The organism is Eubacterium sp. MSJ-13 (assembly GCF_018918235.1).
Lineage (GTDB): Bacteria > Bacillota > Clostridia > Lachnospirales > Lachnospiraceae > Butyribacter.
The window spans coordinates 1-42,962 of the sequence record NZ_JAHLQE010000143.1; the positions used below are offsets into that span (position 1 = coordinate 1).

The 42,962-nt window shown below is 37.2% G+C and carries 35 protein-coding genes; 33 read left to right on the top strand and 2 right to left on the bottom strand.

Annotated features, from left to right (window positions below):
- The first annotated feature begins 156 nt into the window (after positions 1–156).
- Entirely contained in the window at positions 157–342 is a 186-nt protein-coding gene (gene rpmF, locus KQI69_RS08815; protein ID WP_022223478.1) for a 50S ribosomal protein L32, read from the top strand.
- Between the two features lie 182 nt (positions 343–524).
- On the opposite strand, the gene KQI69_RS08820 is transcribed toward rpmF, so the two are convergent.
- Complete coding sequence (locus tag KQI69_RS08820; protein WP_216565012.1) at positions 525–1,709, bottom strand: glycosyltransferase; 1,185 nt, start codon at positions 1,707–1,709, stop codon at positions 525–527.
- 235 nt (positions 1,710–1,944) lie between these two features.
- Between KQI69_RS08820 and KQI69_RS08825 the strand changes: the two genes are divergently transcribed.
- The 25 genes from KQI69_RS08825 (at position 1,945) to KQI69_RS08945 (ending at position 33,571) form a co-directional block, all read left to right on the top strand.
- Positions 1,945–3,714, top strand: a complete 1,770-nt coding sequence (locus tag KQI69_RS08825; RefSeq protein ID WP_216565013.1) for a CAP domain-containing protein — start codon at positions 1,945–1,947, stop codon at positions 3,712–3,714.
- Positions 3,715–3,865: 151 nt separating this feature from the next.
- Positions 3,866–4,702 (top strand): diaminopimelate epimerase, encoded by an 837-nt coding sequence (gene dapF / locus KQI69_RS08830; RefSeq protein ID WP_216565014.1) that lies wholly within the window; start codon positions 3,866–3,868, stop codon positions 4,700–4,702.
- A 113-nt stretch (positions 4,703–4,815) separates the two neighbouring features.
- Complete coding sequence (locus KQI69_RS08835; protein WP_216565015.1) at positions 4,816–6,285, top strand: UDP-N-acetylmuramoyl-L-alanyl-D-glutamate--2,6-diaminopimelate ligase; 1,470 nt, start codon at positions 4,816–4,818, stop codon at positions 6,283–6,285.
- A 136-nt stretch (positions 6,286–6,421) separates the two neighbouring features.
- Complete coding sequence (gene priA / locus KQI69_RS08840; RefSeq protein WP_216565016.1) at positions 6,422–8,668, top strand: primosomal protein N'; 2,247 nt, start codon at positions 6,422–6,424, stop codon at positions 8,666–8,668.
- Positions 8,669–8,725: 57 nt separating this feature from the next.
- Positions 8,726–9,205: a peptide deformylase gene (gene def / locus KQI69_RS08845; RefSeq protein ID WP_216565017.1), complete on the top strand. Its 480-nt coding sequence runs from the start codon at positions 8,726–8,728 to the stop codon at positions 9,203–9,205.
- A 34-nt stretch (positions 9,206–9,239) separates the two neighbouring features.
- Positions 9,240–10,193 carry a methionyl-tRNA formyltransferase gene (gene fmt / locus KQI69_RS08850; protein ID WP_216565018.1) on the top strand — a complete coding sequence of 318 codons (954 nt, stop codon included), beginning with the start codon at positions 9,240–9,242 and terminating at the stop codon, positions 10,191–10,193.
- Positions 10,186–11,556 (top strand): 16S rRNA (cytosine(967)-C(5))-methyltransferase RsmB, encoded by a 1,371-nt coding sequence (gene rsmB, locus KQI69_RS08855; RefSeq protein ID WP_216565019.1) that lies wholly within the window; start codon positions 10,186–10,188, stop codon positions 11,554–11,556. Before fmt ends, rsmB begins: the two co-directional genes overlap by 8 nt.
- Before the next feature lie 12 nt (positions 11,557–11,568).
- Entirely contained in the window at positions 11,569–12,633 is a 1,065-nt protein-coding gene (rlmN, locus tag KQI69_RS08860) for a 23S rRNA (adenine(2503)-C(2))-methyltransferase RlmN (RefSeq protein ID WP_216565020.1), read from the top strand.
- Positions 12,611–13,330, top strand: coding sequence for a Stp1/IreP family PP2C-type Ser/Thr phosphatase (locus tag KQI69_RS08865; protein ID WP_216565021.1), 720 nt, complete (start codon positions 12,611–12,613; stop codon positions 13,328–13,330). The genes rlmN and KQI69_RS08865 overlap by 23 nt, the downstream gene beginning before the upstream one ends.
- 66 nt (positions 13,331–13,396) lie before the next feature.
- Entirely contained in the window at positions 13,397–15,499 is a 2,103-nt protein-coding gene (gene pknB / locus KQI69_RS08870; RefSeq protein ID WP_216565022.1) for a Stk1 family PASTA domain-containing Ser/Thr kinase, read from the top strand.
- Entirely contained in the window at positions 15,499–16,377 is an 879-nt protein-coding gene (gene rsgA, locus KQI69_RS08875) for a ribosome small subunit-dependent GTPase A (RefSeq protein WP_216565023.1), read from the top strand. Before pknB ends, rsgA begins: the two co-directional genes overlap by 1 nt.
- 33 nt (positions 16,378–16,410) lie before the next feature.
- Positions 16,411–17,058 carry a ribulose-phosphate 3-epimerase gene (rpe, locus tag KQI69_RS08880; RefSeq protein ID WP_371818803.1) on the top strand — a complete coding sequence of 216 codons (648 nt, stop codon included), beginning with the start codon at positions 16,411–16,413 and terminating at the stop codon, positions 17,056–17,058.
- 22 nt (positions 17,059–17,080) lie between these two features.
- Positions 17,081–17,857, top strand: a complete 777-nt coding sequence (locus KQI69_RS08885) for a PilZ domain-containing protein (RefSeq protein WP_216565025.1) — start codon at positions 17,081–17,083, stop codon at positions 17,855–17,857.
- A 2-nt stretch (positions 17,858–17,859) separates the two neighbouring features.
- Positions 17,860–18,540, top strand: a complete 681-nt coding sequence (locus KQI69_RS08890) for a thiamine diphosphokinase (protein ID WP_216565026.1) — start codon at positions 17,860–17,862, stop codon at positions 18,538–18,540.
- Positions 18,541–18,689: 149 nt separating this feature from the next.
- A complete protein-coding gene (locus KQI69_RS08895; RefSeq protein WP_216565027.1) occupies positions 18,690–19,148 on the top strand; it encodes a ferritin-like domain-containing protein in 459 nt (152 codons plus the stop codon).
- Between the two features lie 264 nt (positions 19,149–19,412).
- Positions 19,413–20,591, top strand: coding sequence for a M20 family metallopeptidase (locus tag KQI69_RS08900; RefSeq protein WP_216565028.1), 1,179 nt, complete (start codon positions 19,413–19,415; stop codon positions 20,589–20,591).
- 73 nt (positions 20,592–20,664) lie between these two features.
- A complete protein-coding gene (locus KQI69_RS08905) occupies positions 20,665–22,083 on the top strand; it encodes an MFS transporter (RefSeq protein ID WP_216565029.1) in 1,419 nt (472 codons plus the stop codon).
- A gap of 31 nt (positions 22,084–22,114) precedes the next feature.
- Positions 22,115–24,157, top strand: coding sequence for an ATP-binding protein (locus KQI69_RS08910; RefSeq protein WP_216565030.1), 2,043 nt, complete (start codon positions 22,115–22,117; stop codon positions 24,155–24,157).
- Positions 24,158–24,453: 296 nt separating this feature from the next.
- Positions 24,454–25,425 carry a leucine-rich repeat protein gene (locus tag KQI69_RS08915; RefSeq protein WP_216565031.1) on the top strand — a complete coding sequence of 324 codons (972 nt, stop codon included), beginning with the start codon at positions 24,454–24,456 and terminating at the stop codon, positions 25,423–25,425.
- Between the two features lie 63 nt (positions 25,426–25,488).
- Positions 25,489–26,628: a leucine-rich repeat protein gene (locus KQI69_RS08920; RefSeq protein WP_216565032.1), complete on the top strand. Its 1,140-nt coding sequence runs from the start codon at positions 25,489–25,491 to the stop codon at positions 26,626–26,628.
- Between the two features lie 30 nt (positions 26,629–26,658).
- Positions 26,659–27,516: a hypothetical protein gene (locus tag KQI69_RS08925; protein WP_216565033.1), complete on the top strand. Its 858-nt coding sequence runs from the start codon at positions 26,659–26,661 to the stop codon at positions 27,514–27,516.
- Between the two features lie 340 nt (positions 27,517–27,856).
- Complete coding sequence (locus KQI69_RS08930; RefSeq protein ID WP_216565034.1) at positions 27,857–29,569, top strand: phospho-sugar mutase; 1,713 nt, start codon at positions 27,857–27,859, stop codon at positions 29,567–29,569.
- A gap of 27 nt (positions 29,570–29,596) precedes the next feature.
- Positions 29,597–31,777 carry an alpha-galactosidase gene (locus KQI69_RS08935; protein ID WP_216565035.1) on the top strand — a complete coding sequence of 727 codons (2,181 nt, stop codon included), beginning with the start codon at positions 29,597–29,599 and terminating at the stop codon, positions 31,775–31,777.
- A gap of 87 nt (positions 31,778–31,864) precedes the next feature.
- On the top strand, positions 31,865–32,506 hold the full coding sequence (locus tag KQI69_RS08940) for a YesL family protein (RefSeq protein ID WP_216565036.1): 642 nt from the start codon (positions 31,865–31,867) through the stop codon (positions 32,504–32,506).
- Between the two features lie 18 nt (positions 32,507–32,524).
- The gene (locus KQI69_RS08945) at positions 32,525–33,571 is read left to right on the top strand and encodes a LacI family DNA-binding transcriptional regulator (RefSeq protein ID WP_216565037.1); all 1,047 of its coding nucleotides are present in this window, start codon (positions 32,525–32,527) and stop codon (positions 33,569–33,571) included.
- An 8-nt stretch (positions 33,572–33,579) separates the two neighbouring features.
- Here the strand turns inward: KQI69_RS08945 and KQI69_RS08950 are convergent, their stop codons facing one another.
- Positions 33,580–34,491, bottom strand: a complete 912-nt coding sequence (locus tag KQI69_RS08950; RefSeq protein WP_216565038.1) for an AraC family transcriptional regulator — start codon at positions 34,489–34,491, stop codon at positions 33,580–33,582.
- Between the two features lie 339 nt (positions 34,492–34,830).
- Between KQI69_RS08950 and KQI69_RS08955 the strand changes: the two genes are divergently transcribed.
- The 7 genes from KQI69_RS08955 (at position 34,831) to manA (ending at position 42,903) form a co-directional block, all read left to right on the top strand.
- Entirely contained in the window at positions 34,831–36,231 is a 1,401-nt protein-coding gene (locus tag KQI69_RS08955) for an ABC transporter substrate-binding protein (protein ID WP_216565039.1), read from the top strand.
- Positions 36,232–36,317: 86 nt separating this feature from the next.
- On the top strand, positions 36,318–37,337 hold the full coding sequence (locus KQI69_RS08960; RefSeq protein WP_216565040.1) for a carbohydrate ABC transporter permease: 1,020 nt from the start codon (positions 36,318–36,320) through the stop codon (positions 37,335–37,337).
- 1 nt (position 37,338) lies between these two features.
- Positions 37,339–38,202 carry a carbohydrate ABC transporter permease gene (locus tag KQI69_RS08965; protein WP_216565041.1) on the top strand — a complete coding sequence of 288 codons (864 nt, stop codon included), beginning with the start codon at positions 37,339–37,341 and terminating at the stop codon, positions 38,200–38,202.
- A gap of 25 nt (positions 38,203–38,227) precedes the next feature.
- On the top strand, positions 38,228–39,406 hold the full coding sequence (locus tag KQI69_RS08970; protein WP_216565042.1) for an AGE family epimerase/isomerase: 1,179 nt from the start codon (positions 38,228–38,230) through the stop codon (positions 39,404–39,406).
- Between the two features lie 106 nt (positions 39,407–39,512).
- A complete protein-coding gene (locus KQI69_RS08975; protein ID WP_216565043.1) occupies positions 39,513–40,682 on the top strand; it encodes a glycosidase in 1,170 nt (389 codons plus the stop codon).
- Between the two features lie 27 nt (positions 40,683–40,709).
- A complete protein-coding gene (locus KQI69_RS08980) occupies positions 40,710–41,732 on the top strand; it encodes a glycoside hydrolase family 130 protein (RefSeq protein ID WP_216565044.1) in 1,023 nt (340 codons plus the stop codon).
- A gap of 226 nt (positions 41,733–41,958) precedes the next feature.
- Positions 41,959–42,903: a mannose-6-phosphate isomerase, class I gene (gene manA, locus KQI69_RS08985; RefSeq protein ID WP_216565045.1), complete on the top strand. Its 945-nt coding sequence runs from the start codon at positions 41,959–41,961 to the stop codon at positions 42,901–42,903.
- Positions 42,904–42,962: the final 59 nt, after the last annotated feature.

A 42,962-nucleotide genomic window follows, 5' to 3' on the forward strand; every position in this document is an offset into this window, starting at 1 on the left:
TATTAAAAAAGTTTTTAAATTTCTTCCTTTTGACTATGACAAGGCTGAACTGTTACATAAAAAATAAAAAATCTGTCAAAACATATTGACAAGTCTCCGAATATTAGGTATAATCGGAGAAGTGTTGTAAAGGAAAAGGCTAGGAGGTGGAATGTAATGTCTATTTGTCCAAAGAATAAATCTTCAAAATCAAGAAGAGATAAAAGAAGAGCAAATTGGAAGATGTCAGCACCAAATTTGGTAAAATGCAGCAAATGTGGAGCTTTAATGATGTCTCATAGAGTATGCAAGGCTTGTGGTTCTTACAATAAGAAGGAGATTCTTGCAGAAGCAGCTGAATAATCAATTTGAGAATTTTATCATAATAAAAATAAACCCTTATCTTGGTATAGGGGTTTATTTTTATTGTTTTATTTTAACACTATCAAGTAAGTCCCCCACTTATTGCTCTACGCAATAGAAGTGGGGGACTTACTTGATAGTGTTAAAATATCTCGTGAGTTGAACAATCTGTCCCTGGTGCTCTATAAGAATTTTAAAAGTTCATTATGAAGTTGTTTTGCTCTTGCGTACCAAGTGTGTTCCTTGATTGCGTATTCAAATGCGTTTTTCTGTATGCTTTCTAGTTTTGTAGTATCATTTAATGCGTTTTCAAAAATTTCGGGCAGCTTATCGAGTTGTTTTAAATCATAAAAGATTATATTTTCATTTTGTGTAAGTATTTCATCGAGATATTTGCTGTGGTCTGTAATGCAGACTGCTCCGTTACACATAGAATTGAATATTCTGTCGTGCGCACCATCTTTGAACCATGGCATCACATTTAATGAAAGTTTGCTGTCGGCAAGTGCTTCAAGGCAACCGAGAGAAAGTTGTTTTGGGTCCATATCGATGTTTTCCGGATGTTTGCAATGAAGTTTGTCATATCCCTGTCCAACGCAATGTATCTTAAAACCAGCATCGGCAAGAGTTCTGACAACTTCGCCTCTAAAATAGCATCTTATGTAAGTATCGATAAAAATCATATTTGGGATTGCAGTCTTTATCTCTTCTCGTGTAATACCAGGAATTGCTTTTTTAAGATGTTCTTCCATTGTGAGATCATCAGGTTTGTCGGGATTTGAGATAAGGTCATGTATTATTTCGAGATAAAACATTGCATATTCGTCACCGAGTCTGTTTATTGCATTATCAAAGGCTTCAGGTGGTGTATAATTTCCGGTAAAACATATATCATATTTTCGGTTATTTAATTTTTTGAAATCACCATTTGGATAGAGGGAGGTTCCTCCTAAAGGAAGGAAAGTTCCACTCATGAGCTTTGGATAAAATTTTTTCATATATTTATCATGATATCTATCTATTGAAACTTCATAAAAAATATTTGGATGTATATCAAACAGCTCAGGATAAAAATAGGGATGATCTACTGCGATATTAACACATGGTATTTTTCTTTCGTCCCAGATGGAGATACCGTTCATATTAAAAAGAGAAGTTTCATAATGAATACCATCAAAATTGAAAGTGACAAGTATTGTGTCATACGATGTAGCAAAGTCACAAAGCTTTTCGGCGCTTTCCTCCTCCTCTGTCTGATCAAAAATAAAAATCTTATATCCTAAGGCTTCAAATCCTTTTTTTAATTGCAGTGAAAAATATTCAAGTGTTTCAGTGCCGCCTGTCATAAGTACTATTTTGTGTCTCATAATATCCTCATTTCTAATAGTAGTCTGAATTTATTGTATATAAAGTTATGTATTCTTTCTTTAAAAAGATGAAAAATTCATCTTATACAAGTAGAGTCTAATGTAAAAATTATATCATATAGACGGAAATTAACAAGAAAAATCCGTAAATTGTTTTACTTGTTTCAAAAAATTTATTATAATATACTTAGTTGTAAAAATGAAATTAGGAGAGTACAAAAAGGAGGAAAATATTATGAGATTAAAAGGGAAAAAGATTGTCTGCCTTATTTTGACGATAGTTTTATGCGTGACAATGGCAAGCGGATATGTAAGAGCTGATGATACAAAGGCACAGGGAATAAATGTAATATATCATACACAGGAAGAGATAAAGAATTTTTGTAATGCAAGTGGTGTAACAGTGAATGATAAATTGACATACGCCGAGGAACCTGTTGTCAGTGGCAGTTATTCGGCGGGTAAACTTTCTGATGAAACATTAAATAGCGCGGTAAAGATGCTTAATTGTGTAAGGTATATTGCAGGGATTTCATCAGATGTACAATTAAATGATGATTATAACAGTATGACACAGGCTGCGGCTTTAGTTGATTATGTAAATGGCAAACTTAGTCATTATCCCGAAAAGCCGGCAGATATGGACGAAAGTTTATATAAACTAGGTGCAGATGGTGCATGTCGCAGCAATATTGCATGGGCTTCATGGAGCGGTAACAGTTTAAATTGGAGCATAATAAACGGCTGGATGGAAGATGGTGATTCCTCTAATATTGATAGGGTCGGTCATAGGAGATGGATATTAAATCCTAAAATGAAATATACAGGTTTTGGTGCAGTATCAGGGAAAAAGGGAACATATAGTGCTATGTATTCTTTTGATATGAAAAACAGCAAGGCTTCAGAATATGGTGTTGCATGGCCGGCACAAAATATGCCTGTAGAATATTTTGGAACAGAATATCCGTGGTCAGTTTCTATGGGGAAAATAGTTGACATTACTTCTGTCAAAGTAAAACTTACAAGAAAAAGTGATGGAAAAACATGGAATTTTTCAAATGATGCGGCAGATGGTTATTTTAATGTAAACAATGATGGATATGGACAAAAAGGATGTATTATCTTCAAACCTGAGATGTCAGGTGACTATAGTGCAGGTGATATATATGATGTAAATATTACAGGCTTGGGTGATGGGAATGATGTAAGTTATTCTGTTGACTTTTTCAGCCTTGCAGAGCCGGCACAGTCTACAACACAGCCGACGCAGGCACCTTCATCAAAACCAACTATGTCACCGACAGCAGAGCCGACACAGAAGCCAACAGAACAACCAACTGTATCACCAACGGCAAAGCCAACACAGAAACCAACAGAACAACCAATTATATTACCAACAGCAGAGCCAACGCAGAAGCCTGTTGAACAACCAATTATATTACCAACGGCAGAGCCGACACAAAAGCCAACAGAACAACCAACTGTATCACCAACGGCAGAGCCAACACAGAAACCAACAGAACAACCAACTATATCGTCAACAACAGAGCCAACACAGAGTCCTGCCGAAGAGCCAACTGTAACACCAACAACAGAGCCGACACAGAAGCCAGCCGAACCAACTGTAACACCGACAATAGAGCCAACACAGAAGCCAGCCGAAGAACCAACTGTATCGCCGACGGCAAAGCCAGGCAACAATACTGTCACATCGGATAAAAAGCCGGCAAGAGTCAAAATAAAAAAATGGAGTGTACGAAAAAATAAGGTTACGGTTTATTTTGGAAAGGTTAAAAATATATCTGGATATCAGTTAAGATATGCAACAGATACCAAATTTAAGAAAAACCTCAAGTATAAAACTATATCAGCAGGAGCAGCAAAGACAACACTTACATTAAAAAAATCAAGTAAAAAACATTATATACAATTGCGTGCATATATTAGGAAAAATGGCAAAAAAGTTTATGGACAGTGGGGAGATAAACTTGTGCTCATTATGTGATAAATTGTTTTGCATGAATTTTAAACAGGCTGAAATCGTTGTACTAGAGGTGTGAATAATCAGTGTTTACAATTTACATCAATTATCTTATTATGAATAGAAATAGATATAAAAGCAGAATTTTTATAGATGATTTTAGGAGGACATATTTATGAAGTTTACAAAAATGCATGGATGCGGCAATGATTATGTTTATGTTGACTGTACTAAGCAGATGATAGAAAATCCGGGTGAGGTTTCAAAAATCGTAAGCCACAGACATTTTGGAATAGGTTCTGACGGTCTTATACTGATATGTTCATCTGATGTTGCAGATTTTAGAATGGCTATGTATAATGCCGACGGCTCAGAGGGGGCAATGTGTGGTAACGGTATCAGATGTGTTGCAAAATATGTTTATGATAAGGGACTTACTGACAAGAAAAATCTTACTATCGAAACTAAAAGCGGCATAAAAGAGCTTGAACTTACTGTTGAGGCTGGAAAGGTTTCGCTTGTAAAGGTAAATATGGGAGCACCTATCCTTAAGTCAAAAGATATTCCTGTTGAGGTTGATACTGAGGAGTGTATAGATGCAGATATAAATGTTGACGGAAAAGATTATAAGATAACCTGTGTTTCAATGGGGAATCCTCATGCGGTCACTTTTATTGATGAGGATGTAAATAAATTCCCTATTGATAAAGTCGGTCCTAAGTTTGAAAATCACCCTATGTTTCCTGACAGGGTGAATACTGAGTTTGTTCAGGTGTTAAACAGACATGAAGTAAATATGCGTGTGTGGGAGCGTGGCTCTGGTGAGACATTTGCCTGTGGTACGGGAACTTGTGCGACAGTCGTTGCCTGTGTTTTAAATGGTCTTACCGACGATGAGATAACCGTTCATTTGCTCGGCGGTGATATATTGGTAAAATATGACAGAGAAAACGATACGGTCTGGATGACAGGACCTGCGGTTATTGCATTTGAGGGAACGATAGAGATTTAAGCAGGCAGGAGAGCTGATTGCGAATATCCGCTTGGCTTTATGACACTGCTTCGTGGCAGCGTCTTAGAATTTTATTATATTTATTTTGATAAAAAACGGAATGGAGAACATAAATGAAACTTTTAGAGCTGATAAAAGATTTAGATTTTGAGTGCGTGCAGGGAAGCGCTGATATTGATATTACAACACTTGTATATGATTCACGAAAGGTTGAGAACGGAAGTGTTTTTGTATGCATAAGTGGTGCGGTAAGGGACGGACATGATTTTGCAAAAGATGTTGTTAAGGCAGGAGCAAAGGCTCTTATTGTTGAGAAGGATGTTAAAGTGCCTGAGGAAGTGACTGTTATCAGGGTTGCTGACACAAGACTTGGTCTTGCTGTTTCCTCGGCGGCATATTTTGGAAATCCGGCAAATGAACTTACGACTATCGGAATTACCGGAACAAAAGGAAAAACGACTTCAACATATATGGTTCGCTCTATATTAGAGGAGTCAGGTATAAAGACAGGACTTATCGGAACTATCGAGAGTATTATCGGTGACGAGGTCATTCCATCTGCAAATACAACACCTGAGTCATATGTAGTTCAGCAGTATTTCAGAAAAATGGTTGATGCAGGCTGTAAATGTGTTGTTATGGAGGTGTCTTCGCAGGCACTTATGTTAAACAGGGTAGGCGGATTTGTTTTTGATTACGGAATATTTACAAATCTTGAGCCTGACCATATTGGACCAAATGAACATAAAGACCTTGACGATTATATCCATTGCAAGAGCCTTCTTTTCAGACAGTGTAAACAGGGTATCTTCAATGCGGATGACAGCCATCTTGAAAAGATTCTTGAAGGTCACACTTGCAAGGTGGAGACTTACGGATTTTCTGAAAATGCGGATATAAAAGCATCAGATGTTCATCTTATGGATAAAGGCGGAACGCTCGGTGTTGCATATCACATGAGCGGTCTTATGGATATGGATGTTGAGATAGATATACCGGGCAAGTTCAGCGTATACAATTCGATGACTGCAATCTCAATATGCAGACACTTCGGTGTAAAGAAAGAGGTTATACTCGACTCGCTTTCAAAAGTGAGAGTCAAAGGAAGGGTCGAGATAATACCTGTATCACCTAAGTTTACGATAATGATAGATTATGCTCATAACGCAATGAGCCTTAACAGTCTGCTCACTACACTTAAAGAGTATTCGCCAAAAAGACTTGTATGCCTGTTCGGATGCGGTGGAAACCGTTCGAGAGAGCGTCGTTTTGAGATGGGTGAGGTTTCTTCAAAACTTGCTGACCTTACTATCGTTACATCTGACAATCCGAGAAATGAAGAACCACAGGCTATCATTGATGACATAGTTACCGGTGTAAAGAAAGCGGATGGCGAATTTATAACTATCATCGACAGGGCAGAAGCCATAAGATATGCCATTGAAAATGCAAAAGAGGGTGATGTTATAGTGCTTGCAGGTAAAGGTCATGAGGATTATCAGGAGATAAAAGGAAAGAAACATCATATGGATGAAAGAGAACTCATCGCCGATGTCGTAAAAGATGGAAACTTTATCAGATAACTGAGCCTAAAGCGAGGGGGCTTCTTGAACATTAGTTCAAGAAGATACAAAAAGCTGAAAGCAAGAGCTTTTAAAACTGAAAGTTTATGGGAATACTGAACGATAAAAAATTGGAAAGAAAAATTAGGGGAAAGAAATGATATTTGCTGATGTGATAATAGATATATCAGTTAAGAGTCTCGACAGGCCGTTTCAGTATATCGTGCCTGAGGAGATGGAATTTGACATTGATATAGGCTCGGTCGTAAAGATTCCATTTGGAATCGGGAACAGGCCGATGACAGGTTATGTCGTGGGACTTTCCGGCGAGGCGAAGTTTGATGTATCAAAAACTAAAAGCATACTTGAAATAATGAAGCAGGCAGTGGTCGTGGAATCACACCTGCTTTCCCTTGCTTATTGGATAAAAGAGAATTACGGCTCTACGATGAATGATGCGATAAAAGCGGTCATGCCAGTAAAAAGGGAGATTAAAGAGCAGATAAAAAGAATTATATATCCCGCAGTTGAAATAGAAAAAATGAAAATTAAAAGGGATGAATTTGAAAAGAAACATAATAGTGCAAGGGTAAGGCTTCTTGATGAATTTCTTAAGCTGGATAGGGAAACTTATAATGCAGGTCTTGATTATTCTTATGTTACTAAAAAACTTAGGCTTACTGCGAGTGTGATAGAGGGACTTAGAAAATTAAATATAATTACTGTTGATGCTATGCAGCAGTATAGGAATCCTGTTGAGCGTACCGATGATATTCCAGAGATAAGACCTGTTTTAAATGGAAGGCAGAAGCACATTGTCGATGCGGTTTTAAACGATTATATAACAGATATAAGGGGAACATATCTTATACATGGAATAACCGGAAGCGGAAAGACAGAAGTATATATGAACATTGTTGAGAAAATCATCTGTCTTGGAAAACAGGTTATAGTCCTTATTCCTGAGATATCGCTTACTTTCCAGATGGTAGACCGTTTTTATAAAAGGTTTGGAAACAGGATTTCAGTAATGCATTCAAGATTGTCGGCAGGCGAGAGGTTTGACCAGTATACGAGAGCAAAAAACGGTGAGATAGATGTTATGATAGGTCCGAGGTCGGCTCTTTTTGCACCTTTTCAGAATCTTGGACTTATCGTTATCGACGAGGAACATGATACAAGTTATCAGAGTGACATGCCGCCAAAATATCACGCAAGGGAAGTTGCTATACAGCGTGCAAAGATGGTCGGTGCCAGTGTGATATTAGGTTCTGCAACGCCCTCGGTTGATTCTTATTACAAAGCAGTAAAGGGCCGATACAGGCTATTTGAACTAAATGAGAGAGCAGGTAATGCCGTTTATCCAAAAGTCTATATTGAGGATCTTAGAGAGGAATTAAAGGCGAAAAATTATTCCATATTCAGCCGCAGGCTTGATGAACTGATGCGTGACAGGCTTCAAAAAAAAGAACAGATAATGCTTTTTTTGAACAGGCGTGGTTTTGCGGGTTCTGTTTCATGCAGGCAGTGCGGTGAGGTGATAGGATGTCCGCATTGTTCCGTAGCATTAAAGCCTCATATGGCAGGAGGCAGAGTGTCATATCTTATGTGTCATTATTGTGGTTATAAAATACCAATGCCGGATAAATGTCCTGAGTGTGGTTCGATTTATATAAGCAGTTTCGGGATAGGGACTGAACAGGTTGAGCAAATGGTAAAAAAGAGATTTCCAGAAGCTTCGGTTCTTAGGATGGATGCGGATACGACAACAGGAAAACATGCACATGAAAGTATAATTAAAAGCTATTCAGAGGGCGGTGCAGATATACTTATCGGTACGCAGATGATAGTTAAGGGACATGATTTTGCAAATGTTACACTAGTTGGGATTCTTGCTGCCGACCTGTCTTTAAATGTAGGTGATTATCTTGCAGCAGAAAAAACTTTTCAGCTTACCACGCAGGCGTGCGGACGGGCGGGCAGGGCAGATAAGCCGGGGGAAGTTGTGATCCAGACGTATCAGCCTGAACATTACAGTATAGTCTGTGCAGCACAAAATGATTATAAGGATTTCTATAAGCAGGAGATAGTTATAAGAGAAATGTTGCAATATCCGCCGATTTCAAATATACTAGGAGTGTTGGTGCTTTCTGAAAATGAGAGCAGTGCGGACAATCTTGCAAAGATACTGGCAGACAGGATGAAATTGTATCATGATGTTACGGTTCTTGGTCCGACACCTGCTGCTATTGCGAAAGCGAAGGATATACATCGCAGGATGATATATGGAAAATGCGTGGATTATGGAATACTATGTTCGGTTAAAAACAGTTTTGAAGAATTTATGCATGAGACAGATTCGTTTAAAGATTGCAGACTGAATTTTGAATTTAACTGCATATAGGAATAGTAATTTAAACATTAAAATAAAATTTTAAACAAAAACGGAGGATACAGATTTATGGCAATAAGACAGATCAGAACAATTGGTGATGAGATACTTACAATGAATACAAGACCAGTTAAGGAGATGACACCGAGGATTAAAACTCTTATCCAGGATATGCTTGATACAATGTATGAAGCGCAGGGGGTAGGACTTGCCGCACCTCAGGTCGGGGTATTAAAACAGATAGTAGTCATCGATGTAAGTGAGGAAGGCAACCAGCCTATCGTTCTTATAAATCCTCAGATAATAAAATTGTCAGGAACACAGACAGGTCAGGAAGGCTGCCTTAGCGTGCCTGGAAAAGCAGGTATAGTTACGAGAGCGAATTATGCAAAAGTAAGAGCTTTAAATGAGGATATGGTCGAGATAGAGGTTGAGGGAGAGGAACTTTTGGCAAGAGCACTTCAGCACGAGATAGATCATTTGTCAGGAATCCTTTATGTTTCAAAAGTAGAGGGCGAGCTTGTCAGTGCGTCTGCTGATGAGGAGTAAATAAAAAGGCTATGTGCAGAAAAGAGGTTGGAGTATGAATATAGTTTTTATGGGAACACCTGATTTTGCGGTCGGAACACTGAACGACCTTATAAAAAGCGAACATAATGTTACAGGAGTCGTAACACAGCCTGATAAACCAAAGGGGCGTGGAGGAAAGATGATGTTTACTCCCGTAAAAGAAGCAGCGGTTAAGGCGGGAATAGAGGTATATCAGCCTGAGAAAGTAAAAGACAGTGAATTTATTGAGGTATTAAGAAAGTTAAATCCTGATGTTATAGTAGTTGTAGCGTTTGGGCAGATATTACCGAAGGAGATACTTGAACTTCCTAAATACGGATGCATGAATGTTCACGCATCACTTCTTCCAAAACTCAGAGGTGCAGCACCTATACAGTGGTCTGTAATAGATGGTGATGAGGAGAGCGGCGTTACCATTATGCAGATGGATGAGGGACTTGATACAGGGGACATGCTTCTTGTAAAAAAATATAAACTTGATAAAAAGGAGACAGGTGGAAGTCTTTTTGACAAACTTGCATCATTTGGCGGGCCTATGATACTTGAAGTATTGAAACAGGCAGAAGAGGGAAAATTAAATCCTGTAAAACAGGATGATTCAAAACATACTTACGCAAAAATGTTAAGTAAGGCTACAGGAGAGATTGACTTTTCAAAAACGGCTGTTGAGATAGAGAGACTTATAAGAGGTTTGAATCCGTGGCCAAGTGCATTTACACATATCCACGGAAAGATGTTAAAGATATGGGAAGCAGATGTTTTAGATGACAGGGAAGCTGCTGAATATGATATATCAGATGTAGACAAGGGTCATATCGCATATGTTGACAAAAATAAGATGCTTATAAGCACAGCGGATGGTTATCTCGATGTAAAAGAAGTTCAGCTTGAGGGCAAAAAAAGGATGGAAACCTCGGCATTCCTTCGTGGATATAAAGTAGAAAAAGGGGAAGCTTTAAATGGCTGATGAAGTTAATATAAGAAATCTTGCACTTGATGTCATTGTATCTGTAATGGATAAAGGTGCTTATTCAGATAAGGCGGTACATGACGCATTAGAGAAACATCAGGGGCTTGAAAAAAGAGACAGGTCATTTTTTACAAGGCTTTGTCAGGGAACTATAGAGTATGCGGTTGAGTCAGATTACATTATAGATTCATTTTCCAAGACAAAAGTAAAAAAAATGAAACCTGTCATACGCGGTATACTGCGTATGGGAGTGTATCAGATACTGCATATGGACAGCGTACCTGACAGTGCCGTGTGCAATGAGGCAGTCAAACTTGCAAATAAGAGAAAATTTACAAACCTTAAAGGCTTTGTGAATGGTGTTTTAAGAAATATTTCAAGAGAGAAGGATAATATAAAATTTCCTGAAAAAAAAGATGGATTTTGCAGATACGCATCAGTCAGATATTCAATGCCAGAATGGATAGTTGAATATTTTAGTGCCAATTATGGCGAGGTAAGGACAGAAAAGATTTTTGAGGGATTTCTTAAAGCAGACAGGGGTGTCAGTGTCAGATGCAATATTTCAAAGGCAGCACCTGGGGAAGTATTTATGATGCTTCAAAAACAGGGCATTAAGGTAGAGAAAAGCGAACTTTTTGACTATGCATTTACCATTGACGGGTTTGACAGGATAACTGACATTGATGCATTTAACATGGGATATATACAGGTTCAGGACCAAAGTTCCATACTTGCAGGGCATGTATCAGTGATAAACGGGGGAGAAAAGATAATAGATATATGTGCTGCTCCGGGAGGAAAGACGATGCATGCAGCCGACAGGCTGAAAGCTGTGGAAAGCGGGAATGCAGGGAAGATAATTTCATGCGACCTTACTAAACAGAAAGCAGATCTTATCAGAGAAAATGTAGAGAGAACTGGATTTGATAATGTATCTGTTATAAAAAATGATGCCCTTGTGTATAAAAAAGAATGGGAGAATACAGCAGATATAGTTATAGCTGACCTTCCTTGTTCGGGGCTTGGGGTTATCGGAAAAAAATGTGATATAAAATATAAGACAACTAAAGAGGATATCATCTCATTATCTGAGATTCAGAGAAAAATACTTCAAAATGCCAGCCGGTATTTAAAAAAAGGTGGACAGCTTCTTTACAGTACATGTACAATAGCTAGAGAAGAGAATGAGGATAATGTAGAGTGGATACTTGAAAATCTGCCTTTTAAAAAAGCAGATATTTCAAAAAGGATGCCGGAAGGATTAAGAAAATATATGACGGATGATTCATATATACAGATATTGCCTGATATGGCACAGACAGACGGATTTTTTGTGGCGGCATTTATAAAAAAATAGGATGGTGATATATTGGCAGAAGATAAGATTGACATTAAGAGCTTGGACTATACACAACTGCAGGAACTATTAGAGAGTATGGGTGAAAAAAAATTCAGAAGTAAACAGTTATATGAATGGATTCATAAGAGACTGGTTCTTGAATTTGATGAAATGACAAATCTCTCAAAAGATATGAGAAAAAAACTTGCCGGCACATGTACGATAGAAGGTGCAAGAATCATAAAAAAACAGGTATCTTCAGATGGAACGGCAAAATTTCTTATGAGACTTTCAGATGGAAATACAGTGGAAAGCGTGCTTATGAAATATAAGCATGGAAACAGTGTGTGTATATCGACACAGGTAGGATGCCGTATGGGCTGCAGATTTTGTGCATCGACAGTCGGGGGACTTATAAGAAGCCTTAAGACTTCGGAGATGCTTGACCAGATATATGAGATACAGCGCACTACCGGTGAGAGAGTTTCAAATGTTATATTGATGGGAATAGGAGAACCCCTTGATAACTATGACAATGTTGTTAAATTTATCAGAATGTTATCAGATGAAAATGGGTTAAATATAAGTCAGAGAAATATCACATTGTCAACCTGCGGTCTTGTAGACAGACTGAAAAAACTTGTTGATGAAAAGCTGACTATCACGATAGCAATATCACTCCATGCACCAAATGATGAGCTTAGGCGTGAAATGATGCCTATAGCAAACAGATATTCCATAAATGAGATAATCGATGCATGCCGTTATTATGTTGACAAAACGGGCAGAAGGATTACATTTGAATACAGTATGGTGGAAGGGAAAAATGACAGCAGGGAATGTGCCATGCAGCTTATAGAGCTTGTCAGGGGTTTAAACTGTCATATAAATCTCATACCGTTAAATCCGGTTGAAGGAAGAATGGGGCAGCGCTCAAAAGGTGCAGATATCCAGGCATTTAAATTGCTACTTGAAAAAAATCACATAAATGTTACTATAAGAAGAGAGATGGGCAGGGATATAGATGCTGCCTGTGGACAGTTAAGGAATAAGGAAAAAGGAGGAAACTACGATGAAGGCATACGCAAAGACTGATATTGGAAGCAAACGAACCATGAATCAGGATTCTGTTTACTGTAATGAAAATTCAGTTGGTAGTTTCCAGAATTTGTTTATTGTTGCAGATGGTATGGGGGGACATAAAGCGGGTGATTACGCATCAAGGCTCTGTGTTGAAAAAATGGTCGAAGCTATTGAAAAAAGCAAGAGCGTAACTCCGGTTACGATTTTAGAAGAGGCTGTTACAGAGGCCAATTCAAATGTTTTGGCAGAAGCAAAGACAAATGTTGAATATGAAGGCATGGGGACAACTATGGTTGCATGCACGCTTCAGGAAAATACATTATATATTGCTAATATTGGAGATTCTCGTTTGTATATTATAAACGATGATATTAGACAGATAACAAAGGACCATTCATGGGTAGAAGAAATGGTTAAAAAAGGTGAAATTACAGAAAGTCAGGCAAGGATACATCCACAGAAAAATATAATTACAAGGGCATTAGGGATAGACGAAACTGTCCATGCGGATTATTTTGAAGTGAATGTAAAAGCTGATGATAAAATTCTCATGTGCAGTGACGGTCTTACAAATATGGTTGAGGATGATGATATAGAATACATAGTGCGTCATAGCAGTTCTGTTGAAAAGGCAGTAGAAAATCTTGTTGAAAAAGCAAATGAGAATGGTGGAAAAGATAATATTACTGTTATTTTAGTGCAAATATAGAGTAAATGTTATTGAACAAAAAGATTTTAAATGAGAAAGTCGCCATAGGGCAGAATGGAGGAAAGTATGATTAATCCCGGAATGATGATTAGTGACAGATATGAAATTATCGACAGAGTGGGTTCGGGTGGAATGGCAGATGTCTATAAGGCAAAGTGTCATCGTTTGAATAGATATGTTGCGATAAAAGTTTTAAAACAGGAATATAGCAGCGATGCTAAATTTGTGGCGAAATTCAGGGGAGAAGCTCAGTCAGTAGCAGGTCTGTCACATCCAAATATTGTAAATGTGTATGATGTTGGAGAGGATAATGGTCTTTATTATATAGTAATGGAACTTGTCGAGGGTATAACTCTTAAAAAATTTATTGAAAAGAAGGGCAGACTTGATGTAAAAGAGGCTGTAGGAATAGGAATACAGATTGCTCAGGGAATGGAGGCAGCACATAATAATCATATTATCCACAGAGATATAAAACCACAGAATATAATCATATCCAAGGAAGGAAAAGTAAAAGTAACAGATTTTGGAATAGCAAAAGCAGCTACATCAAATACCATAACATCAAATGCCATGGGTTCTGTACATTATATCAGTCCTGAGCAGGCAAGAGGTGGATATAGTGATGAGAAAAGCGATATCTATTCGCTTGGTGTTACATTGTATGAGATGCTCTCAGGCAAGGTGCCATTTGAGGGGGAGAGTACAGTTACAGTTGCACTCGCACATATTCAGGATGAGGCAGTACCTCTTGAAGAACTTGATCCGACTATACCATTGAGTCTTTCAAAAATTGTTCAGAAGTGTATGCAGAAAAAACCTGATATGAGATATATGTCATCGGCTGCACTTATCTCTGATCTGAAGAGATCTTTGTCTGAGCCTGATGGAGATTATGTAAATATTGTAGATGATGAAGATGATTTTTCACCTACCATAAAATTTTCAAGTGATGATGTAAACAATATAAAAGATGCGGCAAAAGGAAGATATACACCGGAAGAACAACAGGAAGATCAGCAGGACGAAGAACAGTCAGATGATGCTATAGATCCTAAATTGGAAAAGATATTAAAGGTGTGCAGTATCGTTGTTGCAGCAGTTATAATCATTGTTATATTTCTTATAATCGGTAAAGTCTGTGGCTGGTGGGGAAAAAGTATAAAGGAGGATAACAATGTCACTTCTGTTGCCACAGAGGTTCCGGTAGAGGAGACACCTGATGTAACAGAAACACCTAAAGCAGGAATGGTTGATGTACCTGACATTAAAAATCGCACTCTTGAAGAGGCACAGGAGATGCTTGGGGAAAAGAAACTTAAATGGAGACTTTTACCTGTTGAATCAGATGAGACACCAAATACCGTGTTAGAGCAGGATCCTGAGGCTGGAAGCAGTGTTGAGGAATATTCACGCGTTACGATAAAATATAGCAAGGGAAGTAGTGGCGTTACTATACCGGATCTTGTAAAGTATACAAAAGATGACGCTATAAGAAAACTTGAGAGTCTTGGACTTTCTGTTTCATCTACTGTAGCACAGTATAGTGATACTGTTGACGAAGGTCTTGTGTGTGGAACTGATCCTGTTGTTGGGTCAAGCGTAAAATCGGGTTCATCAGTAAAACTTATTGTCAGTAAAGGGCCTGAGAGTGATAATGTGATAATGCCTAATATTGTTGGAATAAAGGAGGCAGTTGCACTTGACAGACTTACGGCAAGAGGACTTACTGGAAATACAACAAATGTTTCTTATATATATTCTGATAAATATGCAAAGGGACTTGTAGTGGGTCAGGCTATTGAGGCGGGAACTAAAATACCTGTCGGAACGGTTGTGGATTACACGGTAAGTATGGGACCGAAAAAAGCAAATCCGACACCTACACCAAAGCCTACACCTGAACCAACATATAGTTACGAGGGAAGTGTTACCGTAAGCGGAAACCCATTTGACTATGAGGAGGATGAGCCGGAAGTTATAAAACTTGTTCTTGAACAGGATGGAAAGTCAAAAACCGTATATAAAGGAACACTCTCCTATGATGATTTTCCAAAGAAGTTTTCAATTAAGGGATGGAGTGAAAATAATGGTACAGTAACTTTGTACAAGGGAGATGTTGCAACAGGTAATTCGTACAATGTAGAATTTAAAAAGGTTAGGCAGTAATGCAGGGAAAGATAATCAGAGGAATTGGTGGTTTTTATTATGTTCATATAGATTCGCTCGGTGTTGTAGAGTGTAAGGCAAAAGGAATATTCAGAAATAAAAAAGTTAAGCCTTTAGTTGGAGACAATGTTGAAGTTGAAATTCTTGATGAACAGAAGCGGCTTGGAAGTATAGAAAATATACTTCCGAGAAAAAACTCTATAATAAGACCTGCCGTGGCAAATGTTGATCAGGCAATCGTGATATTTTCCGCATCAGTCCCAAAACCGAATCTCAATCTGCTCGACAGATTTTTGCTGATGATGCAGACACAGGGAATTTCTACGGTGATATGTTTTAATAAGAAGGATGATGCGGATAAACAGTATCTTTTAGAACTTGCTGACAACTATCGCAAATGCGGCAGCAGGATATTTATGACCAGTACAGTCACAGGAGAGGGAATAAAAGAGTTTGGAGAATGTCTTAAAGGAAAAACTTCTGTACTGGCAGGGCCATCAGGTGTCGGTAAATCGTCACTGATAAATACACTATTTCCAAAGGCAGATATGGCAATAGGTGAGATAAGTGAAAAAATAAAAAGAGGAAAACATACTACAAGACATTCTGAGTTGTTCTCGCTTGGTGATGGCGTTTATATCATGGATACACCTGGTTTTACATCTCTTGGTCTGCCCGAGATGGAAAAAGAGGAACTAAGAGATTTTTACCCTGAATTTGAGGAGTATAAAAATACCTGCAAATTTTTAGGGTGTGTTCATATACATGAGCCGCAGTGTAGTGTTAAGATTGCACTTGATGAGGGAAAAATCCCTAAAGGACGGTATGATAACTATAAGCAGTTTTTTGATGAGATAAGTAGTAAAAGAAAATATTAAGCACAGGAGGAACATTATATAATGGAGGATAGAATTAGTAAACTAGCGCCATCAATATTGTCAGCGGACTTTTGCAGGCTTGGTGAGCAGATACACGAACTTGAAGAAAATGATATAGAGCTTCTTCATATAGATGTAATGGATGGAGTTTTTGTACCATCGATATCGTTTGGTATGCCTGTTATCAAATCAATAAGAAAGATAACGGATATGTTTTTTGATGTGCATTTAATGATAAGTGAGCCAATACGATATATAGAAAAACTTGCAGAGTGTGGAGCTGACGGGATTACAGTGCATATCGAGGCATGCAAGGATTTAGAGGCTACTTTAAGAAAGATTAAAGAGCAGAATATGAAATGTGCGGTAGCTATAAATCCTGATACTGAAATTGAAAAGATTGAAAATGTCTTGGATATGGTTGACATGGTTTTGGTTATGAGCGTATATCCGGGATTTGGAGGACAAAAATTTATTTTGGATTCCTTTGAAAAAATAAAGAAATTGGACGATATAAGAAAAAGCAGAAGATTAGATTTTCTTATTGAGATAGACGGTGGAGTGAATGTGGATAATGCAAAAAAAATATCCGCAAGCGGGGCAGATTGGCTTGTTGCCGGAACTGCCGTATTTAGTGGAAATATTAATGATAATATAATGAAATTAAAGGAGGAAATATAAATTGCTTCTTGAGGCTATTCCTTTGGGTAGAACAGTTGAAATATATGTAGATAGGGAAGGGTACAGATACAGACTTACCAGCAAAGCTGAGTATGTTAATGAAAAGAAATTATGTGTTACGCTTATCGCTGCAAATGGTCGGGCATTTAAATTTATGCCTGAGGATAATATAAGTATTATGTACAGAGATAAAGAAACAATGTGGGAATGGGAAAACTGCAAGGCAGGTATCGCCAAGCTTGATGGTGTTTTGATACATTTCTTTGAAATTGCTGATAAGGGAAAATCATTTAACAGGAGAAATGCATATAGAGTTACATTGGATGTGGAGACAATGTTTGGATTTTATATAAATGAAACCACAGGTTTAAGAATTTCAAAGATGCCTTCTCCAGAACCGGATGACCCTGATTTTTCAAGTTATAAAACACCTGTACCTGAGTTTGTGCAGGGAGTTGTAAAAGATGTCAGTGAAACAGGAATAAACATATGCCTGAATACATTGCTGAATATAGATGATGCATTGTTTTTTAATATTCCGTCACCTTTAGGTGAGCTGAAATCAAGAGCACAGGTTGTAAGAAAAAGCGAGATAAATACTAAAGGAAGTAAGTATGCTTATTCTTACGGATGTGTTTTTCAGCAGGCTGATAAAAGGCTTATAAAATACATATATGATATTCAGAGAGAAATGTTAAAAAAACAGAAAGAGGTACAGGAGAGAGAACAGGAACGCAGAATGGAGATTCTTGCAAAAAAAAGTCAGACATTGGCAGCAGAACAGGAAAGTGCAGAATAGTTATGAATAAGTTTGGAAAGACATTGATTATCAGTGGTGGAAAAACTGATATGAATTTTGCAAAAAATTATGTTGGTAATAATAGTTTTGACACTGTGGTATGTGCGGATTCAGGCCTTGATACTGCGTATAAGCTGGGTTTAAAGGTGGATTTTTTTATGGGTGATTTTGACAGTGTTTCGTCAGAAGTGCTTAGTTTATATATTGATAAGAAAATTCAAAATTCAATCGATGCACAGTTTGTAAAGTACCCTGAACAAAAAGATGCGACAGATACGGAACTTGTACTAGATTTTGTACTAGAAAATAAGCCTTCGCTTGTTGTCATACTTGGTGCTACCGGTGGAAGAATAGACCATCTGCTTGCTAATATCGGTATATTGTTGAAATCAGTAAAACAAAATGTTGAAACATATATTGTAGACAGGTATAACAAGATATGTATGATAGACAGGTCAACAGTTTTATACAAAGATGATATATGGAATAAATACATTTCATTTTATCCATATACGGAAAGAGTAGAAAATTTAAAACTATCGGGATTGAAGTATGGACTTGCAGGTGAAGACATTGCTATCGGCAGCAGCAGGACTGTGAGCAATGAGTTTGCAGATGATAGTGATATGGCAGAGATATCCTTTGACAGTGGTATACTGATAGTCATACAGTCAAAAGACTGAGAAAAACAGACTGAACATAAATACAGATTTTTATTTAGTCTGTTTTTTCGTGAAATTTATTACAAAAAAATTGTGAATATATTTCTTTATGTTTGAACACACTATTTTGGAGCGAAATAAAAATTAAAAGATTAACAGGAGGGCTTCAAATGTTTTTAGAACAGAAAGAAATGGATGTTATCAGGGAACTGCAGACTCAGGAGAAAAGCTGTGTGGAGAAATACCGCAGATATAAGGAGCAGGCGTGTGATATGGAACTTAAAAATCTCTTTGGAAAGATTGAGAAACTTGAACAGAAACATTATGACACACTTGGAAAAGTTCTTGAAGGAGAAGTACCAGAATGTAACTGTAATGATGATAACGGAAAAGACTATGAGCCGTCAGTGACATATACACAGGCAGATAACAGCGAGGATAAAAAGACAGACTGCTTTTTGGTTACGGACTGTATCGGAACAGAGAAAATGGTTTCATCAGAGTACAATTCAAAAGTATTCCGTTTTGCAAATGCTGCACTTAGGAAACTTATGGCAGATATCCAGATAGAAGAACAGAATCATGCGGAAATGCTATATAAATATAAGATGGCTAACGGAATGGCATAGGATCATATAGAAAGAACAGAATGTAATGAAATTTTTTATATAAATAACGGTATTAAGTTATTTGTCAGTCAGTATTTAAAGCGTGTAGTTTAGTTATTGGTGTAAAACAGAAACTAATTGTAAAATTTGCACAAATGACTAAACGTTACACCTTTATGTACTGACTTTTTTGTATTTCTTGTATTTTTATGTCTGCTTTGGTAAAATATACTAAATAAAAAATATCCGCACTAAAGTCGGGGATGACCTAAAAGGAGGACAAAAATGTATTTTTATAAACGTGCATTGGAACTTAAAAACGAGACGATAGAAAACAGAAGATATATTCATAAAAATGCAGAGACAGGTCTTGATATACCAAAGACTAAAGCATTCGTTATGGAAAAACTTAAAGAGTACGGACTTGAACCAAAAGACTGTGGCTATGGAGTCACGGCTGTTTTAGGAAAAAAAGAGGGAAAGGTTTTGTTGCTTCGTGCAGATATGGACGCACTTCCTATGGCTGAACAAAGCGGTGAGGAATTTGCATGTCCAACAGGAAAAGAGGCACATACCTGTGGTCATGATTTTCATGCTGCCATGCTCCTTACAGCGGCAAAGATGTTAAAAGAAAATGAGGACATGCTTGAGGGAACAGTTAAGTTTATGTTCCAGCCGGCAGAGGAAACTTTTGAGGGAAGTAAAAATATGATCGAAAATGGTATACTGGAAAATCCGAAAGTCGATGCAGCACTTGCTTATCATGTGTCACCCGGTAAGATGCCTGTCGGATTGTTTATGTATAACTCAAAAGACACGATGATGTATTCAGTGGATGGATTTAAGATTACGATAAAGGGAAAAGGTTCTCATGGTGCATACCCTCATGTCGGCGTTGATCCGATAAATATAGGTGTACATGTTCATCTTGCATTGCAGGAACTTATAGCAAGAGAAAGTGATCCTTCAAAGGCATGTGTGCTTACGATAGGTCAGTTTAAGGCTGGGACAGCGGCGAATATAATTCCCGAGGAAGCTGTTTTACAGGGAACTATCCGTACAAATGACAATGAGGCGAGAGAGAAGCTTGTCAGGAGAATGAAAGAAGTGGCACAAAAAACAGCAGAAGTTTACAATGGAACAGCACAGATCGAGATGATATCTGAAGTCCCTCCGCTTATCTGTGATTCTGAGATGACAGAGGAAATTGTTGGATTTATGCAAGAGACAGGCATACCGGGGCTTACTCCATATCCTGATGTATCGGCAAGTGCATCTGAAGATTTTGCGGTCATAGCACAGAAAGTCCCAAGTACATTTATGTATCTGTCAGCAGGATATATGGATGAGCGTGGTGAGTATCCGGCACATCATCCAAAAGTAAGATTTAATGAGGATGTATGCCCTGTAGGAGCTGCGTGTCTTGCACATTGTGCTGTCTCATGGCTTGCAAAGCATAAATAGAATATGATGGTAAATAGAATAAGATAAAAAGTTCAGGCAGAACTAAAATCACAACGATCACAAGGAGATAAAAATGGCTGATACACAGAATATGCAGGCGGCGATACCGCTTCCTGAAAATAAAAGAAAATGCGTGCAGGCGGGCTGTATATGTATGATGCTTTCCGTAGCGATGTACGGACTTGTCTTTGCGACACTTACATCACCTATACTTGAAAGCGTAAATGCGATGGGATATGTCGGGTTATTTTCTATATTTTCCGCACTTGGCTTATCTATCATGACACCTATAGGCGGCAAACTCGGAGATCTTATCGGACGCAGGAATATAGTTGTGATACCGGGAATCATATGTGCGGTATGTGGGATAGCATTTGCATTTGTGCGTTCGCTCGTGCCGCTTATGGTGTTAAGACTTCTCATAAGTCTTGCACAGGGAGCTTTTACTGCTGCTCCTTATATTATCACCGGACTGATAAATGAGAGAAAAAAAGTTCCAAAAGCTATGGGAATGCTTGCGACATCAATAGCAGTCGGAGGTTTTGGAGGAAGTATATTAGCCGGAGTGCTTACGGATATGGGAATGCTTCAGGCAGCTATAATAATGCCTGCCATACCGCTTATAGCCGGAGTCCTTCTCATAGGGCTTAATCTTCCGAATCAGAAGAATGAGGCGAGTGTAAAGCTCGATATACCTGGAATCATAACGCTCGTCATCGCTCTTTGTGGTATATTGCTTGCACTTAACTTTGGTTCATCTATGGGATTTGCTCATCCGGTTATCATAGCAGGGTTTATCATCGGTATGATAGCACTGTTCATGTTTGTGAAAATCGAAAATAAAACAGATGAACCGCTTATACCTATGTATTTATTTAAGAATAAAAAGTATACTGTACTGCTTGTTATAGGTTTTATATGCTATTTTTATCAGAATGCGATGAATGTCTATGCACCTATAGGTGCATTGCAGGTTATGAAAGCATCTACAAGCCTTACTGGGGCATTGCAGATGCCTAGAACGATTCTTACTATAGTACTTCCAACGATAGCAGGGGCATGGGTAGGGAAAAGAGCGGCAAATGCATGGAAAGCAATGGTTGTTGGAACTGCGTTTGTGGCTGTCCCTATGGCGATGATGGCTTTTACCACGCCGTCAACATCTATCATGTTATATTTTGCTGCACTTACGATTACCGGTATTGCTGAGAGTTTCAGGGCGGTGTCTATCACACCTACGGCACAGGCAACATTAGAACCGCATGATATGGGCGTTGGAACATCTCTTGTAAACTTTGCAAATTCACTTGCACAGACTATTTCGGCAGCAGTTTTTGCAGTTGCATATAATGCCTGCACAGCATCAGATCCAACAAATACAACATATATAAAGAATGGTGTAAATGCTGTATTTATGGTGGCAGCAGTTGTCACTGCGGCAGGGCTTGTTTTGGTACTTGCAGTTATCAGACCACTTATAGATGAAAAATGATCGTTAAGTGTTTATATTAAGGAGAATGTATATGACAGAAGAGAAGAGACAGATTTCAGAAAGTGCTCATATAATGGATTATGGGGATATAGAAGATACTTTATATAATGCGGGTGTTGGTATATGGTCTATAGAAATACCTGACGATGCAGAGCCATGCATGTATGCAGATAAAACAATGAATATGCTATTGGGGCTTAGTGATGATGATACTCCGCAGTACAGGTACAGAGAATGGAACAGCAGGATTGATAAAGACTATCTTGAGGCTGCGATGGCGTCTGTAGATAATATGATACAAAATGGCAAGTCAGAATGTACATATGCGTGGAACCATCCAAAGCTTGGAAAGAGATATGTAAGATGTGGCGGTGTATGCGACAGAAGTTTTAAAAATGGAGTAAAGCTAAAAGGCTATCATCAGGATGTCACTTATATACAGCTTAAAGAGGAAAAACATAAGCGCATGCTCAAAGAACAGTATTCTGTTATAGATGCGTTTAGCAGCATTTACAATGTTGTATGGGCGTATGATATAGAGAGAAACACGGTGCGTGTGATAAATCAGGATGATATCTTATTTAAACCGGCACAGGAAGCTGAGTATAATGCGACAAAAGCTATAGAAAATGTTATAAATCAGTGTGTTGCAGAAGATTACCGTGAGATAATGCGCAAGTTCTATAATCTTGAGAGACTTGCCTTGCAGCTTGAAAAAGAGAAGAGTGTCTCGGAAGAATTTGTAGATACGATACTTGGATGGTGCAGGATTACTGCACTCCCGATAAGTAAGAACAGCAACGGCAAAGTTTTACAGGTGCTTATCGGTATACAGAAGATAGATGAGGAGAAAAGAAAGGAACTTGAATCACAGACACTTCTTGCAAAAGCATATGAGGAAGCTAAGAGGGCGAATGTTGCAAAAACGGAGTTTCTTGCGAGGATGTCACATGATATAAGGACTCCTATGAACGGTATACTTGGAATGGCAAAAATAGCAGGTAAGTGTATTGATAAAAAAGAAAAAGTGTTAAATGCACTTGCAAAGATAAATGATGCGGGTAGACAGCTTGAGATGCTCATAAATGATGTGCTTGATATGAGCAGGCTTGAAAGTGGAAAGACGGAGCTTACAAGAGAAAAATTTGATATATGTGAACTTATTACAAGTGGATATGAGTCAATATTGACGATGGCTATGGAAAATGATGTAAGAGTGGAGGGTGCACATTTTAACATACGGCATAAAAATGTTATAGGAAGTCCGCTTCATATACAGAGAATTTCGCTCAATATATTGTCAAATGCCGTAAAATATAATAAGAAAAACGGCACAATGGAATTGTGGCTTAGTGAAGTGCCTATAGATAAAAATCATTCGATGTATTGCTTTACTGTAAAAGATACGGGAGTTGGAATGAGTGAGGAATACATAAAACATATATTTGAACCGTTTTCAAGGGAACATACCGATGCTGGAACTGATTATCATGGAACAGGACTTGGCATGGCTATCACAAAAGAGCTTGTTGAACTTATGAATGGCGTTATCGATGTTGAAAGTAAACTTGGCGAGGGTTCTACTTTCAGATTTCAGATCCCTTTTGAGATATGTGAAGATGAAGTGCAGTCACACGAGGATGATAAGGTAGAAGGAAAAAATATAAACGGAGTAAAGGTTCTTTTGGTCGAAGACAATGAACTGAATATGGAGATAGCAAAGTTTTTGCTTGAGGATGCAAAGGCAGTCGTCACTACTGCTTACAATGGTGTCGATGCTGTTCAAAAAGTTAAAGATGCGTGTAAAGCCGGAAAAGATGACAGATATGATATAATTCTCATGGATATCATGATGCCTGAGATGGACGGGCTTACCGCATCGAGAACCATCAGGGATATAGGAACAGATTATACAGATAACATTCCTATTGTTGCGATGACAGCAAATGCATTTATGGAAGATGTAAAGAAGTGTCTTGAAGCAAAAATGAATGCACATATAAGCAAACCGATAGATATAGATACTTTGACTAATACGATATACGGTCTTGTCAATATGCATGATATAAAGTAAAATTAATTAAAAATTAAGTTTTATTTATTATATGAAAGGAAAGGCTGTTGCACGAAGCGTTATTCGTACAATATGCAACTGTTATTAACAGTTACATATTGTATAGATTATGCTTGATGCGACAGCCTTTTTGTTTGCTGTGTGTGCAATATGCACTAAAAAATATGCTATTTTCACTAAAAATTATCTAAAATTATATGCAAATGCATTTGTATTTTTAGGGTAGTTAAATTAAAGAAAATGTTATAAAATTTTAAGCATAGTAAATGAGAAAGTTAATTTAAAGGAGGAGTTTTATGAGAAAATCATTTAAAAAAGTTTTGGCAGCAGTTTTATCATTTGCAGTTCTTACAGCACCTATGGCGGTGGCAGGAAAGAAAGCCCATGCGGCAAAAACATCAGAAGCATATATGATGTTTTCATCGGAAGGAAATACATATACATTCTGGCATGATGGAAAGGATTATTCACCGATAGAAATGAAGACGGCCAAAATTACCGGAGCTGGTCAGTATACGGTTGGCATGGATTTTACCAAACTTCAGGATGGTTACAGTAATAAAATACAGTTTGCAGATTTTGAAGTGGCAGACGGTGAAAAATTATTTCCGGGTTATTATCTGAGATTGGATAATATTAAGATAAACGGTGAGGATGTTAAATTTGAACAGGGATACACAACATCAGACAATGGAACTGATACAAGAATGAACATTGTAAATCCGTGGGCCTCAGTAAAGGATAATCCAAGTGCGAGAAGTTTTGATAAAAAACTTACAAATAAAAAGGTATCCGTAATAGACCCTGATAAGTGGGACAAGTTAAAAACGATAGAAGTTACATTCACTTATGCAAAGAATATGCCGGAAAAGACTGGAACCATCATATCGGAAGGTGCATTTAAGTATAAAGTTACAGGAATGGATACAGTAGAAGTTGCAGGTATCAGTACATCAGGAAAGAAAAAAGATGCACTTACCATTCCGGATGATATAACTAAGAACAGAGTTACATACAAAATCACAAAAGTTACGGCAAATGCGGCTAAAAATGTAAAAGCTAAAAAGATTACATTTGGAAAAAATGTAAAGGTTGTAGATAAAAGTGCATTTGATGGATGTAAAAATCTTGAAAGTGTTAAATTTAATGCAAAACTTACATCGATTGGAAAAAATGCATTTAAGGGAGCAAAATCTATTAAGGTAACAGGAAAAGATGCAGCAGCTAATAAAAAGCTTGTTAAAAAAAGCGGCACAAATGTAAAATAAAGTGAGCGTTTAAGCAGTAATGCTTTATCAAATAATAAAATAAAAAATAAAGGAGAGATTATAATGAAAAACAAAAGGTTAAAAACAGTTATGACAGGAATGCTTGCAGGGGCACTTGTTATTTCGGGATTTGGAATTGGAGGTTCCACACAGAAAGCCAAAGCAGCAAATACAGAGCTTAACTTAAATGGAAAGTATCATGCAGCACTTGGAATTCAGACTTCAAATGAAAAATGGTATAATCGTTTTGCGTATTTCGGCAAGGAAAATAACGATACATATGGAACTGATAAGTATGCAAAGCTTATTAGCGGAGATGACACTACTGATGGCACTTTCAATGATGTTGATATTGAGGGAAATGGTACATACACAGTATCTCTTACAGATGCAGATTTCCAGGGAGAAACATCGATATCACAGCTTCATATAGCAACTGATATTCCGGGAAAAGACAAAAATGATAAGATAAATTTCACTGATATCAAGGTTACTGTAAATGACAAAGATATCGTGACATTCGACAGTCCGTTTTATGAAGCGGAGAAATATAATGAAGATGGTGTTGTTATAGTTCTTGCAAATCATTGGAGACCAAAGCTTATATCACTTCTTGAGGAAAAGGGTGTTAAGGAAGATGCGGAAAATGGATATAACTGGCTTAATGGTACAGGCAAGGAAAATATCTCAGTGACATTTACTGTATCAGGATTTAATTATAACAAGGGTGAGACTCCTAGTGAAGAACCTGATATTATTGATTTTTCTCCGGCAGCAGCAGTTGGTACAAAAAAGACTGTATCAGGAAATTCATATGTCGTAACAAAATCTGATAAGAAGACAGGAACTGTCACACTTGTCACAGGTAAGAAAACAGCAGCAAAGATTACTGTACCTGGTTCTGTTACAATTGGAGATTATTCATATAAAGTAACAGAAATAAAAGCATCAGCTTTTGCAGGAAATAAAAAACTTACAAGCGTAAAGATTGGCAAGAATGTTACAAAAATCGGTGATAAGGCATTTAATGGATGTGCTAAGCTTGGAACTATTGACCTTTCAGCAAATACATCACTTACAAGTGTTGGAAAAAATGCTGTTAAAGGCGTATCAGCTAAGTGTATTGTAAAAGCTCCGAAGAGTAAGAAAGCGGCATATAAGAAATTATTTGCAGGCAAAGGTGTAAAGGTAACAGTTAAATAATATTCATTTAGTAAAGAAAAGAGGTTAAAAATGAGATTGACAAAGAATTTTAAAAAGATGGTAGCAATGGCTCTTGCAGGTGCTATGACGCTTACACTCGCAACAGGTGTACAGGCAGATGCAGCAAAAAAGAAAAAACTTGACCTTGATGGAAAATATCATGCGACAATGGGTATCCAGACAGCAACAAAACTTTGGTACAACCATCTTGGATATTATGAGAATAAACAGAATAAATACTATAAAACAGATAAAGCAGATAAACTTGTGTATACAGATGAGTCTACGCAGCAGGAGACAACGGCAACGGGAACATTTACTGATGTAGAGATAGCAGGAAACGGTACATATACATTGAAACTCGATGGTGCGGATTTCCAGGGTGAGACAGCTATTTCGCAGCTTCACATTGCTACAGATATCCCGTTGAATGACAAGATTAAATTTACAAATGTAAAAGCAAAGGTAGATGGTAAAGAAGTAGCTTCTTTTGATGAGGGATTTCCAGAGGATCAGGATCCATATTTACAGGGTGGAATGGTTATCCTTCTTATGAACCACTGGCGTCCTGAACTTGTTAAGCAGCTTCAGGCAGATGGCCTTTCAGAGAGTGCTGACAATGGATATGAATTACTTAAAGGTACTACTGATGAAAATGTAGAAATTACATTTACAGTTTCAGGATTCAACTATGATAATCCTGATGCAGTAGAAGCAACACCTGAACCTACACAGGCGGCAGACAGCAGCAGTGCTTCAAGTTCAGCTTCAGATTCATCATCAGAGAGTGACGGCTCAGGAGCACCGGTTGTACCGATTGTTATAGCAGTTGTTGTTGTGGCAGCAATTGGTGTTGGTGTGGTCATCAAGTCTAAGAAGAACAACTAAAATAATATATCATAAAGCTGGTTATGACAGATAATAAATCTGTCTGACTATATAAAAATTTCCTATACTTTTTAAATGCCATATAAGCATGTGCAACGATAGCTTATATGGCATTTGTTTGTATTTGTTTAAAGCTGTGACAAGTAAATAAAATTGGTTAAAAATTACTTAAATATCTTGACAATTAAGCAATAGTATGAGAAAATTTAAGTAAATTCAGACGTTAGTAAATGAATTAAAATCAGTAAGAACAAACATTTTTAAGGTGCTTAAAAAAGCAGCTTTACAACACAAAAAGCAAAATAGATTTATGTCATATTTTGCGGAAACGGGGGAAGAAATGGATTTTAAAAAAGAATATGAAAAATGGTGTACAGATGAGTATTTTGACGAGGAAACAAAAAAAGAGCTTCTTGCGATAAAAGATGACGAGGAAGAGATAAAAGACAGATTTTACCGCAGACTTGAGTTTGGAACAGGCGGACTCAGAGGCGTTATCGGTGCAGGAACAAACAGGATGAACATATACACTGTAAGACAGGCTACGCAGGGACTTGCAAATTATATCATAAGTCAGAACGGTCAGGACAAGGGAGTTGCGATAGCTTTTGATTCAAGGATAATGTCTCCTGAGTTTGCAAAGGAAGCAGCTACATGCCTTAGTGCAAATGGAATAAAGGTATATCTATTTGAGTCATTAAGACCGACACCTGAACTTTCATTTTCAGTAAGAAAACTTGGATGTATAGCAGGTATCGTGATAACTGCAAGTCATAATCCAAGAGAATATAATGGATATAAAGTATATTGGGAGGATGGTGCACAGATAACTCCACCTCACGACAAGAATATCCTCGCAGAAGTTGCCAAGGTTAATGACTACGAACAGATGAAGACTATGTCTTATGACAAAGCAGTTTCAGATGGATTTATAAAAGTAATAGGAAAAGATATAGATGACGCATACATTGCTGAACTTAAAAAACAGAACATTCATCCTGAGGCAATCACAAAAGTAGCAAAGAATATAAAGATAGTTTATACTCCGCTTCATGGAACAGGAAACATTCCGGTAAGAAGAGTTTTAAAGGAACTTGGATTTGAAAATGTATATGTTGTAGAAGAACAGGAAAAACCGGACGGAAACTTCCCGACAGTTGCTTATCCTAACCCTGAGGACAGCAAGGCGTGGACACTTGCACTTGAACTTGCAAAAGAAAAGGATGCAGATATCGTTCTTGCCACAGACCCGGATGCAGACAGACTTGGAGTTTATGCTAAGGATGAAAAGACAGGAGAGTATATAAGCTTTACAGGAAATATGTCTGGTGCACTTATTGCAGAGTATATATTGAGAGAAAAGAAGGAAAAGGGTGAACTTCCTGAAAATGCAGCTATAGTTGAGACTATCGTTACAACGGATATGCTCAAAGCCATAGCACAGAAATATAATGTTAAACTCATTGAGGTGCTTACAGGATTTAAGTTTATCGGAGAGCAGATAAAACTTTTTGAGCAGAATAATACATATGAATATATATTTGGTATGGAAGAAAGTTATGGCTGTCTTGCCGGAACATATGCGAGAGATAAAGATGCGTGTGTCGCTGTTATGATGCTCTGTGAGGTTGCAGCATATTACAAACTTAAAGGTATGACACTCTGCGATGCGATGCAGGATATGTACAAAGAGTACGGCTATTATAAAGAGGGGCTTTCTACTATTACTAAGAAAGGTATAGACGGTGCTGAGCAGATTGAAAATATGATGCGTGAAAAAAGAGAAAATCCGGCAGCAGTCATGGGTGGTTTTAAGGTACTTAAAATGCGCGATTATCTTACAGATGAAGTTAAAGATATGGTTACGGGCGAGAAAACTCCGACAGGACTTCCAAAATCAAATGTATTATATTATGAGCTTGAAAATAATGCATGGTGCTGTGTACGCCCTTCAGGAACAGAACCTAAGATTAAATTCTACTATGGCGTAAAGGGTGAGAGTATCGAAGATGCTGAGAAAAAACTTGAAGATATCAAGGCAGATTTAGTATAATATAACAAAAATAAGAAGGAGATTGCTATGATAATCTTTGACGAGAAAGAGAAAATATTTAAAATTGACACTGAAAATACAAGTTATGTAATGGGAATAGTAGATGAAAAATATCTTGTGCATATTTATTATGGAAAGAAACTTGCAGGTACGCATCTTGCATATCTGCTCGATATGGACGAGGAGTATCTTTCAGATATTCATATGAACAAAGGTGAGAAATCATCATTCCTTGACAGGATTCCTATGGAATATCCTACATCGGGCATGGGAGATTTCAGACAGAGCTGTATAGAAGTTTCTCAGAACATCGGAAAATATGGCGTGGAGCTTTTTTACGACTCATATAAGATCATTGATGGAAAACCTGAACTTGAGGGACTTCCTTCTACATTCGGTGATGATGCCCAGACATTGTGCATCATATTAAAAGATGATGTTTTAAAACTACAGGTTGAACTTAGATATTCTGTTTTTGAGGGAAATGATGCTGTCACAAGAAGCGTTGTTGTATCAAATTACGGAGATAAACCATTATATCTTGAGAAAGTCTTATCTGCGTGTCTTGAACTTGGATATGAACCACATGAGTATATAACACTTCGCGGTTCATGGGCGAGAGAGAGAAGGATTGACAGACAGAGAGTGGGATTTGGATATCACAGTGTCGAGTCATCAAGAGGAATATCAAGCCATCAGGAGCATCCGTTTATGGCTGTTGTGTCAGAAGGTGCGACACAGGAGACAGGTGATGTTTATGCGATGAATTTTGTATATTCAGGAAATTTTGTCTCATTTGTAGAAAAAAGTCAGTTTGATTCACAGCGCTTTGCAATGGGAATAAATCCAAATGGATTCTGCTGGAAACTTGAGGCTTCGGATAAGTTTACTGCACCTGAGGTTGTTATGGTATATTCTGATGCCGGTCTTGATAAAATGACTTCTACATTCCATGACCTGTATAGAGAACATCTTATAAGAAAATCATGGGTTTACAGTGAAAGACCTGTACTTATAAACAACTGGGAAGGCACATATTTTAACTTTGATGAAGAAAAGCTGTTCAATATCGCAAAAGAAGCATCAAAACATGGAATAGAGATGCTTGTTATGGATGACGGCTGGTTTGGAAACAGAAATGATGATAAGACAAGTCTCGGTGACTGGTTTGTAAATGAGAACAAGTTAAAGGGTGGCTTGAAAAAGCTGGTCGATAATGTAAATTCTCTTGGAATGAAGTTTGGAATATGGTTTGAGCCGGAGATGATATCACCGGAATCTGAGCTTTATAAAAAGCATCCTGACTGGGCTTTACATATTGAGGGAAGAGAGCCTGGACAGGTCAGGAACCAGCTTGTGCTTGACCTTAGCCGAAGGGAAGTTATAGATTATGTTTATGAATCGGTTGCTTCTGTTCTGCGCTCAGCAAATATTGAGTATGTAAAGTGGGATATGAACCGTCCGCTTACTGATATAGGAAGCTGTGTTCTTGATGATGACAGACAGGGTGAGATAATGCACAGACATACACTTGCAGTCTATGAGCTTCAGGGAAGACTTTTAAAAGAATTTCCATATCTTCTTCTTGAAAACTGTTCAAGCGGTGGTGCGAGATTTGATCCGGGAATGCTCTATTTCAGTCCACAGATATGGTGCTCTGATGACACTGATGCAATAGAAAGACTTGCGATTCAGGAAAGCACAGCACTTATGTATCCGCTTTCAGTTATAGGAGCACATGTTTCTGACTGCCCTAATCATACAGTCGGAAGGGTTACTCCGTTTAAAACGAGGGGAATAGTAGCCATGGCTGGAACTTTCGGCTATGAACTTGATGTGACAAAGATACCTGATGAAGATAAAGACATGATAGCTTCACAGGTTGAGACCTACAAAAAATATTGTCCACTTATCCAGAGTGGTGACTATTACCGTATAGCTTCATACCAGACAAATCATTATTTTGACTGTTATGAGATAGTATCAAAAGACAAAAAGGAGGCAGTGCTTGTATTTGTTCAGGTTATCGCACAGGCAAATATGCACAGCAGAAGAGTTAAGCTTAAAGGTCTTGATGTTGATGCAAAGTATAAGCTAGACGGAAAAGTATATGATGCTGATGCTCTTATGAACGGCGGTTTTATCATTAAAAGACCTTGGGGAGATTTTCAGGCGGAGTTATTCCATATAGAAAAGATAGGTAGTTGATTCGTGAATTGTTGACAGGTTACTTAAATTATGGTATTTTTTAAGTAAAAGTTAATATGTTCATGTGCTTACAGAGGAGGCATGAAAATGGCTGCAGATATGAAAGAAATTTTAAATCCTGATAATAAGATAGCACGAATACTTACAAAGATATGTGATCTTGCAGTTTTGAATATAATCTGGCTGCTCACGAGTATTTTTCTGGTAACTATAGGTCCGTCAACTGTTGCATTGTTTACTGTAATCGAGAAGATGCGTTCAGATACAGAGGAAGGCATCGTAAGGACCTATATTAAAGCATTTAAGGAAAATTTTAAGAATGGAATGTTCTTATCACTTGCATGTTGGCTGTTTTTCGGGATTCTTGTATTTGACATGTATCTTTTACATAAAGCTGCTGGAGGATTAAGTGCTGTTATGTACGGGGGATGTGTTACATTACTTGTTCTTGGAGTAATGGTTTTTATATATACATTTGAACTTGCTGCCATATTTGAGAATACGATAAAGGGTTATTTTATTGCAGCTTTAAAGCTCGTGGTCTGCAATCTTCCATTGAGCATACTTGTTCTTGCAGTAAATATCTGTATACCGGTTTTGTTTTTCTTTCTGCCAGAAGTAATATCAAGATTTGCGGCTGTAATATTGATATTTGGAGGCTCATCTGTTGCATATGTATCATCATATTTGCTCGGAGGCGTTATGGAAGGACTTAAAGTAAAATCATAGCAATTGGAGGAAAGAAATATGGCAAAAGCAGTAAAATTATCTGATATTGCCGCAAAAATTGGTGTTAGTACAGTTACGGTCTCAAAGGCTTTATCAGGTCAGAAGGGTATGAGCGATGAATTGAGAGAGCGGATAGTTACACTTGCTGACGAAATGGGTTATGTCAAAAGAGTACAAAACAAGGAAAAAGAGACTAGTAGAAGCTTTAATCTTGGCGTTATCGTTGCAGAGAGATATATTGTAGAGAAACAGTCTTTTTATTGGAACATATATCAGGAGATATCGCAGCGGGCAATCAAAAAAAGGTGTTTTACCATGATTGAGATTGTTGAGTATTCGCAGGAGAATGGTTGTGTTATGCCTATACTTCTCTCGGAAAACAAAGTTGATGGGATAATCGTAATGGGTGCTTTTGGAAAAAGGTACATGGAATCTATTATCGGCTGGACAAAGGATTTCCCGGTTCTTTATTTTGATACGACAACAGGTGATGAATCCGGAGATTATGTTGTAAGCAACAACCTTTATGGCGGATACAACATGACAAATTATCTTCTTGACAGAGGACACAAAAAGATTGGTTTTGTAGGTACAAGACTTATGACACCAAGTATTGATGACAGATTTTTTGGTTATCTTAAGGCTCTTATGGAGAGAGGCATTATGTATAGGGAAGACTGGCTCATAGATGACCGAGACAGTATATATGGAAAAATGGATTATGATAAACAATTTATTTTGCCTGACGAAGTTCCTACTGCATTTTTCTGTAACTGTGATAAAGCAGCAAGCCTTATTATAAGAAAGCTTGAAGAAGCAGGATACTCAGTTCCTGACGATGTTTCGGTTGTTGGCTTTGACAATTTTGAATACGACCAGGAAGCAGATATAGGAATAACGACATATGAGATAAATATAGGTGAGATGGCTAAAAGAGCTGTTCACATTATGCTTCACAAAATGCAGAACGCATTGTACTCTGCAGGTGTGTTTTCTATACAGGGTAAGATAATAGAGCGTGAGAGCGTTAAAACAATAGGTAAAAGTATACCTTATGCAAATTAAAATAAATATCAGTTATTTTTAAGGAAATCAGGTGCATCTTTGCGGAATGAAAGCGGAGTTGTACCTGTTTCTTTTTTAAATAGGTTTATAAAATGGTTAGTGTTTTTTATGCCGACTTCATAACCAATCTCTCTTATATTGAGTTCTGAATTGAGCAGCAGCTTTTTGGCTTCGTTTATACGGACTTTATTCAGATATTGAAAAGGCGGGATGCTGTAAGCAGAAGAAAATTCACGGCTTATCCTGTATTTATTTTTATTAAAAAATTCCTCAAAAAAATCAAGAGAATAGTCCTTGTGATATTCAGTGTCAAATAATTTTTTTATTTCTTTTATATATGATGGGATATGCTTATCTGTATTGTACTCATTATTGTTTTCGGCTAGTCTGCATAATTCGTAAAATATTTCGTTTAATTTATTTGAATAATATATCATGATAAGTTCTGCGTCATTTTCAGCGTGCTTATATATACTTTCAGTGAGTTCGCCAATGTTTGAGGATGGATTTAATTTTTGTGCGTATATTTCTTTGATATTAAGCTTATTTAAGTAAAAATTAATTGATTTTCCATTTAAAATAAGAAAATATCCATATGAGTCTGTGGATGTAGTATGCAATTTAAAGGAGATTTCAGACGGGATTATAGCTATACTGCCTTTTTCAAGGCTAAACAGATGTCCGTTACAGGCAATACTGATATTACCCTTTTGTATATAGATAATAGAACAATATTGTATACCTGAAAAATTAAGGTAATTATCAGCCGTAAAATGAAAGTACGATTTTGCCAAAAGCTTTGTCATATCTTCGTTGTTGCTGAAAGTATCGCTGATATAATGAAAAGAATCAGTGAAAGAAGTTATTGCATTTATACTATCTGTGCCGGCATCTATTTTATCTTTAAAAACATTGACCATTTTAGTTTTCTCCTTATAATTTTATTAATATTTTACTTAAATATAATATAAGATGTTTTCTTAAAAAAATCAATAATAAAGGCTTATAATAGTGAAATCGAAAGAGTAACATAGTGAGATTAACTTATAAAGTGATAAAATACATTGTAAAAACTGCACAAAAATTGTATGCTTAATTTATGAAAAATGTTCAAAAAGATAAAAAATGCAAGATTAAGTGATAAAAAACAAGATTGGGTGATGACTAAATAAACATGATGTTATATAGTTAATTTAACCTAAACGAGAGGTTAAAAGAAATTAAAGAAAAACTAAAATATTTTAATGGAGGAAAAAAATATGAGATTAAAAAAAGCACTGGCGGTAGCCGTTACTGGAGCACTTGTAGTAGGTAGTATGGCAGGATGTGGTTCTAAAAAAGATTCATCATCTTCTAAGGACAGCAGTTCATCATCAAATGAGAAGGGCGCTATTACATATGAAAGCGTAAAACTTGGAGAGACAGGAAAAGATCTTAAAACAACGATCACAATGTTTAATAACAGAACAGATCTTGACTCAGATAAATACAATGGAACAACATGGAAACAGTATCTTGCTGATTTCAATAAAATGTATCCTAATATCACAGTTAAGATCAAGACAGATACAAACTATGCAGATGATGCACTTACACATCTTCAGTCAGGTGATTATGAAACGATCATGGGAATCCCATCAATTGATAAATCTGATCTGAGTACATACTTCATTTCATACGGAAAACTTGATGATATGAAGAAACTGGTAAATTACTCAAATACATGGGAGTATGACGGAGAGGTTTACGGTGTGGCTTCACTTGCAACTACACAGGGTATTGTTTACAACAAGAAAGTATTTAAAGAGGCAGGAATTAAAGAGATTCCAAAGACACCTGAAGAATTCATCGATGCATTACAGAAGATTAAAGATAAGACAGATGCTACTCCTCTTTATACAAACTATGCAGCAGGCTGGACAATGGGTGAATGGGATGCTTATATCGGAATCAATGCAACAGGTGACAATACATATATGAACCAGAAACTTGTTCATACAAAAGATCCATTCAAGGATTATGGTGATGATACACATGCTTATTCAGTATATAAGATCTTATATGATGCAGTAAACAAAGGTCTTACAGAAGAAGATTACTCAACAACTGACTGGGAAGGCTGCAAAGTTAAGATCAACGATGGAAAGATCGGATGTATGGTACTTGGTTCATGGGCTTATCCACAGATGGCAGCAGCAGGAAAACATGGTGATGATATCGGATATATGCCGTTCCCAATCTCAATTGACGGAAAACAGTATGCATCATCAGGAGCTGATTACAGCTATGGTATCAATGTAAATGCAACAGACGATGAGAAAGAAGCAGCAATGATCTTTGTTAAATGGCTTACAGAGAAGTCAGGATACTGCTACAACGAAGGTGGTCTTCCAGTTGTTGCAGGAAGCACAGAAACAAAACTTGCATTTGACAATGTTTCACTTGTAGAAGATGAGCCAGCAGTTAAAGGTGAGGAAGATTATCTTAACGACATGAACTCAGAGTCAGAGCTTAATATCAACAACTCTGGTAATGATAAGATTCAGGCTATCATTGAGAGCGCAGCTAAGGGAGACAAGAAGTTTGATGACATTATGAAAGAGTGGAACCAGAAATGGAGCGACGCTCAGGATGCTAACGGAATTGAGGTGACAGACTAATTTATTAGTCTGCATTCCTTGAAACAAGTGCAGTGTATCTTTGATATATGGATACACTGCACATGGAGATGGAGGATGATGCTTGTATGAGTACAGCTATTGAAAAAAAGAAAAAAACCGGATTTATGAAATGGCTTAAAAGCCGAAAAGGACAGCAGGCGTTGATATGTATTGCATTTATGGCTATACCGCTTACTTTGTTGTTCGTGTTTACATATCTTCCGTTTGGAGAGATGGTAAAATTCAGCTTCTACAAAATGAAATATTCAACACCGGTTGACAAGAGACAATTTGTAGGACTTGACAATTATAGGGCTGTTTTCAGCCGAAGCGATTGTTTCAGTGCTTTGAAACTGAGTTTGTATTATATGGCTGGTGCAATCGTACAGATTATATTAGCTTTATATCTTGCAACAATCCTTAGTTTCAAGGTTAAAGGTGGAAACATCTTCAAGGGACTTATGTTTTTCCCTTATCTTATAAATGGTATCGCTATCGGTTTCATTTTTAAGTTCTTCTACACAAGAGGATATGTATTTGATACTATCTTACAGTGGTGTGGTTTTGACCTGAATCATCTGCCGTATTGGTTGATGGATCAGAAAGTTAATAACTGGTCGCTTGTTGCAACTTCAGTATGGAGATTCTTCGGACAGGAGATGGTTCTCTTTATCGGTGCTATCATGTCGGTAGATGCGGAACTTTATGAAGCTGCACAGCTTGATGGGGCAAATAAGTTCCATCAGTTTAAAAATATTATACTTCCAAGTATAAAAACAATCGTAACACTTAATGTAATACTTGCTATAACAGGTTCACTTAGTGCATTTGAACAGCCATTTGTTATCACAACAGGTGCAAATGGAACAGGTACATATTTCGTAATCATGAATAAGATAGCACATACAAGCCAGAAGGTCGGCCTTGCATCGGCAATGGCGGTTGTACTGTTGATGATAATCTTTGTATGTACGATTTTACAAAATCTGTTCTTCAAGTTTGTATTCAGAGATGCGGATTCGGAGGATGAAACATACGCAGCTAAGAAAGCTAAGAAAAAACTTGAAAAAGAGAACAAAAAGAAGATGGCAAAGGGGGTTGCATGACATGGCTAATACAAAAAAGAGAAGAAAACATTATACTCCTGGGCAGATAATATGGACAATAGTTGAATATGCTTCACTTATATTTTTCTCACTTTGCGCTGTAATACCTCTTGTGTCATGTGTTATCACGGCATTTAAGACAAAGGAAGAATATGACACGACAAGTGTAATGACACTTCCAAAAAGTTTCCTGAATTTTGATAATTTTATAACTGCATTTAAAACGGCAAATATGGGACGCGCATTTTTGAATTCCGTAATAGTTATGGTATGTGTTTTAGCTATATCGGTTGTGGTGGGAACACAGCTCGCATATGTGCTTAACAGATTCAAATTTCCAGGAAATGGACTTATCAGAAACCTGTTTTTATTTGCATCACTGCTTCCAGCAGTTGCAATGCAGGTAACTGTATATAACATCATGGGTGATCTTGGACTTATAAATCACCTCTATGGTTACATCATAATGTCATGTGGAACAGATATCATTTCAATTTATATCTTCATTCAGTATATGGAAAATATTCCAATATCGCTTGATGAGTCAGCTATCATCGATGGTGCTTCATACTGGCAGATATATTGGAAGATAATGCTTCCTCTTTTGAAACCGGCAATCATAACATCATGTATATTAAAAGGTGTTGGTGTATACAACGAATACTACTCAGCAAATCTTTATCTCCAGAAAGATGAGTTAAAGACAATGGCTATTTCACTTTATACATTCGTAGGACCTATGGGAAGCCAGTATAATCTTATCTGTGCAGGTGTTATCATATCACTTCTTCCAGCACTTCTTGTATTTATATGCTGTCAGAAACATATTTACAGTGGTATAACAGCAGGTGCGGTTAAAGGCTAAAGTGCAGATTTGAAGGAGGGAGATCATGAAAGTTTCCGAGTTAAAGAGCGAAATTAAAAATGAACTTACAGATCATATAATTCCATTTTGGGAAAAACTCCGTGATGATGAGTATGGCGGATATTATGGATGGCTTGATTTTGATCTGAATCTTAATAAAAAAGCAGAAAAAGGATGTATTTTAAACAGCAGGATCACATGGTTTTTTGCAAGAGCATATCTGCTTCTTGGAGATGAAAAACTTCTTGATGAAGCAAAACACGGATATGAGTTTTTGAGAGATAAGTGTATTGACAGAGAAAATGGGGGCGTTTTCTGGTCGTTAAATTATGACGGAACACCAAAAGACACGACAAAACATACTTACAATCAGGCGTTTTCTATATATGCACTTTCAACATATTACGATGCTTCAAAAGATGAGGAAGCTCTTAAAACAGCTATGGAGTTGTTTGAACTTATCGAATCAAAGTGCATGGATGATGTTGGTTATCTTGAAGCATTTACAAGAGAATTCATTTTAGAGGAAAATGACAAGCTGTCTGAAAACGGTGTGATAGCGGATAAGACAATGAATACACTTTTACATGTACTTGAAGCGTACACAGAGTTGTATCGTGTATCAAAAGATGAAAAAGTTAAAAACAGGCTTATGTGGATAATGAACCTGTTTGAGACAAAAATATATAATCCCGATTTAAAGAGACAGGAAGTATTTTTTGATGCAAACTATAATTCAATAATTGATCTTCATTCTTATGGCCACGATATTGAGACATCATGGCTTATGGACAGATGTACAGAGGTAGTAGGAGATGCATCTGCTAAAGAAAGAATGGATAAGATAACAAAAGAACTTGTTAAAAAAACATATGAGACCGCATATGATGGTCACTCTGTCGCAAATGAATGTGACAGAGGGGTTGTCAATGAAAACAGGATATGGTGGATTCAGGCAGAATCAATAGTTGGATTTTTCAATGCATATACTAAAGATACTGACAGAAAAGAATATCTTGATGCAGTATTTAATATATGGGAATACACAAAGAAATACATTATAGATGACAGAGAGGGTTCAGAATGGTTCTGGTATGTAAGACATGATGGAACACCTGTTGAGACAGAACCAATAGTAGAACCGTGGAAATGTCCATATCATAATGGAAGAATGTGTATTGAGATGATTGAGAGGATTTCGTAGGCTTGCGATCCGATAAATGTTCTCAAAAATACTATAAAGATTTCTAAAAGATATGATTAAAAGTTATATATTTAAATAGGAAAGAATAGCAGCAGGAGGAAGAAATATGCATGAGAGATATGCGATTGAATTAAATAAACAGGAGAAGATTCTGTCAAGAAAAAATTTTAAAACAGATTTTTACAATGGTATATATGACAGATATGAGTATCCTGTTCTTACGAGAGAACATATTCCGCTTACATGGAGATATGACCTTGATGAAAAGACAAATCCTTATTTCATGGAGCGTCTTGGCGTTAACGCCGTTATGAATTCAGGTGCTATCATGTTGAATGGAAAGTATTATCTTATAGCAAGAATAGAGGGAAATGATAGAAAATCATTCTTTGGAGTTGCAGAGAGTGACAATGGAATAGATGGATTCAGATTTTGGGATTATCCTATTTTACTTGATGACACATGCAAGGATGAGACTAATGTATATGATATGCGTCTTACAAAGCATGAGGACGGATATATATATGGAGTCTTTTGTTCAGAGAGTAAAGACAAGAGTGTAAATGATCTTTCGGCAGCAGTAGCTGAGGCAGGAATAGTAAGAACAAAAGATCTTAAACACTGGGAGCGTCTTGACAATCTTAAAACACTTCGTTCACCACAGCAGAGAAATGTTGTTCTTCATCCTGAATTTGTAGATGGAAAATATGCATTCTACACAAGACCGATGGATGACTTTATTGATACAGGCTCAGGCGGAGGAATAGGCTTTGGACTCTGCGACGATATCTGTCATGCAGTTATTGATGAGGAGCGTATGACAAGCCTTAGAAAATATCATACGATCACTGAAGCTAAGAATGGAGCAGGTGCAACACCTATCAAGACTGACAAAGGCTGGATTCATATCGCACATGGTGTAAGAAATACAGCGGCAGGTCTTAGATATGTCATATATGCATTTGCAACAGCACTTGATGATCCTGGAAAAGTCATTGCTGAACCTTCAGGTATGCTTATCGGACCAAGAGGTGATGAGCGTGTTGGAGATGTTTCAAATGTTGTGTTTACAAATGGAGCAATCGTAAATGAGAATAATGAAGTATTTATATATTATGCTTCAAGTGATACAAGACTTCATGTGGCAACAACTACAATAGATAGACTTGTGGACTATGTATTTAACACACCACAGGATCCGGGGCGTTCGGTAGAATGTGTCGCACAGAGATGTGAAATGATAAAAAAGAACCTTGATATATTAAATAAGAAGTAATACTACAAAAATCAGGAGGATAAGCTTATGTCAGAAATAAAAATGATCAGTCCGGCTGTGAAGAATGTTCCTTGGCAGGATAAGCCGGAAGGACTTAAAGGTGCTCCTATATGGAGATATACAGAAAACCCTATAATAGGAAGAAATCCGGTTGAGGGAGTTGCGAGAATCTTTAACAGTGCCGTAATTCCATATGAAGGTGAGTTTATCGGAGTATTCCGTGGAGAGCAGACAAACGGAGTTCCATATATTTATCTTGGAAGAAGTAAGGATGCTATACATTGGGATTTTGAAAAAGATAAGATTGATTTCGTCGATGAGAATGGCGAACCATTTATGCCTGTATATGCGTATGACCCAAGGCTTGTAAAAGTTGAAGATACATACTATATAATCTGGTGTCAGGATTTTTATGGTGCAGCAATAGGAATGGCAAAGACAAAAGATTTTAAGACATTTACAAGAATTGAAAATCCATTCCTTCCATTTAACAGAAATGCAGTATTGTTCCCAAGAAAGATAAATGGAAACTTCATGCTTCTCTCAAGACCATCAGACAGCGGTCATACACCATTTGGAGACATCTTCATAAGTGAGAGCCCTGACCTTACATATTGGGGAAAACACCGTCATGTAATGGGTAAAGGTTCAGAGTGGTGGCAGTCACTCAAGATTGGTGGAGGAGCTGCTCCTATAGAAACGAGCGAAGGATGGCTCTTATTCTACCACGGTGTAAGTGGAACATGTAATGGTTATGTATATTCTATCGGTGGAGCTATACTTGATATCGACAATCCGTCAATCGTTAAGTATCGTTGTGAAAATTTCCTTCTCACACCGGAAGAATGGTATGAGGAGAGAGGTTTTGTGCCAAATGTATGCTTCCCATGTGCAACTATCCATGACAGTGAGACAGGAAAGATAGCAGTATATTACGGTGCAGCGGACAGCTATGTAGGACTTGCATTTACAAAACTTGATGAGATAGTTGATTATATCAAGAAAAACAGTAAGGTGACTGAGCAGGATACAGAGATAGGTCGTAGATAACAGTATCAGGACTTTAACTTTCATATTTAAGATTTAATATATAAAATTCAGAAAAGATTCAATAATTCACAGAAAATCACAAAACAGATAACTGAATAATCGCATTTAAAACATCCCCGGTGTTCCGGGGGTGTATTAAGTGCGCCTAAAAACAGGAAAAATATAAAGAAATCACATTATGTTGCTCGTATTTCGTGGAAGATAATGTGTAGAAATGAGGTGCAGAATGAAACAGGATATATTATTTTTAGAGCCGGTATTTACACATAATGTATGGGGTGGAACAAGGTTACACAATGACTTTGGATATGATGTTGAGGGTGATGACATAGGAGAGTGCTGGGGAATAGCGGCACATCAGAATGGTGATTGTACTGTTACAAACGGAGAATTTAAGGGAGAAAAACTCTCTAAACTCTGGGATGAGCACAGAGAACTTTTTGGAAATGCGAAAGGTGTGAGATTTCCTCTTCTTGTCAAGATTATAGATGCGAAAAATGACCTTAGTATTCAGGTTCATCCAGATGATACATATGCAAAAGAACATGAGAATGGTTCATTTGGAAAAATGGAATGTTGGTATATTCTTGATTGCAAAGAAGATGAAAAGATAGTTATCGGTCACAATGCAAAGACAAAAGAAGAACTTGAAGACATGGTAAATGAAAAACGCTGGAATAATTTTATAAGAGAGATTCCTATTAAAAAGGGAGACTTTTTACAGATAGATCCTGGAACTGTCCATGCGATAAAAGGTGGAACACTTATTCTTGAGACACAGCAGAACAGTGATATCACATACAGAGTTTATGATTATGACAGATTAAGCAATGGAAAGCTTAGACCTCTTCATATAAAACAAAGTTTTGATGTGATAAATGTACCTGCAAAATCAGCAGATGACAGTATTATTGAAGAAAAGTTTTCAGATGATAAGAATAGCATACAGCAGTTTATTGACTGTGAATATTATAAAGTGTTCAAAATAAATGTAAATGACAATATGGAATTTACACAGGACGCAGATTTTATACTTATGACTGTAGTAGAAGGCAGTGGGAAGATAAATGGATGTGAGATAAGAAAGGGAAGCCATTTCGTAGTGACAAGCGAGTGCGATGCAATCGAACTTGAAGGAAAGATGCAGATAGTGGCATCTGTTTCAAAATAGATTGTCAAGCGGATATTCGCAATCCGCTTTGCTACTTGCTCATAACACTATTAGCTGCT

Bases quoted from the DNA above. Each gene is read 5' to 3' on its own strand.
- KQI69_RS08865 (WP_216565021.1), top strand. From the start codon at position 12,611: ATGAAGGCATACGCAAAGACTGATATTGGAAGCAAACGAACCATGAAT.
- rsmB (WP_216565019.1), top strand. From the start codon at position 10,186: ATGGCTGATGAAGTTAATATAAGAAATCTTGCACTTGATGTCATTGTA.
- KQI69_RS08960 (WP_216565040.1), top strand. From the start codon at position 36,318: ATGAGTACAGCTATTGAAAAAAAGAAAAAAACCGGATTTATGAAATGG.
- KQI69_RS08835 (WP_216565015.1), top strand. From the start codon at position 4,816: ATGAAACTTTTAGAGCTGATAAAAGATTTAGATTTTGAGTGCGTGCAG.
- KQI69_RS08980 (WP_216565044.1), top strand. From the start codon at position 40,710: ATGTCAGAAATAAAAATGATCAGTCCGGCTGTGAAGAATGTTCCTTGG.
- dapF (WP_216565014.1), top strand. From the start codon at position 3,866: ATGAAGTTTACAAAAATGCATGGATGCGGCAATGATTATGTTTATGTT.
- pknB (WP_216565022.1), top strand. From the start codon at position 13,397: ATGATTAATCCCGGAATGATGATTAGTGACAGATATGAAATTATCGAC.
- KQI69_RS08955 (WP_216565039.1), top strand. From the start codon at position 34,831: ATGAGATTAAAAAAAGCACTGGCGGTAGCCGTTACTGGAGCACTTGTA.
- KQI69_RS08890 (WP_216565026.1), top strand. From the start codon at position 17,860: ATGAATAAGTTTGGAAAGACATTGATTATCAGTGGTGGAAAAACTGAT.
- rpmF (WP_022223478.1), top strand. From the start codon at position 157: ATGTCTATTTGTCCAAAGAATAAATCTTCAAAATCAAGAAGAGATAAA.
- KQI69_RS08965 (WP_216565041.1), top strand. From the start codon at position 37,339: ATGGCTAATACAAAAAAGAGAAGAAAACATTATACTCCTGGGCAGATA.
- rsgA (WP_216565023.1), top strand. From the start codon at position 15,499: ATGCAGGGAAAGATAATCAGAGGAATTGGTGGTTTTTATTATGTTCAT.
- KQI69_RS08925 (WP_216565033.1), top strand. From the start codon at position 26,659: ATGAGATTGACAAAGAATTTTAAAAAGATGGTAGCAATGGCTCTTGCA.
- KQI69_RS08910 (WP_216565030.1), top strand. From the start codon at position 22,115: ATGACAGAAGAGAAGAGACAGATTTCAGAAAGTGCTCATATAATGGAT.
- KQI69_RS08895 (WP_216565027.1), top strand. From the start codon at position 18,690: ATGTTTTTAGAACAGAAAGAAATGGATGTTATCAGGGAACTGCAGACT.
- KQI69_RS08905 (WP_216565029.1), top strand. From the start codon at position 20,665: ATGGCTGATACACAGAATATGCAGGCGGCGATACCGCTTCCTGAAAAT.
- KQI69_RS08950 (WP_216565038.1), bottom strand. From the start codon at position 34,491: ATGGTCAATGTTTTTAAAGATAAAATAGATGCCGGCACAGATAGTATA.
- KQI69_RS08920 (WP_216565032.1), top strand. From the start codon at position 25,489: ATGAAAAACAAAAGGTTAAAAACAGTTATGACAGGAATGCTTGCAGGG.
- KQI69_RS08825 (WP_216565013.1), top strand. From the start codon at position 1,945: ATGAGATTAAAAGGGAAAAAGATTGTCTGCCTTATTTTGACGATAGTT.
- def (WP_216565017.1), top strand. From the start codon at position 8,726: ATGGCAATAAGACAGATCAGAACAATTGGTGATGAGATACTTACAATG.
- KQI69_RS08940 (WP_216565036.1), top strand. From the start codon at position 31,865: ATGGCTGCAGATATGAAAGAAATTTTAAATCCTGATAATAAGATAGCA.
- manA (WP_216565045.1), top strand. From the start codon at position 41,959: ATGAAACAGGATATATTATTTTTAGAGCCGGTATTTACACATAATGTA.
- fmt (WP_216565018.1), top strand. From the start codon at position 9,240: ATGAATATAGTTTTTATGGGAACACCTGATTTTGCGGTCGGAACACTG.
- KQI69_RS08930 (WP_216565034.1), top strand. From the start codon at position 27,857: ATGGATTTTAAAAAAGAATATGAAAAATGGTGTACAGATGAGTATTTT.
- KQI69_RS08945 (WP_216565037.1), top strand. From the start codon at position 32,525: ATGGCAAAAGCAGTAAAATTATCTGATATTGCCGCAAAAATTGGTGTT.
- KQI69_RS08970 (WP_216565042.1), top strand. From the start codon at position 38,228: ATGAAAGTTTCCGAGTTAAAGAGCGAAATTAAAAATGAACTTACAGAT.
- KQI69_RS08900 (WP_216565028.1), top strand. From the start codon at position 19,413: ATGTATTTTTATAAACGTGCATTGGAACTTAAAAACGAGACGATAGAA.
- KQI69_RS08915 (WP_216565031.1), top strand. From the start codon at position 24,454: ATGAGAAAATCATTTAAAAAAGTTTTGGCAGCAGTTTTATCATTTGCA.
- KQI69_RS08935 (WP_216565035.1), top strand. From the start codon at position 29,597: ATGATAATCTTTGACGAGAAAGAGAAAATATTTAAAATTGACACTGAA.
- KQI69_RS08820 (WP_216565012.1), bottom strand. From the start codon at position 1,709: ATGAGACACAAAATAGTACTTATGACAGGCGGCACTGAAACACTTGAA.
- KQI69_RS08975 (WP_216565043.1), top strand. From the start codon at position 39,513: ATGCATGAGAGATATGCGATTGAATTAAATAAACAGGAGAAGATTCTG.
- priA (WP_216565016.1), top strand. From the start codon at position 6,422: ATGATATTTGCTGATGTGATAATAGATATATCAGTTAAGAGTCTCGAC.